General features: G+C 71.1%; 48 protein-coding genes and 3 pseudogenes (2 of these 51 only partly in view). 26 read left to right on the top strand and 25 right to left on the bottom strand.

The genetic code is table 11. The features are described from left to right. From ABD355_RS18370 to ABD355_RS18355, 4 genes are all read left to right on the top strand, one after another. Positions 1-330, top strand: the 3' portion of a protein-coding gene (locus tag ABD355_RS18370; protein WP_344401513.1) for a TetR/AcrR family transcriptional regulator. It extends 270 nt beyond the left edge of the window; only the last 330 of its 600 coding nucleotides appear in the window; the start codon falls outside the window, past its left edge; its stop codon occupies positions 328-330. Next, the gene (locus tag ABD355_RS18365) at positions 327-1907 is read left to right on the top strand and encodes a glycerol-3-phosphate dehydrogenase/oxidase (RefSeq protein WP_344401512.1); all 1581 of its coding nucleotides are present in this window, start codon (positions 327-329) and stop codon (positions 1905-1907) included. Before ABD355_RS18370 ends, ABD355_RS18365 begins: the two co-directional genes overlap by 4 nt. 102 nt (positions 1908-2009) lie before the next feature. Beyond that, positions 2010-2291, top strand: coding sequence for a hypothetical protein (locus tag ABD355_RS18360; RefSeq protein ID WP_344401511.1), 282 nt, complete (start codon positions 2010-2012; stop codon positions 2289-2291). 223 nt (positions 2292-2514) lie between these two features. Beyond that, positions 2515-3786 (top strand): MFS transporter, encoded by a 1272-nt coding sequence (locus ABD355_RS18355; protein WP_344401510.1) that lies wholly within the window; start codon positions 2515-2517, stop codon positions 3784-3786. A 44-nt stretch (positions 3787-3830) separates the two neighbouring features. Here the strand turns inward: ABD355_RS18355 and ABD355_RS18350 are convergent, their stop codons facing one another. Next, complete coding sequence (locus ABD355_RS18350; RefSeq protein ID WP_344401509.1) at positions 3831-5921, bottom strand: DUF1996 domain-containing protein; 2091 nt, start codon at positions 5919-5921, stop codon at positions 3831-3833. Positions 5922-6092: 171 nt separating this feature from the next. On the opposite strand from ABD355_RS18350, the gene ABD355_RS18345 reads away from it, so the two are divergent. After that, complete coding sequence (locus ABD355_RS18345) at positions 6093-6950, top strand: class I SAM-dependent methyltransferase (RefSeq protein ID WP_344401508.1); 858 nt, start codon at positions 6093-6095, stop codon at positions 6948-6950. Between the two features lie 47 nt (positions 6951-6997). Here the strand turns inward: ABD355_RS18345 and ABD355_RS18340 are convergent, their stop codons facing one another. Further along, a complete protein-coding gene (locus ABD355_RS18340; protein ID WP_344401507.1) occupies positions 6998-7777 on the bottom strand; it encodes a maleylpyruvate isomerase family mycothiol-dependent enzyme in 780 nt (259 codons plus the stop codon). A 347-nt stretch (positions 7778-8124) separates the two neighbouring features. On the opposite strand from ABD355_RS18340, the pseudogene ABD355_RS18335 reads away from it, so the two are divergent. The 3 genes and pseudogenes from ABD355_RS18335 to ABD355_RS18325 all read left to right on the top strand — a co-directional run. Continuing rightward, positions 8125-9003, top strand: a pseudogene (locus ABD355_RS18335) (chitinase); the annotation flags it as partial. An 82-nt stretch (positions 9004-9085) separates the two neighbouring features. Next, positions 9086-9427: pseudogene (locus tag ABD355_RS18330) on the top strand (hypothetical protein); the annotation flags it as partial. A gap of 126 nt (positions 9428-9553) precedes the next feature. After that, positions 9554-11284, top strand: a complete 1731-nt coding sequence (locus tag ABD355_RS18325) for a dolichyl-phosphate-mannose--protein mannosyltransferase (RefSeq protein ID WP_344401505.1) — start codon at positions 9554-9556, stop codon at positions 11282-11284. Positions 11285-11308: 24 nt separating this feature from the next. Here the strand turns inward: ABD355_RS18325 and ABD355_RS18320 are convergent, their stop codons facing one another. Continuing rightward, positions 11309-11941, bottom strand: coding sequence for a GNAT family N-acetyltransferase (locus tag ABD355_RS18320; protein WP_344401503.1), 633 nt, complete (start codon positions 11939-11941; stop codon positions 11309-11311). Positions 11942-12158: 217 nt separating this feature from the next. On the opposite strand from ABD355_RS18320, the gene ABD355_RS18315 reads away from it, so the two are divergent. The 6 genes from ABD355_RS18315 (at position 12159) to ABD355_RS18290 (ending at position 23182) form a co-directional block, all read left to right on the top strand. Continuing rightward, the gene (locus tag ABD355_RS18315) at positions 12159-14693 is read left to right on the top strand and encodes a SpoIIE family protein phosphatase (RefSeq protein ID WP_344401501.1); all 2535 of its coding nucleotides are present in this window, start codon (positions 12159-12161) and stop codon (positions 14691-14693) included. Between the two features lie 659 nt (positions 14694-15352). After that, entirely contained in the window at positions 15353-18160 is a 2808-nt protein-coding gene (locus ABD355_RS18310) for a SpoIIE family protein phosphatase (protein ID WP_344401500.1), read from the top strand. A gap of 150 nt (positions 18161-18310) precedes the next feature. Next, positions 18311-19159: a chitosanase gene (locus tag ABD355_RS18305; RefSeq protein ID WP_344401499.1), complete on the top strand. Its 849-nt coding sequence runs from the start codon at positions 18311-18313 to the stop codon at positions 19157-19159. A 296-nt stretch (positions 19160-19455) separates the two neighbouring features. Then, entirely contained in the window at positions 19456-20820 is a 1365-nt protein-coding gene (locus ABD355_RS18300; RefSeq protein ID WP_344401497.1) for an FAD-dependent oxidoreductase, read from the top strand. A 145-nt stretch (positions 20821-20965) separates the two neighbouring features. Next, the gene (locus ABD355_RS18295) at positions 20966-22144 is read left to right on the top strand and encodes an FAD-dependent oxidoreductase (protein WP_344401495.1); all 1179 of its coding nucleotides are present in this window, start codon (positions 20966-20968) and stop codon (positions 22142-22144) included. 72 nt (positions 22145-22216) lie between these two features. Next, positions 22217-23182, top strand: a complete 966-nt coding sequence (locus ABD355_RS18290) for a DUF1152 domain-containing protein (RefSeq protein WP_344401493.1) — start codon at positions 22217-22219, stop codon at positions 23180-23182. A 50-nt stretch (positions 23183-23232) separates the two neighbouring features. Here ABD355_RS18290 and ABD355_RS18285 read toward each other — a convergent pair whose 3' ends face one another. Together ABD355_RS18285 and ABD355_RS18280 are read right to left on the bottom strand one after the other, a co-directional pair. Further along, on the bottom strand, positions 23233-24234 hold the full coding sequence (locus ABD355_RS18285; RefSeq protein ID WP_344401491.1) for a hypothetical protein: 1002 nt from the start codon (positions 24232-24234) through the stop codon (positions 23233-23235). Next, positions 24231-24599 carry a PadR family transcriptional regulator gene (locus ABD355_RS18280; protein WP_344401664.1) on the bottom strand — a complete coding sequence of 123 codons (369 nt, stop codon included), beginning with the start codon at positions 24597-24599 and terminating at the stop codon, positions 24231-24233. Before ABD355_RS18280 ends, ABD355_RS18285 begins: the two co-directional genes overlap by 4 nt. A 304-nt stretch (positions 24600-24903) precedes the next feature. Between ABD355_RS18280 and ABD355_RS18275 the strand changes: the two genes are divergently transcribed. Further along, a complete protein-coding gene (locus ABD355_RS18275; protein WP_344401489.1) occupies positions 24904-26073 on the top strand; it encodes a hypothetical protein in 1170 nt (389 codons plus the stop codon). 119 nt (positions 26074-26192) lie between these two features. Here the strand turns inward: ABD355_RS18275 and ABD355_RS18270 are convergent, their stop codons facing one another. Continuing rightward, positions 26193-27230, bottom strand: coding sequence for a hypothetical protein (locus ABD355_RS18270; RefSeq protein ID WP_344401487.1), 1038 nt, complete (start codon positions 27228-27230; stop codon positions 26193-26195). Between the two features lie 239 nt (positions 27231-27469). On the opposite strand from ABD355_RS18270, the gene ABD355_RS18265 reads away from it, so the two are divergent. The 3 genes from ABD355_RS18265 to tgmB all read left to right on the top strand — a co-directional run bounded on the left by ABD355_RS18265 (position 27470) and on the right by tgmB (position 29094). Then, complete coding sequence (locus ABD355_RS18265; RefSeq protein WP_344401485.1) at positions 27470-27760, top strand: YkvA family protein; 291 nt, start codon at positions 27470-27472, stop codon at positions 27758-27760. A gap of 132 nt (positions 27761-27892) precedes the next feature. Continuing rightward, a complete protein-coding gene (gene tgmA, locus ABD355_RS18260) occupies positions 27893-28084 on the top strand; it encodes a putative ATP-grasp-modified RiPP (protein ID WP_099933570.1) in 192 nt (63 codons plus the stop codon). A 17-nt stretch (positions 28085-28101) separates the two neighbouring features. Continuing rightward, the gene (gene tgmB, locus ABD355_RS18255; protein WP_344401481.1) at positions 28102-29094 is read left to right on the top strand and encodes an ATP-grasp ribosomal peptide maturase; all 993 of its coding nucleotides are present in this window, start codon (positions 28102-28104) and stop codon (positions 29092-29094) included. A gap of 9 nt (positions 29095-29103) precedes the next feature. Here tgmB and ABD355_RS18250 read toward each other — a convergent pair whose 3' ends face one another. Beyond that, entirely contained in the window at positions 29104-29322 is a 219-nt protein-coding gene (locus ABD355_RS18250) for a hypothetical protein (RefSeq protein ID WP_115911561.1), read from the bottom strand. Positions 29323-29475: 153 nt separating this feature from the next. After that, positions 29476-29715, bottom strand: a complete 240-nt coding sequence (locus ABD355_RS18245) for a DUF5133 domain-containing protein (RefSeq protein WP_344401479.1) — start codon at positions 29713-29715, stop codon at positions 29476-29478. A 170-nt stretch (positions 29716-29885) separates the two neighbouring features. On the opposite strand from ABD355_RS18245, the gene ABD355_RS18240 reads away from it, so the two are divergent. Beyond that, the gene (locus ABD355_RS18240; RefSeq protein ID WP_344401477.1) at positions 29886-30221 is read left to right on the top strand and encodes a hypothetical protein; all 336 of its coding nucleotides are present in this window, start codon (positions 29886-29888) and stop codon (positions 30219-30221) included. A gap of 29 nt (positions 30222-30250) precedes the next feature. Here ABD355_RS18240 and ABD355_RS18235 read toward each other — a convergent pair. Beyond that, a pseudogene (locus ABD355_RS18235) lies at positions 30251-30908 on the bottom strand (hypothetical protein); the annotation flags it as partial. 6 nt (positions 30909-30914) lie between these two features. Beyond that, positions 30915-31772: an aldo/keto reductase gene (locus ABD355_RS18230; RefSeq protein ID WP_344401475.1), complete on the bottom strand. Its 858-nt coding sequence runs from the start codon at positions 31770-31772 to the stop codon at positions 30915-30917. Between the two features lie 260 nt (positions 31773-32032). On the opposite strand from ABD355_RS18230, the gene ABD355_RS18225 reads away from it, so the two are divergent. After that, entirely contained in the window at positions 32033-32926 is an 894-nt protein-coding gene (locus ABD355_RS18225; protein ID WP_344401473.1) for a Gfo/Idh/MocA family protein, read from the top strand. A gap of 171 nt (positions 32927-33097) precedes the next feature. Here the strand turns inward: ABD355_RS18225 and ABD355_RS18220 are convergent, their stop codons facing one another. Together ABD355_RS18220 and ABD355_RS18215 are read right to left on the bottom strand one after the other, a co-directional pair. Continuing rightward, on the bottom strand, positions 33098-33742 hold the full coding sequence (locus ABD355_RS18220) for an AAA family ATPase (RefSeq protein WP_344401471.1): 645 nt from the start codon (positions 33740-33742) through the stop codon (positions 33098-33100). Next, positions 33735-34064: a hypothetical protein gene (locus ABD355_RS18215; RefSeq protein WP_344401469.1), complete on the bottom strand. Its 330-nt coding sequence runs from the start codon at positions 34062-34064 to the stop codon at positions 33735-33737. Before ABD355_RS18215 ends, ABD355_RS18220 begins: the two co-directional genes overlap by 8 nt. 197 nt (positions 34065-34261) lie before the next feature. On the opposite strand from ABD355_RS18215, the gene ABD355_RS18210 reads away from it, so the two are divergent. Continuing rightward, entirely contained in the window at positions 34262-35284 is a 1023-nt protein-coding gene (locus ABD355_RS18210; RefSeq protein ID WP_425585770.1) for a PP2C family protein-serine/threonine phosphatase, read from the top strand. On the opposite strand, the gene ABD355_RS18205 is transcribed toward ABD355_RS18210, so the two are convergent. Next, on the bottom strand, positions 35256-37526 hold the full coding sequence (locus ABD355_RS18205) for an MMPL family transporter (protein WP_425585761.1): 2271 nt from the start codon (positions 37524-37526) through the stop codon (positions 35256-35258). The two genes, ABD355_RS18210 and ABD355_RS18205, sit on opposite strands and share 29 nt — an antisense overlap. A gap of 120 nt (positions 37527-37646) precedes the next feature. Here ABD355_RS18205 and ABD355_RS18200 point away from each other — a divergent pair, with 120 nt between their 5' ends. After that, complete coding sequence (locus ABD355_RS18200; protein ID WP_344401463.1) at positions 37647-37853, top strand: hypothetical protein; 207 nt, start codon at positions 37647-37649, stop codon at positions 37851-37853. Positions 37854-37863: 10 nt separating this feature from the next. Here ABD355_RS18200 and ABD355_RS18195 read toward each other — a convergent pair whose 3' ends face one another. Next, positions 37864-38994, bottom strand: coding sequence for a sulfite oxidase (locus tag ABD355_RS18195; RefSeq protein ID WP_344401461.1), 1131 nt, complete (start codon positions 38992-38994; stop codon positions 37864-37866). A 227-nt stretch (positions 38995-39221) separates the two neighbouring features. Here ABD355_RS18195 and sthA point away from each other — a divergent pair, with 227 nt between their 5' ends. Next, positions 39222-40625: a Si-specific NAD(P)(+) transhydrogenase gene (sthA, locus tag ABD355_RS18190; RefSeq protein WP_344401460.1), complete on the top strand. Its 1404-nt coding sequence runs from the start codon at positions 39222-39224 to the stop codon at positions 40623-40625. A 10-nt stretch (positions 40626-40635) separates the two neighbouring features. Here the strand turns inward: sthA and ABD355_RS18185 are convergent, their stop codons facing one another. Then, positions 40636-41139 (bottom strand): DUF5709 domain-containing protein, encoded by a 504-nt coding sequence (locus ABD355_RS18185; protein WP_344401459.1) that lies wholly within the window; start codon positions 41137-41139, stop codon positions 40636-40638. A gap of 354 nt (positions 41140-41493) precedes the next feature. Between ABD355_RS18185 and ABD355_RS18180 the strand changes: the two genes are divergently transcribed. After that, on the top strand, positions 41494-42966 hold the full coding sequence (locus ABD355_RS18180; RefSeq protein WP_344401457.1) for an APC family permease: 1473 nt from the start codon (positions 41494-41496) through the stop codon (positions 42964-42966). Between the two features lie 11 nt (positions 42967-42977). Further along, on the top strand, positions 42978-43937 hold the full coding sequence (locus tag ABD355_RS18175) for a hypothetical protein (protein WP_344401456.1): 960 nt from the start codon (positions 42978-42980) through the stop codon (positions 43935-43937). A gap of 20 nt (positions 43938-43957) precedes the next feature. On the opposite strand, the gene nicT is transcribed toward ABD355_RS18175, so the two are convergent. The 5 genes from nicT to ABD355_RS18150 all read right to left on the bottom strand — a co-directional run bounded on the left by nicT (position 43958) and on the right by ABD355_RS18150 (position 50019). Beyond that, positions 43958-45106, bottom strand: coding sequence for a Nickel transporter NicT (gene nicT / locus ABD355_RS18170; protein ID WP_344401455.1), 1149 nt, complete (start codon positions 45104-45106; stop codon positions 43958-43960). 141 nt (positions 45107-45247) lie between these two features. Then, the gene (gene prcB / locus ABD355_RS18165; protein ID WP_344401453.1) at positions 45248-46102 is read right to left on the bottom strand and encodes a proteasome subunit beta; all 855 of its coding nucleotides are present in this window, start codon (positions 46100-46102) and stop codon (positions 45248-45250) included. A 360-nt stretch (positions 46103-46462) separates the two neighbouring features. Next, positions 46463-48799, bottom strand: a complete 2337-nt coding sequence (locus tag ABD355_RS18160) for a glycoside hydrolase family 65 protein (protein ID WP_344401451.1) — start codon at positions 48797-48799, stop codon at positions 46463-46465. Then, the gene (locus ABD355_RS18155; protein WP_344401449.1) at positions 48796-49548 is read right to left on the bottom strand and encodes an HAD family hydrolase; all 753 of its coding nucleotides are present in this window, start codon (positions 49546-49548) and stop codon (positions 48796-48798) included. Before ABD355_RS18155 ends, ABD355_RS18160 begins: the two co-directional genes overlap by 4 nt. 54 nt (positions 49549-49602) lie before the next feature. Further along, positions 49603-50019 (bottom strand): YybH family protein, encoded by a 417-nt coding sequence (locus ABD355_RS18150; RefSeq protein ID WP_344401447.1) that lies wholly within the window; start codon positions 50017-50019, stop codon positions 49603-49605. A gap of 83 nt (positions 50020-50102) precedes the next feature. On the opposite strand from ABD355_RS18150, the gene ABD355_RS18145 reads away from it, so the two are divergent. Then, positions 50103-50759: a nucleoside/nucleotide kinase family protein gene (locus tag ABD355_RS18145; RefSeq protein ID WP_344401445.1), complete on the top strand. Its 657-nt coding sequence runs from the start codon at positions 50103-50105 to the stop codon at positions 50757-50759. On the opposite strand, the gene ABD355_RS18140 is transcribed toward ABD355_RS18145, so the two are convergent. The 5 genes from ABD355_RS18140 to ABD355_RS18120 all read right to left on the bottom strand — a co-directional run. Next, on the bottom strand, positions 50749-52581 hold the full coding sequence (locus ABD355_RS18140; RefSeq protein WP_344401443.1) for a hypothetical protein: 1833 nt from the start codon (positions 52579-52581) through the stop codon (positions 50749-50751). The two genes, ABD355_RS18145 and ABD355_RS18140, sit on opposite strands and share 11 nt — an antisense overlap. Before the next feature lie 49 nt (positions 52582-52630). Further along, positions 52631-54349, bottom strand: coding sequence for a hypothetical protein (locus ABD355_RS18135; RefSeq protein ID WP_344401441.1), 1719 nt, complete (start codon positions 54347-54349; stop codon positions 52631-52633). A 2-nt stretch (positions 54350-54351) separates the two neighbouring features. Next, positions 54352-55254: a carbohydrate ABC transporter permease gene (locus tag ABD355_RS18130; protein WP_344401439.1), complete on the bottom strand. Its 903-nt coding sequence runs from the start codon at positions 55252-55254 to the stop codon at positions 54352-54354. Beyond that, complete coding sequence (locus ABD355_RS18125) at positions 55251-56162, bottom strand: carbohydrate ABC transporter permease (RefSeq protein ID WP_344401438.1); 912 nt, start codon at positions 56160-56162, stop codon at positions 55251-55253. The genes ABD355_RS18130 and ABD355_RS18125 overlap by 4 nt, the downstream gene beginning before the upstream one ends. A gap of 116 nt (positions 56163-56278) precedes the next feature. Then, a protein-coding gene (locus ABD355_RS18120) for an ABC transporter substrate-binding protein (RefSeq protein WP_344401437.1) crosses the window boundary here: on the bottom strand, positions 56279-57025 show its 3' portion. It continues 585 nt past the right edge of the window; only the last 747 of its 1332 coding nucleotides appear in the window; the start codon falls outside the window, past its right edge; it ends in the stop codon at positions 56279-56281.

Here is a 57025-nt window from a genome sequence, read left to right as displayed (position 1 = left end):
GTGGCGGGAGTGGAGTCCTTCCGCGCCCATCCCCTCTTCCGCAAGATCGTCGACGTCGATCCCGAGCTGCTCCTGCCCTATGTGCTGGACCGTCGTGGCGCCAGCCAGATCGCCCTCCTTGAACTGCTGGCCGACGGTCTGAAGCAGGGGCACGCCGACGGGTCGGTCCGCGTCTGCCATCCCGAGCGTCAGGCCCGCTCGCTGCTGCTGATCGTCCAGTCCTTCACCCTGTCCCTGCGGACCATGACCGACGAGGACGACGTCGAGCTGTCCTCCGCGGCCTTCCTCGCGGAGCTGCGCTCCATCCTGGAGAGGACCCTCACGCCATGAGCCCCAGCCCTGCCGCCCCCGGATCGTCCCTGGCCGCCGCCCGCCGCTCGCGCGAACTGGCCGAGACCGTCGGCGGCCCCGCCGTGGACGTCCTGGTCATCGGGCTCGGCGCCACCGGTGCCGGAGCCGCTCTGGACGCCGCGGCGCGCGGTCTGAGCGTTGCCGCCGTCGATGCTCACGACCTGGCCTTCGGCACGTCCCGCTGGAGCAGCAAGCTCATCCATGGCGGGCTGCGCTATCTCGCTTCCGGCCAGCTCGACGTCGCCCACGAGAGCGCGGTCGAGCGGGGCGTGCTGATGGAGCGCACGGCACCCCACCTGGTCCGCGCGCAGCCGTTCCTCCTGCCCCTGACCCCGCTGGTCTCCCGCGGTCAGGCGGCGCTCGCCTGGGCCGGCTTCCGGGCCGGCGACACCCTGCGCCTGACGGCCCGCACCGCACGGGCCACGCTGCCCGCGCCGCGCCGGCTCTCCGCCCCGGAGACCCGCCATCTGGCCCCCGCCCTGCGCACCGACGGGCTGCGCGGCGGCCTGCTGTCCTGGGACGGCCGCCTCGTCGACGACGCCCGCCTGGTGACCGCCGTCGCCCGCACCGCGGCCGCCCACGGGGCACGCATCCTGACCCGCGTCAGGGCGCTGGAACTGACCGCCTCCGGTGCCCGCGTCCGCGACGAACTCACCGGCGAGGAGGGCGAGATCAGGGCCCGCGCGGTGATCAACGCCTCCGGTGTCTGGGCGGGCGGCCTCGTGGACGGCATCCGCATCCGCCCCTCCCGCGGCACCCACCTGATCCTGCGCTCGGACCACCTCGGCCCGCTCCCGGCCGGCCTGCACATCCCCATACCCGGGGAGACGAACCGCTTCGTCCTCGTCCTGCCCCAGGGCGACGGCCGCGTCTACGTCGGCCTCACCGACGAACCCGTCGAGGGCGACATCCCCGACGTGCCCGAGGCGCCCGAGACGGACATCGGCTTCCTGCTCGACGTCCTGGGCTCGGTCCTCGACGTCCCGGTCCGGCGCGAGGACGTCGTCGGGGCCTTCGCGGGACTGCGCCCCCTGCTGGACACCGCACCGCAGGCCGGCTCCGGCGCCGTGGCCAGGACCGCGGACATCTCCCGCCGGCACGCGGTGCTCACCTCGTCGGAGGGCGTCATCACCGTGGTCGGCGGCAAGCTCACCACCTACCGGCGCATGGCCGAGGACGCCGTGGACGCCGCCGTCGCCGCCCGCCGCCTCCCCGCCGGCCCCTCCCCCACGGCCTCCCTCCCGCTCGTCGGCGCGGCATCCCCCCCGGCGCTCGACGCGGTGCAGGCACCTCGCCATCTGGTACGGCGCTACGGCACCGAGGCACCGGCCGTGCTCGCACTCGGCGCAAACGACCCGCGGCTGGGCGAGCGGGTGCTGCCGGGCCATCCGGTCACCGCCGCCGAACTGCTGTGGGCGGTGCGCCACGAGGGCGCCCTCGACGAGTCCGACGTCCTCGACCGCCGCACCCGGATCGGCATGGTGCCGGCCGACCGCGCCGCGGCACTGGACACCGTGCGGGAACTGCTCGGGGAGGCCTTGTCCCGGCAGGGCTGAGAGCTCGCGGCCCGCCCGCCGATCCGCTCGGCTCGGCGGCGCCGGCTCGGGCCCCCGGGCTCGGCGCGCGACATGGCAAATGTGCGCCTATGCTCCATTTGCGTGACACATACCTTCGACGAGCTGGTCGAGAAACAGCGCGCAGCCGACGAGGCGCACCTCCGGGTCGAGGAGCTGCAGCACTCGTACGGCCCGGTGACCCAGCCCGGTGGCTGGAGCGGACAACAGGCCGACACCTACGAGACCGCCCGCCGCGCCTGGCGCGACCTGGCCCGCGAGGCGCGGACGTCGGTCACCGAGTATGCGAAGGAGTCCGGCAGGTCCCGTAACGAGGTCGAGGCGGAGGTCGAGCAGGCGGTGCGGCAGTCCCAGCAGCGGAGCTGACCCGCCGCCTGCTATGATCTCGCCGGTTTCCGGAACCCCCTCGCATACGCTCCGCCTGCGCGGACGCCGCGGGCCGCCATCGCAGCGGCCGGTTCCGTCTCGAAACACACCGCACTCCATCTGACACCCCATCAGCACCCTGCTGATGGGGTGTCACGCGTTTTACGCCCGGTTCCTGTTGAAAGCGCCGGACGACACCTCACCGAAAGGCACACCGACCGCGATGACCTCCCTGCCCCGCAAGGAATTAGGCGACCCGACACCGGAAGCACCCGACGTCCCACTGCGCCGGGTCCCCGACTTCCGCTGGTTCTGGCTCTCGCGCGTGATCTCCGGTCTGGGTTCCGCCGTCACCACGGTGGCGCTGCCCGTGCTGACGTTCCAGAAGACCGGCTCGCCGCTGATGGTCTCGCTGGTGGCGGCCTCGGCGACCCTGCCCTACGTGGTGTTCGGGCTGATCGCGGGCACCGTGGCGGACCGGACCGACCGGCGCCGCCTGATGATCGTCACCGACTGGCTCAGCGCCGCCTGCATCGCCTCCGTACCGGCCGCCTCCGCCCTCGGCATCCTGACCGGCGGCCAGGTTCTCGTCGTGGCCTTCGCCTCAGCCGCTCTCGGCCTCTTCTTCGACGCGGGGGTGTACGGCTTCGTCCCCGACATCGTCGGCAAGGACAAGCTCACCGAGGCCAACAGCGCCGTCTACGGAGCGCAGACCGTCGTACACATCGCAGGGAACGCGGTGGCGGGAGGCCTGATCGTCCTGTTCCGCCCGGCCGGCACTCTGGCGCTGGACGCCCTGTCCTTCGCCGCCTCCGCGCTGCTCCTCAAGGCGGTCACACATACCTCCGCGTCCGACAATTCGGCGGGCCGACGGCCGGGATTCAGGGAGTCCGTCCGGGAAGGGCTCCGTTTCCTCCGCCATCACTCGACGCTGCGCCTGATGACGGTCGTCGGCACCCTGCAGTCCTTCTCCGGCGGGGCCGTCATCGGCCAGCTCGTCGTCTTCGCCGACCGCGTGCTGGGCATCCACGGCTCCGATGGGCGGATCGGCCTGCTTTACATGGCATGGAGTGCCGGGGGTATCGGCGGGTCCTTCCTGCTGCCCCGGCTGCGGCGTCGCTTCGAGGCGTTCCCGCTTCTCCTGGGGGTGCTTCCGGCCGGGGCCCTGCTCGGCCTGGCTGTCGTCCTCAGCTCGGACTGGCGGGTCACGCTGGTCGCCCTGGCCGTATGGGGGTCCGCCTACCTCGTCGTCCTGGTGAACACGATGACCTACTCCCAGGAGGTGACGCCGCCCGAGCTGCAGGGCCGGGTCAACACCACGCGCCGGATGCTCTCCTCGGGCCTGGGTGTTCCGCTCGGCGCCCTGGTCGCAGGCACCCTCACCGTGCGGGTCGGCGTCCAGGCCGGGATGTCGACGGCCGTGGTGTCGATCGCCCTGGCGGCCCTGCTGGTCTGGGGTGTCCAGATGCACAGGCGGATGCGGGCAGCGGCCTAGCAGCGGTGCGGGGCCCCTGGAGCGGCAGCAGGGGCCCCCAGTCATCAGCGCAGGTAACTGCGCCGAGTGCGGGTGAGGAGGAACAGCCCTGCGAGCAGCAGCACGGTGCCGACCGTGGCGGGCCACAAGGTCGTGCCGGTCTCGGCGAGCGCACCGCTCTGGGCCGCCTGCGGTTCGGTCTGGTTGCCGGCGGCGGGGACGTTCTGGCCCGTGGCCTGCGGTTGGGCGGAGTTGCCGCCCGCGTTGGTGCCGCCGTTCGCCGGGACGGCCGCGGCACTGTGGGAGGCCTTGGACGTGGCGTAGACCCTCGGTTCCGACGTGCTGGAGATCGTGGGCCTGCCGTCGTTGGCGGGCCGCCCGGTCTCCGGAGCGGTGGTCGTGGGCTGCGCGTTCTGGCCGCCGGATCCGCTGCCGGAATTCCCCTTGCCGGAACCGTCGCCCGAGTTGCCGTTGTCGCCGCCGGCGGGCGGCGTGGTCGGGTCGTCGGTGGGCTTGGCGGTCGGCTCCTGGGTGGGCCGGCCGGTGGCCGTCGGCTGATCGGTGGCCGTGGGCTGGTCGGTGGGTTGCCCGCTCGGCTGCTCCGTCGGTTTCTCGGTGGGCTGCTGGGTCGCTCCCCCGCCGGAGCCCGGGTCCTCGCCGGTGCCCGCACCGCACTCACGGCCGCCGTTGATGCAGGAGACGACCTCCTTCATGAGGCCCTCGTCGAAGACGTTGATGAAGTCGCCGTGGTCGGTGACCGGCTTGTGCAGCTGCTCGGGGAAGGAGTCCACCGCGAACAGCGGGGTCGTACGGCCGCCGTCCTGCAGGCTCGGCGCCTTCACGTCGTAGACGATGCGCTGCACCAGCTGCGGGATGGCCTTGAAGCCGTTCGCGCAGTTGCCGGAGGCGTCGGCGAAGGCCACGTGCGTACGGTGGTTGGCACTGTCGATGTTGCGGCCGTCCCAGCAGCTCTGGAACCGGAAGGTGCGGACCACGTCGCTGCCCTGCGGGCACAGCGGGTACTTGTCCTTCAGCTGCCGGTCCTCGAATCCGGTGCAGCTCCAGGAGGCGTTGGCATTGGCCGGTCCGTTCACGAACGCCTTGGCATCGCCGGTGATGATGCGCAGCAGGCGCGGCATCTCCGTGACCTGGCTGCGCGGGCTGCCGATGAACGTCATCGTGACCTGCTTGGGCGTCACGATCTGGCCCGCGTTGCCCTCGATGCCGCCGCCGGGCGAGTTCGCGTCCTTGTCCTGGGCGCCGTTCTGCAGCCGCAGCACCGGCCAGTAGTACGTGGACTTGTCGCCCGGGTTCTCACAGCTGGTCTGGGCGTTCGCGAGGTCGGCGTCGCTGGCGAAGGCGTTGTTGGACTGGTTGCCCACGTAGTCGTGGAAGTGGTGGGCGCCGTTGGTGACGCCCGGGGCGACGATCACGTTGTCGGAGTTGCGCAGGCCGTTCGCGTTCACACCGCAGCTGGTGGTGAAGGTGCCCTTGGAGACGAAGGACTTGAGGTCCGGCGCCGGGGCGTTGGGCTGAACCGAGTTGATGTCCTGGTAGTCCGCGGCAACCGGCCCGTTGCCGGCCTGGCCTCCGTTCCCGCCCTGCTGACCGCCGCCGTTCTGCTGGCCGCCGTTCTGCTGGTCCCCCTGCCCCTGCTGCTGGCCGCCTTGCGCACCCTGGCCGCCGTTCTGGTCGTTCCAGGTGCGCATCGAGCAGTCGGCCATGGAGCCGAGCCCGTCGGGACGCCGGCCGGCCTGGTCCATGGCGTTGCCGATGCGGTCGAGGGACTCGCTCCGCTTCTCCTTCAGCGGCTTCATGACCTGGTCGTCGGTGTAGCCGCTGTCCTGGCGCTGTTCCGGCGTCGCCGCCTGCAGCCGCTGGTAGGCCTCCGCTATCTGCTGGTCCATCGAGGCGAGTTCCTTGTCGACCTCGCCCCGCGCCTGCTCCGGCACCTGCGTCAACTTGCTGCCGACGTCCGGGCAGTCGATCGTGCCGGCCGCGGCACTGCGCGTCTGCGCGTCCGTGCCCGAACCGCCTTCCGTCGCAGAGGCGTAGACATTGACCGCCACCAGCCCGCCTCCGCCCAGCATCAGCGCGAATGCCGCAAAGGTTGCGCGGCGCGGGCCTGTTGGGCGTCTGCGCGTGTTGCGTCCCACGAGAGTTCTCCTACGGATCACGGCGGTCAGGCATGGAAATCCCTCGCCACATACGGACGGCGGAACCGGCGTGTTCAAGCACCCCACAGATTCATACGAACCTCTCAGAAAGCGCGTGCCCCCACATCCCCACACGTGGCGCAAACCGGGACAGCACGGCACAGTGGAAGCGTGGCCGGGCAGTACTTCGACGTGTGGGACGCCGGGGACGCGTACGAGCGGTACATGGGGCGCTGGAGCCGCCTGGTGGCCGACGAGTTCGTGGCCTGGCTGGCGTGTGCGCCCGGATCCCGGTGGATGGACGTCGGCTGCGGTTCAGGGGCGTTGACGTCGGCCGTGGCGCGCCGGTGCCGGCCGCGGACGCTGCTCGGGGTGGAGCGGTCCGCCGGGCTCGTGGCCGCGGCCCGCGCGCACGGGTCCCCTCCTGCGCTCTTCGCCAGGGCCGACGCACAGGCACTTCCCGTGGGCGACGGAGCGGTGGACGTGGCCGTCAGCGGACTGGTCCTCAACTTCCTTGCCGAGCCCGGTGCCGCGGTCGCCGAAGCCGCGCGGGTGGTGGCGCCGGGCGGGCTGGTCGCCGCATATGTGTGGGACTACGCCGAAGGCATGGGGTTGCTACGGCACTTCTGGGACGCCGTGACCGCCGTCGATCCCAGGTCGGCGGCGGAATTGGACGAGGGCCGCCGGTTCCCGCTGTGCCGGCCGGCCCCACTGCGGCGGCTGTGGAGCGAGGCCGCACTGGTCGAGGTGGAGGTCGTACCCCTCGAAGTCCCCACCCGCTTCGCCGACTTCGCCGATCTGTGGGATCCGTTCCTGTCCGGCCAGGGCCCTGCCCCCGGCCATGTCGCCTCGCTCACACCGGCGGCCAGGGAACGACTGCGGACAGCACTTCGGGAGCGGGTGCCGACTCGGGCGGACCGCTCGATCCCGCTCAGGGCACGCGCCTGGGGCGTGCGGGGCCGTAGAGCGGGGGCCGTCGACAGCTTACGGTCGGCCCGTGAGACCGCCGTTCGCCGCGCGTCTCAGTGACCCGCACGCGGCCCTGCGGAACCACGATGAAGCTGGGCCCCGACCTCTTATGCCTCCAGCCAGAACCCCGTACGGGTCAGCCAGAGTTCGAGCAGTGCCGTGTCGCCGCCGGTCTCGACTGCGGGAGCGGGGCGCCGGTAGAGGAACAGCAGCAGGTCGGTGACCGGTCCGCGTACGGTCGTGGCGGCCGCCGCGCGCCCGCTGTGCCACACGGGCCGGTCACCGCCGAGGTCGACGTGCCACTGCCCGGCGCCGGTCGCCTCGAACTGCAGCGTACGACCGGGGCCGAGGAGGCCGGGTGCTCCCGGCCGGGGCTCGTACGCCTCGGGGACCGTCGCGAACTCCATCCACTCCTGCACCGCGTCCACGGCCAGATCGTCGTCGAGCGTGAATGCGGCGCCCGATGCCAGCGCGGCATCGGCCCGGTGCACGACGGTCTCGTGCGTCATCCTCCTGGCCCAGAAGAAGGATGTGTTCCGATCATGGGCCGGCGTCCACACCCGCGCATCGGGGCCGGCCTCGCGCAGGGTGGCACCGAGCCGTGCGGCACCCTCGGCGAGCCAGTCGTCCAGTGCGCCGTCGTCCAGTTGGGCGTATGCGGCCGGGTCGTCGACGAGGTCACCGGGAACGGGTTCGACGGCTCGCGTCCGGACCACCTCCTCTGCCCAGCGGTGATCCCCACCCACGTGCCGCAGCAGCCGGCCGAGATCCCAGCCCGGGCAAGTGGCCACGGGGATGCACGTGTTCGCTCCTCTGATCTGCGCTCTGAGCAGGTCGGTCTGGGTGACGATTTCGCGACAGCAGCGGTCGAAGGTCAGCGACGTCATCCGCACATGATGGGCGAACCGGCCCTCCGCCGCACTCGGATTCCCTGTGCACTCAATTTCTTGGAGAGACCCAGCGGACTCGTGTCACCGCGGCTTCACCTCTTGACGTGTTTGGTTCAGACCTTTAGGTTCCCGGTCACACGGCTTCACGAGTACGCCCAGCGTTCACCCATGTGAACCATCTTGTGCTGTCTCCACCCCCCACCGCCCCTTGCCGGCGAAAGGCTGTGACCCCACCCATGAACCCCCAACCCCCCGCTCACGGCGCCGCGTTGCGCGTCTGCCTCGCCCTGGCCCTGTCCGCCCTCTCCGCGGCAGCCCTCACCGCCACTCCCGCTGGCGCCGCCCCGGCCGCGGCCCCCATGGCCGTTGCGCCGTACCTCTACAACGGGTGGGGCAGCCCGCCCGACCCGGCCACGATCACCCAGGCCACCGGCGTCAAGTGGTTCACCCTCGCCTTCGTCCTCAGCAACGGGCACTGCAATCCGCAGTGGGACGGCAGCCGCCCGCTCACCGGTGGCGTCGACCAGCGGACCGTCAACACCGTGCGCGGGGGCGGCGGTGACGTCATCCCCTCCTTCGGCGGGTACAGCGGCAACAAACTGGAGAGCTCCTGTTCCAACGCCGGGGAGCTGGCAGCCGCGTACCAGAAGGTCATAGGCGCCTACCGGCTCAAGGCGATCGACATCGACATCGAGGCCGACGCCTACAGCAACCCGGCCGTGCAGCAGCGCACGGTGGACGCGCTGAAGACCGTGAAGGCGAACAACCCGGGCCTGAAGGTGTACGTCACCATCGGCACCGACCAGAGCGGACCCGACACCAGCCTGATCAAACGGGCGGCCGCGTCCCGGCTGCCGGTGGACGCCTGGGCCATCATGCCGTTCGACTTCGGCGGCGCCGGCAAGAACATGGGGACGCTGACCCTGAAGGCCGCCGAGGGCCTCAAGTCCGCGCTCAAGAGCGCCTACGGCTATGGCGACGACCAGGCCTACCGGACCATGGGCATCTCCTCCATGAACGGGATCACGGACCAGAACGAGAAGGTCACCGTCGCCGACTTCCGCACCATCCTCGGCTATGCCCAGCAGCACCACCTGGCCCGGCTCACCTTCTGGTCCGCCAACCGCGACCGCCCCTGCACCGGCGGCGGCGCGGACAGCTGCTCCGGCGTCTCGCAGCAGGCGTGGGACTACACGCGCGTCTTCGCCCAGTACACGGGCTGAACTCCCCTGGCCCCGTACAGACCAAAGGGGAGTTCACCGATGCAGGCCATCCGAACCGGCGCCCGTACGCGTCCTCGTGCTCCACATCAGCTTCGTCCACGAGGCCAACGACTGGTTCCCGAAGCAGGCCGCACAGAACGGCTTCACCTACACGGCGAGCAACAACTGGGATCTGCTCGCCAACGGCGGAGTCAGCGGCTTCCAGTTCGTGCCGTCCCTCGACGACCTGCCGCCGCCCAACGCACCGGATTCGAAGGCCCTGTGGACGAACACGAAGTACCGGATGCTGTACGCCAACTTCGGCCACAACGCGCTGGACTACGCCACCGCCACGACCCTGTCGTCGACGTTCGCGAGCGAGACGCAGAACCGCTTCCTGCTCGACGGACTGAAGTGGCTGGGCCGTACGGCGAGTTCACACCCGCACGCGCGCTCCTGAGCCGGTGCGCGAAGGGCCCCGACCGCCGCGCGGGTGCGGTCGGGGCCCCGCACCACGCCGCGCCTACGGGCGCCGAACCCGAACCGCACTGGCGTTCCCTACGATGACCCGGTGACGAGTGACACCCCCACACGGGCCGACGTCGACGAAGACGCCCGCGCAGCCGCCGCGCCCGAGGCGACCCCCTGGGCGCTGCGGCTGCGGCGGTTCGGGTACGCGGCAGTCCCCCGGACCGACGTCCGTGCCCGGTTGGTGCCGCCTTTTCCCGAACCGGCCACCAGGATCTGGGAGTTGGTGGGCCTCAGCCCTCGGACGGCTCGCCGCCTCGCGCGCTCCCTGGGCTGGTTGGGACCGGTCCTCGTCGCCGTGCTGGCCGGCGCGCTCCGCTTCTGGCGGCTGGGGCAACCACGAGCCGTCGTCTTCGACGAGACGTACTACGCCAAGGACGCCTGGGCGATGCTGCGGCTGGGCTACGAGGGCAGCTGGCCGGACCGCAAGATCGCCGACCCGCAGATCCTCGCGCACCCCCAGGTGATCCCGCTCTCCGACACCGGCAGCTTCGTCGCGCATCCGCCGATGGGGAAGTGGGTGATCGCCCTCGGGGAGGGGTTGTTCGGACTCGACCCGTTCGGCTGGCGGTTCATGACGGCGGCGCTCGGCACCCTGTCGGTGCTCATGCTGTGCCGAATAGGGCGCCGGCTGTTCCGTTCGACGCTGCTCGGCTGTCTCGCCGGAGCGCTGCTGGCGGTGGACGGTCTGCACTTCGTCATGAGCAGGACCGCCCTGCTCGACCTCGTCGTGATGTTCTTCGCGCTGGCGGCGTTCGGCTGCCTGCTGGTCGACCGGGACAAGGCACGGGCCCGCCTGGCAGCGGCGCTGCCCATCGGCGACGACGGTTTCGCGCGTCCCGATGCGTACACCGGCGAACGGGTCTGCATGGGCGCGCGTCCGTGGCGGCTCGCGGCCGGTTCCCTCCTGGGGCTGGCCGCCGCGAGCAAGTGGAACGGCCTCTACTTCCTGGTCTTCTTCACGGCCCTGACTCTCCTGTGGGACGTCGGCTCCCGCCGCGTGGCCGGGGCGGGCCACCCGTACCGGGCGGTGCTGCGCAAGGATCTCGGCTGGTCGACGCTCTCCCTGGTGCCGGTCGCGCTGGTGACGTATCTGGCGACCTGGACCGGCTGGTTCCTGTCCGACAACGGCTACAACCGGCACTGGGCGGACGGCCGCGGCGGCACCTGGTCCTGGATTCCGGCTCCACTGCGCAGCCTGTGGCACTACGAACACGCCGTCTACCAGTTCAACATCGGCCTCCACGCCCCGCACCGCTACCAGTCCAACCCGTGGAGCTGGCTGGTCCAGGGGCGACCCGTGGCGTTCTACTACCAGTCGCCGAAGGCGGGGCAGCAGGGCTGTCACGCCGCCACCGGCTGCTCGCAGGAGATCCTGGGCCTGGGCACCCCGCTGCTGTGGTGGGCGGCCTGCGGCGCGCTGCTCTATCTGCTGTTCCGCTGGGCGCTGCGCCGCGACTGGCGCGCGGGCGCGGTCCTGTGCGCGGTCGGTGCGGGGTACCTCCCGTGGTTCAACTACCAGGACCGTACGGTCTTCTCGTTCTACGCCGTCGTGTTCGTGCCCTATCTGTGCCTGGCCGTCGCCATGATGGTCGGCGCCCTGCTGGGGCCGTCGGGGGCCGACGAGCGGCGGCGGCTGGTCGGCGCGATGAGCGCGGGCGTGCTGGTGCTGTTCATCGCCTGGAACTTCATCTACTTCTATCCGCTCTACACGGGCACGACGATCCCGTACGGCGGCTGGCGGGCCCGGATGTGGCTGGACACCTGGATATGAGGCGGGCGTCGACGTTCCCGACCGTCACAGGGTGTCCGACTCCCCTGTCGAGCGACCGAGATACGTGACAGGCCCCGGGTCCGGAACGTCGATGCGGTGGAAGCCCAGCCGGTCGTAGAAGGCCCTGGCCGGGGTGTTGGCCGTGACCATGGAGAGGTGTACGGCTGCGATGCCCCGGTCGTGCAGGGCCCGCAGGAAGGTACGCATCAGCTCGCGCCCGTGCCCCTGGCCCTGCCACGCGGGGAGCAGGTCGATGTGCAGATGGGCGGGGTAGGCGGCGACCTCGGGCACGATCATTCGTTCCGGGTGGTGCAGGAGCAGGATCATCTGCTCGTCCGGGGTCGTCGGCGGTCCTGCGGGCTCCGGATGGCGGTCGGCGACCAGGGGCAGCCACTTGGTGCGGAAGTCTTCGACGAAGCGGGGCGTGTCCGCGGTGCCGAGGATGTAGCCAACGGCCCGGCCGCGCCTGTCGTCCAGGACGAAGGCCAGCTCCGGCTCCAGTACGACGTAGGGCGCCGCGAAGACGGTAGGGAAGATGGTGGGGTCCGCATAGACGGGACGGCTGTCCTGGCCGTTGTGTGCGGTGCGGATGCAGATGTCGTCGAGGGCCGGGCGGTCCTCGGAGCGGTAGGGGCGGATGGCGGGCGTCGCGGTCACCGCAGCATCCTGCACAACTGGGAGCGCTCCCACAAGGTTCTGGGCTGCTCCCTCGCGGCCTCGCAGGCGTCAAGGACGCGGAAGGCCGTCGTGAATGCGACACCCGGGAGCCGTGATTCCTCTGCGGAGACCGCGACCTCCCAGGTGCGCCACACGCCCGTAGTGGCGCATTCTTGCTGTGTCGCCCGCTGGACGGCGTACGGACGAGGTAGGGCCGATGACTCGCGCGGAGTACGCACACCGGACGCCCGGGCAGCTGGCCGCACTGCTGATCGACGCCTCGACGGAGGCGATCGGCGCGGCCGGCGGGCACTCGGGCGGGGTCTATCTGCGCTCCGGCACGCCCGGGCTGCTGCGGCTGGCGGTGCTCGCGGGGCTGCCCGGCCCGCTGTTCCGGCCCTGGTGGCGGCTGCATGTGGACCGGCCGTTCCCGGTGGCCGACGCCTACCGGCTGGGCGTGCAGGTGGTCCTGCCGAACGCCGCGGAGACGATGCGCCGCTATCCCCAGTTCGCGGCCGGGCTGCCGTTCCAGTTCGGGTCGATGCACGTACCGATCGGCTGCGGGTCGACGACCTTCGGTGTGCTGACCGTGCTGCGGCACTCCACCGCGGACGCCACCGAGCTGCTCCACCACCGCGATCGCATGGTGCGGCTGGCTGAGGACCTGGGCACTGCCCTGCGGCGACTGGAGGACGGCGGCAGGTCGTCGGTGGCCTGGGACGGGGAGCCCGTGTGCGTACGGCCGCCCGGCGCGCGCCCGCCCGCGGGGCGTGCCGGGGGTTTCGCCTGGGATCCGGTGACGGACGTCGTGACCGTCGACGAACGCCTGCCGGCCCTGCTGGGGGTGCCGATCGACGCGTTCGCGACGTCCGTGGAGGCGCTCGCGGACGCAGTGGCCCCCGCCGAGACCCAGCGGGTCCTGGCCGCGCTGCGGGAGACGGCCGCGGGCAGACCGCCGCCGCTGCCGCTGTATGTGCGGGCCGAGGACGGCGCACTGCGCCTGGTGGAGCTGTGGAGCCCGTACGCGGCCCCGGCCCCGCCCGGCACTCCCTCCGGCGCGCATCCGGTCCGTGGTTTCATCGTCGATCCCGGTCCCGGCGCGGCGGCCGACGCCGCCGCCGATCTGCTGCCCGACGGGGTGCTCTGCCTGGACCGGCTGGGGCTGGTCCTCTACGCCAACCCGCGCGCCGGCCAGCTGCTGCACTGCTCCCGGACGCAGCTGCTCAGCCGGCCCCTGTGGGAGGGCGTGCCCTGGCTGAACCAGCCGGCCTTCGAGGACCATCTGCGCAGCGCGCTGCTGTCCCCGGAACCGGTGCGCTTCCATGTCGCGCGGCCCGCCACGGACGGCGGGCAGGACGAGGCCCCGTCGTACGAGGGCGCCTGGCTCGATGTCTGTGTGTATCCCGGCCCGGACGTGCTGACCTGCACGTTCCGCCCGGCGAACCGGGTGGCGGACGCGGCCGCCGACCTCACGCGGGACCCGGCCGCCACCACCTCTCCCGGGGTCCCGTCGATGGCTCCGCTGTACCGCCCCATCGTGCTGGCCATCGCGCTGACGGAGGCGGTCACCGCACGGCAGGTGGCAGCCGTGGTCATGCGGGAACTGCTGCCCGCGTTCGGCGGCCGGCGCCTCGCCATCTATCTGCTGCAGGACCGGCACCTGTATCTGGCCTGGGAGAACGGCTTCCCCAAAGGGTTCCTCAGCCCCTTCGAGGGCGTGGGCCTGGACGCCCATCTGCCCGGGGTCGAGACGCTGACCAGCGGCAGGCCGATCTTCTTCGACTCGATGGAGCAGCTGGCCGCCGCCTACCCGGGCATCCCGCTGGACGCGGACGAGGGGGCCCGCGCCTTCCTGCCGCTGATCGCCTCCGGGCGTCCGGTGGGCTCCTGCATCCTGGGCTTCGACGGTTCACGCAGCTTCAGCACCGAGGAGCGCACGGCACTCACCGCGCTCGCCGGGCTGATCGCCCACGCCATGGAGAAGGCCAAACGCTACGAGAGCGAGGCGGCGCTCGCCCGCGGACTGCAGCAGGCCCTGCTCCCCCGCCGGCTCTCGGCCCATCCGCAGGTGGAGACCACCGGCCGCTATCTCCCCGGCACGCAGGGCATGGAGGTGGGCGGCGACTGGTACGACGTCGTGGAGGCGGGGGACGGTCTGGCGCTGGTCATCGGCGATGTGCAGGGGCACGGCGTGCAGGCGGCGGCCACCATGGGTCAACTGCGCAGCGCGGTAAGGGCGTTCGCGCTGGGTGACCGGCCGCCCGACGAGGTGATGAGCGGCACGAACCATCTGCTGATCGACCTCGACCCCGGGCAGTTCGCGAGCTGCTGCTACATCCGGCTGGACCCGGCCTCGGGTCTGGCGCGGGCGGCCCGCGCGGGGCATCCGCCGCCGCTGCTGCGTCACCCGGACGGCCACACCGAGGTGCTGGATCTGCCCGGTGGCGTGGTGCTCGGCGTGGATCCGCACGCCCAGTACCCCGTGGCCGAGCTGCGGATCGAGCCCGGCGCCGTCCTCGCGCTGTACACGGACGGGCTGGTGGAGCGGCCCGGTGTCGACATCGACGAGGGCATCACCGCTCTGCGGGTGGCCCTGGCGAAGGTCGGCGCGCCTGCCGTCCGCCCGGGCCGCCGTCCGCTGGCCGGGGTCGCCGACCGCCTCACCGCGACGGCCCGGCACTCCGCGGACCGTCCCGACGACATCGCGCTGCTTCTCGCCACGCGCCGCACGCCGCACCGGAACCAGCAGTGAAACCCACTCCCCCGGCGACATCGGCATACGGACAGGGAGCAACATGTCTGTCACCTACTGGCCTTCCCTCCGCTGGCCGGGATCGCCGACCCCCCACCGCAACAGCCCGGCACCCCGCAGACCGTCCCGACGACATCACGCTGCTGCTCGCCACGCGCCGCACGCCGCACCGGAACCAGCAGTGAAACCCACTCCCCCGGCGACATCGGCATACGGACAGGGAGCAAGATCTCTGTCACCTACTGGCCTTCCCTCCGCTGGCCGGGATCGCCAACCCCCCACCGCAACAGCCCGGCACCCCGCAGACCGTCCCGACGACATCACGCTGCTGCTCGCCACGCGCCGCACGCCGCACCGGAACCAGCAGTGAAACCCACTCCCCCGGCGACATCGGCATACGGACAGGGAGCAAGATCTCTGTCACTTACTGGCCTTCCCTCCGCTGGCCGGGGTCGCCGACCCCCCACCGCGACAGCCCGGCACTCCGCAGACCGTCCCGACGACATCAGGCTGCTTCTCGCCATGCGCCGCACGCCGCACGGGAACCAGCAGTGAAACCGTCCACCGCCCGTGACGTCGGCACGCGGACAGAGGGCGATCTCTGTCACCCGCTGTGACGCCTCTCGCCTCACGCGGCCCGGCAGTGTAGACATGGGCACATGGTCCGACTTCCGGACCGTTCCGGGACCCGGTCGCACCGCCGTCCCGGCGGTCCCCGTGCCCGCCGCGCGAGCGATCGCGCCCACGCAGCGCACGGGCGGCGCACGACGCGGACGCCGCGCAGCGCGCCCGGCCGCCCGAGTGGACACCCGGCCGAGCCGGAACCGGGCCGCATCAGCGCACTGCGGTCGGCGCTGACCGGGCGCAGCATCGCCCGGCAGGTGTTCGTCCTGCAGGTGGTGATCGTGCTGCTGCTGGTGGTCGCCGCGGTGGTGGCGCTGTATCTGCAGGTCCGGCACGACAGTACGCAGGAGGCCCGCAACCGGTCGGTCGCCGTCGCGCAGGCGTTCGCCAATGCGCCGGGCACCCGCGAGGCGCTCAGCAGCCCCGAGCCCACGAAGATCCTGCAGCCGCGGGCGGAGGCCGCCCGCAAGGCGACCGGCGTGGACTTCATCGTCGTCATGAACACCGACGGCATCCGCTACACCCACCCCAAGCCGGACCGCATCGGCAAGAAGTTCGTCGGAACGATCGCCCCCGCGCTGGCCGGCGGGACGGTGACTGAGGAGATCAACGGGACGATCGGACGGCTGGTGCAGGCGGTCGTGCCGATCAAGGACCCTCAGGGCAAGGTCGTCGGCCTGGTCTCGGCGGGCATCACGACCGCGACCGTCGGCGGCACCGCCGACCGGCAGCTGCCCCTCGTCCTGTTCGCCGCGGCCGGGGGTCTCGCCCTGGCCACCGGCGGCACCGCGCTGGTGAGCAGACGGCTGCTGCGCCAGACGCACGGCCTGGGCCCGCACGAGATGACCCGCATGTACGAGCACCACGACGCGGTGCTGCACGCCGTGCGCGAGGGCGTGCTCATCGTCAGCGGCGAGGGCCGGCTGCTGCTCGCCAACGACGAGGCGCACCGTCTGCTCGACCTGCCCGCGGACGCCGAGGGCCGGCACGCCCTCGACCTGGGCCTCGCCCCGGACACGGCCGAGCTGCTGGCCTCCGGGCGCGTCGCCACCGACGAGGTGCACCTGGTCAAGGACCGGCTCCTTGCGGTCAACCAGCGGCCCACGGACGTGCAGGGCGGCCCGCCGGGCAGTGTCGCCACGCTGCGCGACTCGACCGAGCTGCGCGCCCTGTCCGGCCGCGCGGAGACGGCACGGGAACGCCTCAACATGCTGTACGACGCCGGGGTGGGCATCGGCACCAGTCTGGACGTCGCCCGTACCGCGGAGGAGCTGGCGGAGCTCGCCGTGCCGCGGTTCGCCGATTTCGCCACGGTGGACCTGTTCGACGCGGTGCTGGGCGGGGGCCAGCCGGAGGCGGTGGCCTCCTCCTTGCGCCGTACCGCGTCGAGGGGGATCCGTGAGGACGCCCCGCTGTACAAGGTGGGCCGGCAGATCAAGTTCGTCGACTCCTCGCCGCACGCCCGGAGCCTGTACTCCGGGCAGGCCGTGCTGGAGCCGGACCTCGGTGCGGCGCCGGGCTGGCACGCGCAGGATCTGGAGCGCACCGCGCAGGTCGTCGAGTACGGCATCCACTCGCTGATCACCGTGCCGCTGCGCGCGGGCTCGCTGCTGCTCGGGGTGGTCAGCTTCTGGCGCTGCGAGAAGCCGGAGCCCTTCGACGCGGACGAACTGGCCCTGGCGGAGGAGCTGGTGGCCCGCGCCGCGGTCTCCATCGACAACGCCCGCCGCTACACACGTGAGCACAGCATGGCGGTGACGCTGCAGCGCAGCCTGCTGCCCCGCCGCCTGCCCGAGCAGACCGCGCTGGACATCGCCTACCGGTATCTGCCGGCGCAGGCCGGAGTCGGCGGGGACTGGTTCGACGTACTGCCGCTGTCGGGTGCCCGGGTCGCTCTCGTGGTCGGCGACGTCGTCGGGCACGGGCTGCATGCCGCGGCCACCATGGGGCGGCTGCGCACGGCGGTCCACAACTTCTCCGCCCTGGACCTGCCGCCCGACGAACTCCTCGCGCTGCTCGACGAGTTGGTCGGCCGCATCGACCAGGACGAGACGACGGACGGCGGCAACGCCCCGGTCACCGGCGCCACCTGTCTGTACGCGATCTACGACCCGGTATCGCGCACGTGCACCATCGCCCGGGCGGGCCATCCGCCGCCGGCCCTCATCCGGCCGGACGGCGAAGTGGAGTTCCCCGACGTACCCGCCGGTCCTCCGCTCGGCCTCGGCGGCCTGCCCTTCGAGACGGCCGATCTCGTGCTGGAGGAGGGCAGCCGTCTCGTGCTCTACACGGACGGGCTGGTCGAGGACCGGGAGCGGGACATCGACGAGGGGCTCGCGCTCCTGCGGGGGGCACTGGAGCGCGCGGGCGAGTCACCCGAGGACACCTGCCGGGTGGTGCTCGAATCACAGCTGCCGGCCCGGCCGAGCGACGACGTCGCCCTGATCGTGGCCCGTACCCGCGGACTCGACGCCGACCGGATCGCCGACTGGCAGGTGCGCAACGACCCGGCGGCCGTCGGTGAGGTACGGGCCTCCGTCAGCCGCAGGCTCACCGAGTGGGGGCTCGACGAGCTGACGTTCACCACGGAGCTGATCCTGAGCGAGCTGGTCACCAACGCGATCCGCTACGGCGCCGACCCCATCCTTGTGCGCGTGCTGTTCGACCGCACCCTGATCTGCGAGGTCTTCGACAGCAGCAGCACATCGCCGCACCTCCGGTACGCGGCGATGACGGACGAGGGCGGCCGCGGGCTGTTCCTGGTGGCCCAGCTCGCCGATCGCTGGGGCACTCGGTACACCCCCGAGGGCAAGGTCATCTGGGCGGAACAGCCGCTGCCCTGACTCACCCCCTTTTGGTCCGTACCTGGTTCGTACATCCCTACGAACTTCTTCCGCGACGGGTGTGCGTCACGTCGCCGCTCTGATAGGAAACCTTCCTATCAGTGTCAGGTACGGCCAACTCCCCACCCCCCACCACCACTTGGAGCCCCCGTGGCGCACCCCTCCAGCGACCCTGCACGTCCAGCCCGCATCGCACGCCGCAGCGTCCTCGTGGCCGTCGGCGCATCCCTGGCCGCAGCGCCCTTCCTGCGGCCCTCCCACGCCTCGGCCACCCCGTCCGCGGCGGGCTGCGTGGGCCTCGACGACCCGGCGAAGAAGGAGATCGCCATGAAGCTGGTGTCGAGCGCGGAGAACTCCTCGCTCGACTGGAAAGCTCAGTACAAGTACATCGAGGACATCGGCGACGGCCGCGGCTACACCGCCGGGATCATCGGTTTCTGCTCCGGCACCGGCGACATGCTCGACCTCGTCCAGCTCTACACCGACCGCAAGCCAGGCAACGTTCTTGCCAAATACCTCCCGGCGCTGCGCGCGGTGAACGGCTCCGACTCGCACGAGGGCCTGGACCCGAACTTCCCCCGCGACTGGCGCAAGGCGGCCCAGGACACCGCGTTCCAGCAGGCACAGAACGACGAGCGCGACCGCGTGTACTTCAACCCGGCCGTCCAGCAGGGCAAGGCGGACCGGATCGGAACGCTGGGGCAGTTCGCCTACTACGACGCCATCGTCATGCACGGCGACGGCGACGACCCCACCAGTTTCCGCAACATACGCAAGCGCGCCCTGAACAAGGCCAAGCCGCCGGCGCAGGGCGGCGACGAGGTGGCCTACCTCAACGCCTTCCTCGACGCCCGGGTGTGGGCCATGAAGCAGGAGGAGGCGCACAGCGACACCAGCCGGGTCGACACCGAACAGCGGGTCTTCCTGCGCAACGGCAACCTGTGTCTCGACACCCCGCTCAACTGGAAGGTGTACGGGGACAGTTACCACATCGGCTGACCGGGGCGCCGGGCTGCCGCACCGCGCGGGGGCGGTACGGCAGCCCGGCGGCACCAGAGGCGCTGGCCGACGCGGTCCACGACGGCCACCTTCTCGAGACCCCGCATCTCGTGGTATCGGCCGTGGGCCTCCGAGGTGCCCTCGGAGGCCATGCTGAGCCACTTGAGAAGCCTGAGCGTTCCGGGTCATAAAATTGATTTATGAGCTCATAGAGCGGACCCGCGTACCGACTTAGGCTTGCCTTAGCTTAGGCTTCCCGTTCGAGTCGCCTGTCATCGCTCGAAGGGAACCTGATCATGCCGCGCCCCCTGCGGGTAGCCATCGTCGGAGCCGGCCCCGCCGGGATCTACGCCGCCGACGCCCTGCTCAAGTCCGAGGTGGCCGCCGACCCCGGTGTGTCCATCGACCTCTTCGAGCGGATGCCCGCCCCGTTCGGCCTGATCCGCTACGGCGTCGCCCCCGACCACCCGCGCATCAAGGGCATCATCACGGCCCTGCACCAGGTGCTCGACAAGCCCCAGATACGCCTCTTCGGCAACGTCGACTACCCGACCGACATCAGCCTGGACGATCTGCGCGCCTTCTACGACGCCGTGATCTTCTCCACGGGTGCGACGGCCGACCGCGCCCTGCCGATCCTGGGCATCGACCTCGACGGCTCGTACGGCGCCGCCGACTTCGTGTCCTGGTACGACGGCCACCCGGACGTCCCGCGCACCTGGCCGCTGGAGGCCGAGAAGGTCGCCGTGCTCGGCGTCGGAAACGTCGCGCTCGACGTGGCCCGCATCCTCGCCAAGACGGCGGACGAGCTGCTGCCGACGGAGATCCCGCCGAACGTCTACGACGGCCTGAAGGCCAACAAGGCGCTGGAGGTCCACGTCTTCGGCCGGCGCGGCCCGGCGCAGGCGAAGTTCTCCCCCATGGAGCTGCGGGAGCTGGACCACTCCCCCAACATCGAGGTCATCGTCGACCCCGAGGACATCGACTACGACGCGGGCTCGATCGAGACCCGGCGCGGCAACAAGCAGGCCGACATGGTCGCCAAGACCCTGGAGAACTGGGCGATCCGCGATGTCGGCGACCGTCCACACAGGCTGTTCCTGCACTTCTTCGAGTCGCCCACCGAGATCCTCGGCGAGGACGGCAAGGTCGTGGGCCTGCGCACCGAGCGCACCGCCCTGGACGGCACCGGCAACGTCAAGGGCACCGGCGAGTTCAAGGACTGGGACGTCACCGCCGTCTACCGTGCGGTCGGCTACCTGTCGGACAAGCTGCCGAAGCTGCCCTGGGACCTCGACTCCGGCACCGTCCCGGACGAGGGCGGACGGGTCGTCCAGGAGTCCGGCGAGCACCTGCAGTCGACGTATGTCACCGGCTGGATCCGGCGCGGTCCGGTGGGCCTGATCGGCCACACCAAGGGCGACGCCAACGAGACGGTGGCGAACCTGCTGGACGACCACGCGAACGGCCGTCTGCAGACGCCGGGTTCACCCGAACCCGAGGCCGTGGACGCATTCCTCGCCGAGCGTGGCGTCCGCTTCACCACCTGGGAGGGCTGGTACAGGCTGGACGCCGCGGAGAAGGCGCTGGGCGAGCCGCAGGGCCGTGAGCGCGTGAAGATCGTCGAGCGTGAGGACATGCTCGGGGCGAGCGGCGCCTGACGCTGGCGAACGCCGGTCGTGCCGCACCCCGCAGAAACGTGACACGACCGGCGTGGGCTTCGCACGGAACCCCTGATGTCGCTCATGCGTTCCTCCCTGTGTGCGTACGACCGCGGGGGCCGTGCGGAGACGAGCGGGGTGGGGCGTGGCACGTGTACTGGTCATCGGCGGTGGAACAGCCGGCACGGCGGCGGCTCTGGCCCTGCGCAAGGCGGGCTTCGAGGTCACCGTGCACGAGGCGCATCCCGGCTCGGCCGAGGACCTGGGCGCGTTCCTCACCCTCGCGAGCAACGGCATGCGCGCCCTCGCCCAGCTCGACGCCTCTGCCGCGGTCACGGCGCTCGGCTTCCCGTTGACCTCGATGCGGGTACTGGACGACGCGGGCGCCGAGCTGGCACAAGTACCCCTCGGTGAAGCCGCCGACCCGCTCCTGCAGTTCCGCTGCCTGCGCCGCGGCGACCTCACCGCGGCCCTGCAGGCGGAGGCCGCCCGCCGGGGAATCCCCGTCCGGCACGGCGCCCGCCTCGCCTCCGTCCAAGAGGGCGCAGATGGCGTCACCGCGCACTTCACCGACGGCAGCACCGCGACCGGCGACCTGCTGATCGGCGCCGACGGGCTGAACTCCACGGTCCGCCGGCAGATCACCCCGGAAACCCAGCCGTGCTACGCCGGTCAGCGGGTCTTCTACGGCTACACCGGCGCCGCGGAGCGGTCGGAACCGGAGGCGCGCATCACGATGGTGCGCGGCAGCACGGCAGCCTTCGGCTACGCCGTCTCGCCCGAAGGGGAGACGTACTGGTTCGCGCGCGTGGGCGGCGAGCCGCTGGACGCCGACGCTATCGCGGACGGCTCTCCCGCCCACTGGCGTGAACTGCTCGTCCCGCTGCTGCGCAAGGACGCCACTCCCGCCGCGGACATCGTCGCGGCCGCCGGTGACGAGGTCATGGTCACCAACGCCACCGAGATACCCGCCGGCACGCCCTGGCGCTCCGGCCGGCTGCTCCTCATCGGCGACGCGGCCCACGCGGCCTCTCCGGTGACCGGTCAGGGCGCGTCCTTGGCGCTGGAGGACGCCGTGGTCCTCGCGAAGTGCCTGCGCGACGCACCCGACACCGATACGGCGCTCAGCCTGTACGAGGAGCTGCGCCGCCCGCGCGTCGAACACAACATCACAGTGAGCGGGAACATCTCCCGAGGCACGCAATCCTCGTCTCCCGCCGGGCGTCCGGGCACGCCTCCTGCACGGCCCGGAGAGGACCGACTGATACGTCTGCTGGAGTGGGAGTCAGACATCCTGGAAGAACGGTCGGCCGGAAACGCGTGAGCGTGCCGGGCACCGGCCGCCAGCCGGAAAAGGCAACGCCCTGACGCCCCCTCAGCCTGTTACCGTCCCCCGGTGTACTCCCTCACAGAGCCTCCTTTCTTCACTCGTCTGCGCGATGCCCGGCGGGTTCTCGTCGTCGGTGCGGGCGGCGGCTTCGACGTGTACGCCGGCCTTCCGCTGGCCCTGGCGCTGCGCTCGGCGGGCAAGGAGGTCCATCTGGCCAACCTGTCCTTCGCCGACCTGTACGGGCTGGACATGGACGTGTGGCTGGAGGCGGACGTCGCGGCCGTCGGGCCCGACACCGTGGCGCGCGGTGACTACTTCCCCGAGCGCACGCTCGCCCGGTGGCTGGATGAGCAGGGCCTGCCGGCCACGGTGTACGCGTTCCCGCAGACCGGGGTACAACCGTTGCGCGCCGCGTATCGCGCGCTCGTCGACCATCTCGGCGGCGTGGACGCCCTGGTGCTGGTGGACGGCGGGACCGACATCCTCATGCGGGGCGACGAGCACGGCCTGGGCACTCCGGAGGAGGACATGGCGAGCCTGGCCGCAGTGAACGGGCTGGACGAGATACCCCAACGGCTCGTCGCCTGCCTGGGGTTCGGGGTGGACGCCCATCACGGCGTGAACCACTCCCTGGTGCTGGAGAACCTGGCCGCGCTGGACCGGGACGGCGCCTACCTGGGCACGTTCTCGCTGCCGCGCGAGAGCAGGGAAGGCGCCCTCTACCTCGACGCGGTCACCCACGCCCAGCACAGCACGCCGGAGTACCCGAGCATCGTCAACGGATCCGTTGCGGCAGCCGTACGCGGTGACTTCGGCGACGTCCGCTTCACACGGCGAACGAAGGACAGCGAACTGTTCATCAACCCGCTGATGTCCCTGTATTTCTGCGTGGACGCGCCCGGTCTCGCCCGCCGGAACCTCTACCTGGACCGGCTGGAGAACACCGCGCTGATGCGCCAGATCAGCTCCGTCATCGAGGACTTCCGCGCCGGGCTGACGCGCCAGCGGCCCCCGCGCGCCTACCCGCACTGACCACGGGCGGGCGCAAGCGCTGAAGGTGCCGGCCCCGACCCCCGCGGAGGTCAGCGCCCGGCGAGGTCCCGCCCGGCCACCACCGTCAGCGCCAAGGTCAGCAGCGTGAGCGCGGCCGTCTGGGCCAGTGCGGCGGCGACGAAGGCGGCGGGGACGGGAAGGCCCAGCCACGGATACAGCGTGGCGATCCGCACCGCCAGGAGCAGCAGGCCCAGCGCGGCCAGGGCCATGGCGCCGCAGGCGGGTCGCGTGTCCATGCGGCGAGGGCGCAGCAGCAGCCGGCCGAGCGCCCCGAGGACGAAGCAGGTGGCCGGCGCCCAGACCGCGTCGGGCACGGCGGGCAGCACGACCTCGGACGCACCCATCACCACACCGCAGGCCGCGAAGACGAGACCGGGTGTGCCGACCGGCAGCACGGCCGCGGGAGCGTCCCGGTGGTGGGCCGCGCACAGCGCGAGCGCCGGCAGCCAGGCGAAGAGCGCGCCGGCGGTGGCGAACCACGGGTCCCACGGCACCAGTTCGCTCACCAGCGGACCGGCGAACGGCCACAGCGTGGGCAGCGCGGCGAGCAGCACCGAGGCCTGGGCGAGGCGCCGGCGGTCGTGCAGGAGGGCGAAGTATCCGACCGTCCACAGCAGCGGCAGCGTCCACTGGGCGGCCTCGACGACGCTCGTGAGCGGCCCACGGCCGGTGAACCCCGTCAGGAACATGTCCCACTCGCGTGTGCCGTGCGTGCCCGCCCAGGTCAGCTCCAGGACCCGGTCGACGACCGCGGCGGCGGCCTGCAGCAGCACGGCGAACAGGGCGAAGTTGCGGACGGCCGCCCCGAGCAGGACGTACGGCCGGGGCGCCCCGGTGGCGGCGAGCCTGCTGCGCACGGCGAGCGCGGCGATGCTCGCCACCTCGCCCAGGGTGGGCCTGCTCTGGTCCTGCAGCTCCTGGTCGACGTCCCACAGGTAGACCTCGACCATCTCCTCCTCCCGGCCCCGCCGGTAGTAGGCGGGCAGCAGGCGCAGCACCGTGCGATAGCGCGCCTCCAGCAGCGTCGTCATGCCACACCACCCGCGAGTCCGGGGCCCGCGGACGGTTTCGCGACCGCGCCGGGGGCCTTGCGTCCCTCGGCGATGCGCGACTTGGCGGCGCTGGCGCCGGCCGCCATGCGCTCCGCCTCCGCGTCGAGCGCCCGCATCCCTTCGTCGGTCAGGCGGTAGTAGCGCCGCAGCCGGCCCTCGTGCACCTCCTCGCGGTCCAGGACGATCAGCCCGTCCGCGGTGAGCCGGTCCAGGACGCCGTACAAGGTGCCGACGCGCAACTGCACGGCGCCGTCGGAGACTTCCTCGACCTCCCGCAGGATCCCGTAGCCGTGCCGGGGCTGGTCGGCCAGGGCGGTGAGGACGAAGAACGCCGCCTGAGTCATGCTCCTCGATGCCATGCGGCCATGATATCTCGGCTTCCGATATATAACGCAAGGGCGAGGCATACCGGCGTGTGGCACACGAACAGGACCCGCCCCTAAGCGGATGGTGGGCGGGCCCTGTTCGCGGGCGCCATTGTGGCGGGCCCGGTGCGCCGGGGATACGGGTGAACCGGGTGGCCTGGAGTGCATTCCTCGCACCCCGAGTGCACCGCGCGCCTCCCGTGCGAGCACCCCCCGGGGGCACCCCGCCGGCGCGCGGCGTCGATACTGGTGGATACACGTGCCCCCGCCCTCAGATGGACTCATGCGTACTTCGCCCTCCGTCCGACCGACCCCGTCCCCCACCCTGTGGCTGGCCCGCGGCCGCCATACCGGGCCAGATGCCGAAGACGTCGTACGCCGGACGCTGCACCGGCTCAAGGACGAGGGGACCATCGACGACCATCTGGAGGTGGCCGTCTCCGAGACCTCCGCGAGCAATGCGGAATGCGTCTTCGAGGCCCGGTGGACGGTCGCCGAGTCGGTGACCGTGCGGGCCCGGCTGACCCTGACGCCCGATGCCGACACGGGCGTGGAATGGGTGCTGGCGGCGGAGGCGGAACGCCCGTGGGAGCAGGGGTGGCCCTCCCCCGCCACCATGTTCTGGCCCGTAGAGCCGGATGCACCCTGGGACCACCAGCCCGGCACGGGGTTGCGCCTGCGGGAGGCCAACCGCCTGCCCGCGGACGACAAGGACATCCGGCGCCTGCTCCGCAACTCCGTGCGCGGAGGCTGGCACATCAACCTCGTCGTGCACGAGGCGATGACGCCCGACGAGCGCGGCCGGCTGCCGCTCGGCCCGCTGCTGCCGCCGAGCCTGCGCCATCGCGTGCTGGAGCACCGTGCCGCACCGGACCAGTTGCGCATCGTCAACCGGGCCCTGCGCGAGTTCGGGGTGCAGGTCCCGCGCGGCGGTGCCGTCCTGCTGCCCACCACGCCGGCCCCGGAAGCCTTCGACGCGGACGACTTCTCCGTACGCACCGTCTTCCTCGACGGCACACGGCCCGCGCAGCTCGTCGACGCCCTGACCCGTTTCGCCGCACTGCCGCTGCCGCTGCCGGACGGCGCCGAGGAGGCCGTCACCGCCCTGCGGGACGACTGGCGGCTGCGGACGCTCGAGGAGGAACTCGCCCACGCACGGGGGCTCGTGGCCATGTACGCCGAGGCGCTCGAGGCCATGACCAAGTCCCGGGATCTGTACCGCGAGGCCGCCGAGCGCGCGCACGAGGCGCTGGCCGTCTACCGCGAGAACGGCGACGGGCTGCCTTCCCGGCCGCAGCCGCCCGCTCCGGCCCAGGGCTCGCCCTTCCAGCAGCTGACCCGGAGGCTGGAGCGGCTCAAGGACACCGCCAAGGCGCTGCGCCCCACGTCCGCCCCGGCCAGCGGACGGGAGCCGGACGGCGCGGTCGAGCGGCCGGATCCCTCCGGCCGCTGAGCACCTGGGCCCAGGTCCCGCCTGCACGGCGTTTGTCCACCGGCGCCGAAGCGCCCGCGGTCCGGGAGAACCGCGGGCGCGGGGCCACGACGCCGTGCGGGCGCCGGGGACGCGGCGCATCAGTCCAGACGCCGTGCCGTGGCCAGAGGACGAGCAGGAGCACCCCCCAGAGCGGGAGGGCGCGCCGCTGCGCGCAGGACCAGGGCCGTCACTGCCGTCAGTGCCGCGATCACGGCGACCAGGCCGGCGAGCCAGCCCGGGGCGAGCGTGAGGTCGAGCGCCCGGAACAGCGACCGCGAGCGGAACCCGCGGTACAGCTCGGCACCGGCGAGCAGCGCCGGCAGCACGGCCGCGACCACGAGCACGGCCCGGACGGGACGCAGGGTCACCAGTACGGCCAGCAGGGCGTACAGGATCGACACCGCGATGCCGGAGGCGTACACCTGGACTGACGTGCCCGACTTGTACATCGGGAACCAGAGCAGCGCGCACAGGAAGAGTGCGGCTGCGACGAGCAGGCCCGCCCACGGCGGGCGTTCGGCGGCGCGACGCGGCGCGCCGACGGGCTGCCTCGGCATGGTGTCGCCACCGTAGGAAGGCAGGACCGTCGGGAACGGCGGAAGGCCGGTGCCGGTGCCTTCCGGGCGCCAGTCCGCCTCACCGGCCTGCGCAAGAGACGGCTCCGCCTTCGGCGGGGCGGGGTGGGCACCGCGATCTGTGCTCAGCCGGCCGATGAGTTCCACCAAGTCCTCCACGGACCGCGCCGCGGCGACCGCCTTTGCGGCTTCCTGTCCGAAGCGGCGCTCCGTCGACGGCAGGTGCAGCAGCGCCATCAGCCGGGTCACTTCCTCCACCGGACGGTTCTCGGCCGCAGCACGGATTACCTCGTCCGCGCTGGAAGGGTCGCGCGGTGGTTGGGTCAGCAGGGTGACCAGACGGGTGACGTCCTCCACGGAGCGGTCCGTGCCGACCGCGCGCAGCGCGTCGATGGTGGCTTTCGCATACTCCGGGGACTGCTCCAGCATGGTGATCAGGTTGGCGACTTCCTCCAGTGGCCGGTCCGCGATGGCGGCATGCACCAGGGCGCTGGCCGGGTCGTCGTGCGCGCCGACTATGGAGGGGTCGTAGGGACGGGGTGATGAAGAGCGGATGCTCATGACTCTCCTCCATGGAATAGACGGAACGGTTCACCTGCTCTCGCATCTCCCGGCGCGTTTCACGACGTTGCGATGCAGTGCCATTACTAAGCGCCGCTTCCGGTCCGTGCCAGTCGGGATGGGCCACAGGTGTGAGGCCCCGTCGCGCTTCTGACGGGGCGACGGAGGACGTACGGACGCCGGAAAGGGGAATCCGGGACAAGGGGCGCGCCGTTCGGCACGCCGGATGGAGGAGGACCGTGAAATGGACCACAACGGTGATCGTGGTCGCCGTTGCGCTCGCGGCGCTCGCCCTCGCGGTGGCCGTCGCCCTGCTGGTGCGGCTGGTGCGGACGCGGCGCGACCTGATGCGTGCCGGGCTTCCGACCGGGCGGCGCTGGGTCTTCTGGGGTGCCGTCCTGTACTTCCTGCTGCCGACCGACCTGCTGCCCGACCCGGTCTACCTGGACGACATCGGCGTCCTTCTCCTTGCTCTGCGCAGCATGCGCGGCCCTTTGGACGGGCCGAATCGTCACGAATCCTCCCTGTGACTACGCAGAGTAAGGAAACCAATCACTCGTTCGATTCGTATAAGTGACTGGAAGGGCAATGCAGTCGGCGGGCCGGGCGGCGCCGCGGGGAGCGGACCGCCGGGTCGGTGCTGCACTGACGAGGGAGACACGATGCAACCGTTCGCGCTCAACTACGCACGTCCGGCGGTGGAGTTGGAAGCCACGACTCCGTACGTCTACGACTCCGGGCTGCAGTTGAACGTGCTCATGGACGGCCGGGTCGCCGCCGGTGACCTCGCGCTGCTCAGAGAGTTGGGGACCACCACGTCCACCGCGGGCTCCAAGACTCACTTCGACGACTGAACGCGGAACCGCCCACTATGACCGTGCTGATCCTGACTTGTGAAGAGGACGTGACCGCCGACATGGTGGTCGTGCACCTGAACGCGTCCGGGGTCCCCGTGGTCCGCCTGGACCCCGCCGACCTCCCCGGCGGTGTCGCGCTGTCCGGTGAGTACGTGCACGGCCGTTTCCGCGGCCACCTCCAGTCCGCGGGCCGCCTGGTGAGCATCGCCGGGCTGCGGTCGGTCTGGGTGCGCAGGCCGGGGGATGCGGCCGCGCGGGCGGCCCAGCCCTCCGCCTGGCTGACCGAGGAGTCCACCCAGGCGCTGTACGGCATGCTGCGGGGCTCGGACGCCCGCTGGATGAACCACCCCGACGCGGCCCGCCGGGCCCGGCACAAGCCGTGGCAGCTGCGGCTCGCCCAGCGCTGCGGACTGCCCGTGCCGGCCACGTTGATCACGACGTTTCCGCAGGCGGCCCGGGAGTTCGCCGACCGCTATCCGGATCTGGTGGTCAAGCCGGTCTCCGGGGCGCATCCGCAGGATCCGCCCCGGGCGGTGCCGACCAGCAGGGTGGCGCCGGACACGGACTTCTCCGCCGTGGCGTTCGGGCCGACGCTGCTGCAGCGGCGGGTCGGCAAGCGGGCCGACATCCGGCTGACCGCCGTGGGCGAGCGACTGCTGGCGGCCCGCAAGGCGACTGCCGACGATGCGGATCCGGACGATCCCGGTGCGGTGGACGTGCGCTTCGCCTCCGACGACATACCGTGGCGTGCGACCGACGTCCCGCCGCGCGTCGCCGACGCCGTCCGCTCTTATCTGCGAGAGGCAGAACTGGCCTACGGCGCCTTCGACTTCGCCGAGGACGCCGACGGGACCTGGTGGTTCCTGGAGTGCAATCAGTCGGGGCAGTTCGGCTTCGTCGAGGTGGAGACGGGTCTGCCGATCGCCCGGACCATGGCGGAGTGGCTGGCCCATCCCGGGCCGGAGCCCCAGACACGAGTCAACGGCTCCAGCACCACGGTGTGTTGAGGGCGGCGGTCAGTGGGGCAGCGAGCCGGGCAGCAGCGCGGTCCGCTGCCATCCGGCCCCCGGGGAGGAGTGGCGCTCGGGGGCGGCGGGTACGGAGCCGAAGGACTGCAGCGGCCGCATGGCGTACTCCAGTTCCCGGCTCACGCGCTCGGCCTCCCGGCGAGCCTGAGTGGGGACGTCGCCGCGCTCGGCGACGAGTCGGTCGTAGATCGGGGAATCCTGGAACACCGACGCGCCTTTCGTGTGGTGGCCCATGCGCATGGGCACGGCTGTCGAGTGTATGCGCCCCGGGATACCAGGGTGTGAATTCTCCAGGAGCACTTGACGCCGACACGGCGGTTGTGACTGTCCGGATGTGCGTCATTCGAAGCTGCCGTCGCGTCAGACAGCCAGTGACAGACCGCCGTCCCCGCCTGCGGCTCCGCGCGAGGCGATGAGCAGGGCGTCCGCCTTCGCGATCGCGTCCTCGACGCTCGCGGCTCCCATGACGGCGCACAGGGTGCGGCTGACGTCCGCCAACTCCCGTGCGGCCTGCGGATTCTCACGCTCCGCCTGCGCGATGCGCAGCGACGCGTATCTGGTGAGCAACGTTCTGACGACCTTCGGGTCCGGAACGAGCACGAAGTGCCCCTCTCTTAGGTTTGCGCCTCGCCTTCCCGGTCAGGCCCGGACCAATCGCATCTTCCGCGCCCCGGGCCTCAATTGACGCAAAACCGCCGTCCGACCCGATTCCCAGCGCGCCGCGAGGCGTTGAACAGAGGGTAACCCCCTCAGCACGAACGGTGAAGCACATGAACCGCTCCGGCCGCCTCCTCTGCACCCTCTACCTCACCACCAGCGCCGAACTCGCCTGGGCCACGGTCCTCGAATTCCTCCACGGTCCCCGGTGGGCCGCATGTCTGTTCGCCGCGGCGAGCCTGGTCCCGCTCATCGCCGTCGTCCGCGAGACCCTGATCCGCGACCTGCGCAGGGCCGCGGTCGTGACACGCCACCCCGCGCGCACGGCCACCGACGAGATCGTGCGCGGTGAGCTGGACGCCGCGTGCTGCGAACGGTGGTGGACGAGCCTCGGCATCCACCACGACTCGACCTGCCCGCATGGCATGCGCCGCAGCAGCGCCGCCTGAGGAGACGGCCGCGGGGCGCGCACGGCGGCTCAGGCGACCTGTCCGCCGTGCAGCTGTGTGTACGCCCCGCCGCCGCGCAGGAGTTCCTCGTGCGTCCCCGTTCTCCAGGATGCGGCCGCCGCCCATCACCACGAACCGGTCGACGAACTCCGGTGCGTTGGCTTCGCGCAGGGCCGCGCGCACCGTTTCCTCGTCGGCCTCGTCCATGCATGAACCCGACGAGCGCGATCGTCTCGCCGGGTGTCACGGAGAGCGTGAAGTCGCGTACGGCGGGCCGCCCGCTGTCGTCGTACGGGTGGCCGACACCCTCGAAGGTGACGGCGCCGCGCAGCGAGGTGAGTTCCGCCTTGCCCTCGTGGCCTCGAGTTCGGGCGCCTGCAGCACCTCGCCGACCGAACGCACCGACTCCAGGCCCTTGGTGTGCGTGACGCCCCAGACGCCGTAGTACGAGACCAGGGCGGCGCCGGCCAGGACGAGCCACGGTGATCGCGCCCAGCCCGCGCGGGTGCACAGCGCGAGCGCAGAGTGGTGCCCATGCGGCGCACGCTGCCGTACAGGAGGCGACCGTAGAGCGTCGATGACGGATGCGGTGATCAGTGGCAGCAGCCAGATCGGGCTGTGCTTGACGGTGAACACGCCGACCGCCGCGATCAGGTGGCGGCGGTCGGCGCGGAACAAGTAGCCGAGGAGCTGTCAGACGGCGTCGAGCTGCGCGAGTTCCTCGGCGTCCAGGGTGAGTTCGGTCGCGGCGAGGGAGTCGCGGATGGTCTCCGGGCGGCTGGCGCCGGGGATGGGCACGACCACCGGCGACTTGGCGAGCATCCAGGCCAGGCACACGCGCTGCGGGCTGACCCCGTGGGCCTCGGCGATCCGCGCGAACGGCGCGTAGGCGGAGCCCAGTTCACGGGCCCGGGAGATGCCGCCGAGCGGGCTCCAGGGCAGGAAGGCGATGCCGAGTTCGTCGCACAGTTCGAGTTCCGGCTCGCTGGAGCGGAAGGCCGGGGAGAACTGGTTCTGCACGGAGACCAGCCGGCCGCCGAGGATCTCGTTCGCCTGCCTGATCTGGTCGGGGTCGGCGTTGGAGATGCCGGCCAGCTGGATCTTGCCCTCGTCCAGCAGGTCGCGGATCGCACCGACGGACTCGGCGTACGGCACCCTCGGGTCGGGGCGGTGGAACTGGTAGAGCCCGATGGCCTCCACGCCGAGCCGGCGCAGGGACGCCTCGCAGGCCTCCTTGAGGTGGCGGGGGCTGCCGTCGAGGGTCCAGCTGCCGTCACCGGGGCGCAGATGGCCGCCCTTGGTGGCGACCAAAACGTCCCGGCCGCGGTCATGGGAGGAAAGTGCCTTGGCGATCAGGGTCTCGTTGTGGCCGACCTCGTGGGCGTCCCGGTGGTAGGCGTCCGCGGTGTCGATCAGGGTCACGCCGGCGTCGAGGGCGGCGTGGATCGTGGCGAGGGAGCGTGCCTCGTCCGGCCGTCCCTCGATCGACATGGGCATCCCGCCCAGGCCGATCGCGCTGACTTCGACGTCACCGATGCGGCGGGTCTGCATGTGCTCGTGACCTCTTCCGGTTGTTGCGCGGTACCGAATGACGTTCGGCCCACCGCACATGGAGTGCGGGAAAGCCCCAACGCATTCCAGCGTGACCCGCCTACGGGCCGCAGGTCCAATAGAGGAAAGAGAACGCATTCAGCAACCGCACCACTGAATCGCCGCCTCCGCCGCATCTGCTTGCGCGACCGGCCGGTCGGTGTGCGAGGCTCGCTGGCGACCGGTCGCCACAAGGGGCGACGCAGTGGAGAGGCGGCGGCATGCGCATAGGACTTCTCGGTACCGGCCCCTGGGCGGAGATGGCGCACGCCCCTGCCCTGCACGAGCATGCGGAGCTGGAGTTCGTGGGGGTGTGGGGCCGCCGTACGGAGGCCGCGAAGCAGCTCGCCGACCGGTTCGGCACACGCGCCTACGACGATGTCGACGCACTGTTCGCCGACGTGGACGCGGTCGCGGTCGCCCTGCCGCCGGCCGTGCAGGCGGAGCTCGCGGTGCGGGCGGCGCGGGCGGGGTGCCATCTGCTGCTGGACAAGCCGCTCGCCACGACGGTCGGGCAGGGGCAGGCCGTGGTCGACGCGGTCCAGGAGGCCGGCGTGGCCTCGGTCGTCTTCTTCACCAGCCGCTTCCTGCCCGAGACCGAGGCGTGGATCACCGAACAGGCGGCGGTGGGGGGCTGGTTCACGGCGCACGCCCAGTGGCTGGGGTCGCTGTTCGGCGGTGACAGCGACAGCCCGTTCGCCAACTCGCCGTGGCGACGGGAGAAGGGCGCGCTGTGGGACGTGGGCCCGCATGCCCTGTCCGTGCTGCTGCCGGTCCTCGGTGACGCCCGGCGGGTGGTGGCCGCGGCGCCCGGTCCCGGGGACACGGTCCATCTGGTCCTCGACCATGCCGGCGGTGCGTCGAGCACCCTGACGCTCAGTCTGTCCGCCCCGACCGCGGCCTCGTGCGCCGCTGCCGAACTCCGGGGCGAGGCAGGAGTGTCGGTGCTGCCACAGAGCGCCGAGGGGCCCGTCGCCGCGCTCGGACACGCCGCCGACGCACTCCTCGCCGCCGCCCGCACCGGGCGCCCGCACGCATGCGACGCCGCGTTCGGCCAGCGGGTCACCGAGATCCTGGTCGAGGCGCAGGCGTTGCTGGACGGCGCCGCTGACTGACGCGGCGTCACGGTTCCTCCGCTGCAGCCTGTGTTTGACGTCACATCCAGCTCTGATCTACTCGGTCCTGGCCCGAGTCCAAACAGGCTGCGGCAGGAGGAAACCGTCCGCCCGGCTCCGGCATCAAAGCGAGGCACAGGGCTGTTGGAAAGTCCGTCGGCTGACGTGGCGTCACCGTCTGCCCGGCGCGGTCTGCTTCGCCACTGTGGCGAGGACCGAGTCGACCAGCGTGGGGACGGACCGCCCGGCTCCGGCGTCGATGCGGTCGAGGCTCAGCTCGTCAAGGGCCTCGACCATGAGGTTCTGATAGCGCTCCGTGCGGGCGAGGAAGCGGTCCATCAGTGCCCGTTCCTCGTCCGTCGCCGTCTCGTACCGTCCGCCCGCGTGCACCCGGGCACGCAGCACGGCTTCGTCGGCCGTCAGCCACACGGCGCCCGTGTGCGGCACGTCCAGTCCGGCGACGCGGACGGGCCACAGCGCCGAGCCCTCCAGAACGAGGCCCGCGCCGGCCCCGTTCTCGGCCGCATGGGTCGTGATCAGCCTGCGGATGCGGGGCCACAGCCGTTCGTAGTGGTCGAGGACGGACGTGATCAGTTCGTCGACCGTCAGCGACGCGTAGTGCTCGGCGACATGCGCGGGCACCTCCCGCTCCGGGGTTCTCCAGGGCCGCCCTGGGTGACGGGCCAGCAGGTCCGTCGACCGGTACTCGAACCCGAGGCGCTCCGCCACCGCTCGTGCGACCGTCGACTTGCCCACGTTCGACGTGCCCCCGATCAGCACCACCCGCACGCCGGGCGCCTCCCCGCCCCTACGCATGCTCGAACGGTTCGTCGCTCCAGCGGAACCAGGCCCGGTCGCCCTCGATGTGCAGCAGGAACTCGGGAACCGGTCCGTCCGGCGACGACAGGGACACCTGTCTGGTGATCTCCTCGTAGGCCGCTTCCCACTCCTGCCGGTGCTCCTCGTCGTCCCGCGAGATCAGGGCGAGTTCACGGGCGAACAGATCCCGGACCGCCCCGAAGCCCGGCCCGGCGGTGAAACGGCCGGACAGCCACGGAAAGTCGGCGTCGTCGATCAGGATCTCCCCGACCGGCTCCGCACCCGTGCGCACCTGCCAGACCTCGCCCTCGAACCCCACGCCGCATCCCCCTTCAGCCGCCGATCACCGCCATCGACCAGCATGCCACCCGGCACCGACAGCCGGCCCGGCGTGCGGGCGGCGTCCCGCCGTAGGAGCGTGGTGCTGTGGGAAAGGTGCACCTCCTGTCAGCGCGCCGGCAGGACCACGACCAGCGGGGCTGGCTGCGGGGCGCGCCACCGCCCCGGCTGGTGCGGATGCTCCCGCTCGTCCTGATCGCGGGCGTCTGCGCGGCCACCCTGGCCAGCCACGAACCCCTCGACATCGGCTTTCTGCTGGGCGCCATCCCGCCGCTCGCCGTGCTCTCGTACGGGCCGCTGGCGACCGCCGTCCTCGGCGGTGTCGTCGTCGCCGTGCTCAACATCCCGGCCTTCCAGCTCAACCACCCGGGCAACACGGACCTGTTGACCATCTCCTTCGTCGCCGTGCTGAGCGTGTTCGTGTCCTATGTGCGCAGTCGCCGCGATGCCCAGCTGGATCTGGAGCGCACCGTCGCGGAGGCCGCGCAGCGTGCCGTCGTCCCCCCGCTGCCCGAGCGGGTCGGCCCGGTCCGCTGCGTGGGCCTGTACCGGGCCGCGCAGCGCGGCACGCTGGTCGGCGGGGACTTCTTCGACGTACGCGAGGGACCGCACGGGGTACGGGCGGTGATGGGCGACGTCCAGGGGCACGGGCTGGCGGCGGTCTCCACCGTCGCCTCGCTGCTGGGGGCCTTCCGGGAGGCGGTGCTGGACCAGCCGGACCTGGAGTCGGTCGCGGCCCGGCTCGACCGCAGGCTGGAGCTGGACTCGGCGTCGTCCCGGTACGCCGAGCTGTTCGCGACCGCCGTACTGCTGGAGTTCTCGCCCGACGGACGGTCGGTGCGGATGGTGTCCTGCGGTCATCCGCCGCCCGTGCTGCTGCGCGGCCGGCAGGCCACCGAGGTCGAGCTCGCCGCGTGGACGCCGCTCGGTCTCGGCCTGTCCGACGGCGGTCCGCACGCCGGGCCCACGCTGCGGCTGGAGCCCGGCCACAGCCTGTTCCTGGCCTCGGACGGGGTGAGCGAGGCCCGCGACCCCTCCGGCACCTTCTACCCGCTGACCGACCGGCTGGCCGCGCTGGCCGACGACGATCCGGCCGTGCTCGCGGATCGGGTGTGGGCGGATCTCGTACGGTACTGCCCTGCCGTCGACGACGACGTGACGATGCTCGTCCTCACGCCCGCGTCGCGGGACGGCGGCTGACATCGGACGCCGGGCCTGCCACCTGCTCGCCCTCGGCGTCGATGTGCGGCATGATCCGGTCCAGCCAGCGGGGCGTCCACCAGGCGTGCGGCCCCAGCAGCGTCATCACGGCCGGAACCATCAGCAGCCGTACGACGGTCGCGTCGATCAGCACGCTCACCGCGAGCCCCAGACCCAGCATCTTGACCACGATGTTGTCGCTGACGATGAAGGCCGCGAAGACGCTCACCATGATCAGGGCGGCGCAGGTGATGACCCGGGCGGTGATCTCCAGCGCGTGGGCGACCGAGGCCTTGGCGTCGCCGGTGCGCAGCCACGCCTCGTGGACGCGCGAGAGCAGGAAGATCTCGTAGTCCATGCTCAGACCGAAGATGATCGCGAACATCATCATCGGCACATAGCTCTCGATGGGCACCTTGCCGTGCACGCCGAGCGCGGGCCCGCCCCAGCCCCACTGGAAGACGGCCACCACCACGCCGTACGAGGCACCGATCGACAGCACGTTGAGGACGGCCGCCTTGACCGCGACGAGCAGGCCGCGGAAGACCGCCAGGATGATCAGGAACGCGAGGCCGACCACGACGCCGATGATCAGGGGCAGCCGGCTCGCGACGATGTCGCGGAAGTCGACCTGGGCCGCGGTCGTGCCGGTGACGTAACCCTTGGCGGAGGTGCCGGAGACCGCGTCCGGGAGGGTGTGGTGGATCAGCCGGTTGGTCAGGTCCGTGGTGGTGGCGCTCTGCGGGGACTGCTTCGAGTAAACCGTGCCGACCAGGACATCGCCGTCCTTGGTGGGTGTCAGGGGCGTGACGGTGGAGGCGCCGGCCACCGCGTTCAGGGTCTTCTGGGCCTGGGAGGAGAGGGCGGAGCGCTGGGAGGACGGTACGGAGGTCTGGTCGATGACGACGGTCAGCGGGCCGTTGGAGCCGGGGCCGAACGCGTTGGTCATCAGGTCGTAGGCGCGGCGGTCGGTGAAGGAGGTGGGGTCGGCGCCGTCGCCGATGTGGCCGAGCTGGATGGAGAGCAACGGGATGGCGAGGACGACGACGGTCGTGATGCCTGCCGCCAGGAACTGCCAGGGTCTGCGCTCCACGCGTTGGGCGTACCGGTGCCACGTGCCGGTCGGCTCGGCTCCGGGCTCGGCGTCGGTCTCGGCGACGGGTCGCCGTACGTGGTAGCGGTCGATGCGTCTGCCGATCAGGCCGAGCATGGCCGGGAGCAGCGTCAGTGCGCCGACGACCGCCGAGATGACCGTCATGGCGGCGGCCAGGCCGAGTTTCCCGATGAAGCTCACCCCGGACGCGTACAGACCGGCGAGCGCGATGATCACCGTGCAGCCGGAGACGAGCACGGCCCGGCCGCTGGTGGAGGTGGCATGGCCCGCGGCCTGGACCGGAGGCACCCCGTTCATGAGGTTCTGGCGGTGCCGCGTGAGCTGGAACAGGGCGTAGTCGATGCCGACGCCGAGCCCGATCATGGTCGCCAGGGTAGGCGAGACGGTCGCGAACGTGAACGCCGCCGCGAGCAGTCCGAGGATCGCGAGCCCGGCAACGGCGCTGACCAGTGCCGTGAACAGGGGCAGACCGGCGGCGATCACGCTGCCGAAGCCGATCAGCAGGACGACGATCGCGACAGCGAAGCCGATCAGTTCGCTCACCCGGTCGTCGGCGGCGGACCGGCCCAGTTCACCGAGCGGTCCGCCGTACTCGACCTGGGCGCCTGCCGAGCGCAGCGGCTGCACCGCCTTGTCCACGCCGCTCAGGTAGTTGTCACCCAGGGTCGAGGGCTGGACGTCGAAGCGGACGGTGATGTAGCCGGTCTTCCCGTCGGAGGCGAGGGGGCCGACCTTCGAGGCCGGGGCGGACAGCGGGTTCTGGGCCGACAGGACGTGCGGCAGTTTCTGCACGTCGCCGACCGCGGTGGACATCTGCGAACTCAGCGCGGTGAGGGACTTCTGCCCGTCGTGCAGGACGATCTGGCTGCTGTAGCCGCCTGCCGCGGGATCGTGCTTCTTCAGGACGTCCAGGCCCTGCTGGGACTGCACGCCCGGCAGGGAGAAATTGTCGGAGTACTCCCCGCCGAAGGACCGGTTGAGGGTCTGCAGCGCCACGAGCGCCACCAGCCAGGCCAGGATGACGATCACGAAGTGTCTGGCGCACCACTCCCCCAGCCGTCGCAGCACCCCTCCTGTGACGGCCCCCGCGCCCCCCTCGTCGGTGCGGGCAGGTGACACGTCTCTCATTAGACGCCCGTCCTGTCACTCCGGCATCTCGTGGCACTTGTGTGCGCTTCCAGATGCACGCAGCGCTCCCGCGATGAATGGTGTTAGCAGTAGCGACCCTGACCCGAGGGAGCAGAGACCATGCCGACGTTGCAGCCCGACGCGTCCAGGCCGTCCGAGGACCGCGTCACCCCGGACGACCTGCTCCACACCCGTACCGGCACCGAGGTGTCGCCGGAGGACCTCGTCCTTGTAGCGGGCAGGGACATCACCCCCCACAACCTCGAATGGGCCCGGCGCAAGCTGGCGGCGGAAGGCCCCGCCGCCATGGAGAAACTGCTGCCGTAGCCGGCGCGGTTCAGTCCGTGTCGCCGGGCTCCAGGCACAGCACCGGCACCCGCTGCACGAGGTTGTTGGTGAAGCCGCCGCGGTTCCAGTGCTGCTCCAGCGGCTGGGTGTGTCCTTCGGCGTCGGTGGCCCGCGCGCTCAGCACATGCTCGCCGGGGGTCGCCGTCCAGTCGAGGTGCCAGCGGCGCCACGCCCACCGGCGCCCGCCGTCGGGCTCCAGTTCGGCCTCGTGCCAGGTGCGCCCGTCGTCGGTGCTCACCTCGGCCCGCGCGAGCGGTGCCCGCCCCGACCAGGCGCGGCCCTCAAGGGTCACCGGGCCGGGCCGCACCACCCGCGAGCGGGACATGAAGTCCGGGAAGCCGGGCGGGATCAGCAGGGCGCGCGGCTCGATGCGGGTGACCGGCCGGCCCTCGTCGGCGGGGTCCTGCCGGAGCCGGTAGGCCACGGCCTGCTGGAAACCGGTGAACGGGGCGTCGGTGACCGTGATCTCGCGCAGCCACTTCACCTGGGCCATGCCGTACCAGCCGGGCACGATCAGGCGCAGCGGCCGGCCGTGCTGGGGCGGCAGCGGGGCGCCGTTCATCGCGTATGCCACCAGAACCTCGGGCTCGGTGCCCGTGGCCACGTCCACCTGCAGGGAACGCTGGTAGTCCTGTTCGACGCCGCGTTCCACGCCGTGGTCGGCGCCGGTGAAGACCACGTCGACGGCGTCCGCTTCCACGCCGGCCTCGGCGAGCAGCAGCCGCAGCGGTACGCCCGTCCACTCGGCGGTGCCGACCGCCTCGAGGAGCCAGGGCTGGCTGACCGGACGGGGCGTCAGTAGGGCCCGGCCGTTGCCCGCGCACTCCATGGTGACGCGTGTGGTGACCTGAGGGAGGGCGCGCAGTTCGGCCAGGTCCAGCTGCAGCGGACGACGGACCCGGCCTCCGACGGTCAGCGGCCAGGGCGTGTCGTCGGGGACGTAGGGGATGTCGTAGTGGGTCAGCAGGTAGTGCAGGCCCGGCGGGGTGACGTCGTAGCGCAGTGCCTCGAGCGGGAGGCCGTGGTTGCGGGTGGCGAGCGCCAGTTCGTCCCGGCCGATGCCCTCGTCGGGGGCGGCCAGCCGGGCGGGGGTGCTCGCGTCGGCGAGTCGGTGGCCCATCCCGGCATTATCGCTCCGCCGGGTTGGGCCGGGGTGCGGTTTCGCCGCGGGGCTGCGACATGCCGTCGGCCGGCTGCGGCGCCGTCGTGGCTGGTCGCGCCCACGCGGCGGAGCCGCATATCGATGCAGCCCCGCGCCCCTTGCGGGGCTCACGCCCTGTCACGTCGCAGGCGGTTGTTGTCCGTTCAGTCTTTCGAAGCGGGGCCCTGGGCTGACAGACTCCGGAGGTGCCCGACTTCGACATGCTTGTCATCGGATCCGGCCCGGGTGGCCAGAAGGCCGCCATCGCAGCGGCCAAGCTCGGCCGCCGGGTCGCCGTCGTCGACCGCCCCGACATGGTCGGCGGGGTCTCCATCCATACCGGCACCATCCCCTCCAAGACCCTGCGCGAGGCGGTGCTGTATCTGACCGGTCTCACCCAGCGGGATCTGTACGGGCAGAGCTACCGGCTGAAGGAGGACATCACCGTCTCCGACCTGACCTCGCGCACTGAGCACGTGGTCGGCCGGGAGGTCGACGTCATCCGCAGCCAGCTCTCCCGCAACCACGTCTCCCTCTTCGCCGGCACCGGCAGTTTCGTCGACCCGCACACCATCGCGCTGCGCGAGGTCACCGGCAATGAACGGCTGCTCAGCGCGGAGCACATCGTCATCGCCACCGGTACCCGGCCGGCCCGGCCGGACAGTGTCGAGTTCGACGGCCGTACGATCATGGACTCCGACAACGTGCTGGCGTTGGAACGCGTCCCGCGCTCCATGGTCATCGTCGGCGCAGGGGTGATCGGCATGGAGTACGCCTCCATGTTCGCCGCGCTCGGCAGCAAGGTGACGGTCGTCGAGAAGCGTGCCGGGATGCTCGACATGTGCGACGTCGAGGTCATCGAGTCGCTCAAGTACCACCTGCGGGACCTCGCCGTGACGTTCCGGTTCGGGGAGACCGTCGCCGCGGTGGAGCGACATCCGCGGGGCACGCTGACCATTCTGGAGAGCGGCAAGAAGATACCGGCCGACGCCGTGATGTACTCGGCGGGCCGACAGGGCCTGACCGACGAACTCGACCTGGACAAGGCCGGACTGTCCGCGGACAAGCGCGGCCGGATCACCGTGGACGAGCACTACCGCACCGAGGTGCCGCACATCTACGCCGTCGGCGACGTGATCGGCTTCCCCGCGCTGGCCGCGACCTCGATGGAGCAGGGGCGGGCAGCCGCCTACCACGCCTGCGGAGAGCCGGTCGGCCAGATGCACAACCTGCAGCCCATCGGCATCTACACCATCCCGGAGATCAGTTTCGTCGGCCGGACCGAGGACCAACTCACCGAGGACTGCGTGCCGTTCGAGGTCGGCATCTCCCGCTACCGCGAGCTGGCCCGCGGCCAGATCATCGGCGACTCGCACGGCATGCTCAAGCTGCTGGTCTCCCCCGAGGACCGCACCCTGCTCGGGGTGCACTGCTTCGGCACCGGTGCCACCGAGCTCATCCACATCGGGCAGTCGGTGATGGGCTGCGGTGGCACCGTCGACTATCTGGTGAACGCGGTCTTCAACTACCCGACGCTGGCGGAGTCCTACAAGGTCGCCGCCCTCGACGCCACCAACAAGCTGCGGCAGATCGACCGCATCGGCGACTGACGGGCCGGCGTCAGCGGTCCTGCTCGGGGTCGGGCAGCCGCGTCTCGTCCTCGACGACGTGGACGGCGGCCTCCTCGGCCCCGGCGGCACCGCCGTCGATGCCCACGTCGTCGGCGACCGTCTCCTTGGTCGTGTCGGGGTGGGCGCCCTCGTCCGGAGCGACCAGCCGGCCCGCGCGCTCCGTGCCGGCCTCGGGGTCGACGGGTTCGCCCTCGCCCCCGGGGAGGTCGCCGACCTCGTCGCCGGCGGGCACGGCCGCGTCGGGGACCTCCTCGGCGAGCCGTTCGTCGAGGCTCTCGCCGGTGCGCTGCTCGGCGGCCGTCGTGCCGTGTTTGGTGACGCCGAGCGGCTTCTCCGGTGGCGAGTAGCCCTCGTCGAGAGTGTCGTCGTAGGTGCGTTCGTCGACGGCGTCCTGCAGATCGAGCGGCGCCGCGTCCTCCTGCTCCTCGTTCGTCCCGGTGGGCTGGTAGGCGTCGTCGGCCATCGGTTCGGGGCTCGTGCGTTCGCTGCCCATGAGTGCCTCCCTCGCGCGCTGCGGCGGGTCGTTCTCCGTACGGTGTTCCCGATCCGCGTTTCCCGTTGCGCGCCGTCCAACCACGGCAGTCTCCGCAGGCGCAGGAGGTTACCCCTTGGTCAATCTTGAAAGGTCAAGGAGTAGGGCTATCATCACTCGCACACACGGTGTGACCGAACGACAACGCAGGCAGCCGTGCGCCGTCCACCACCCCTTTTTTTGTCTTTTCGCTGCCCTTGATCTGCTCCGAGGCCAACCCTCGGGGATCCGGGGCCGGTTCATCACCCCCCACCTCCCCCTACGCCGTCGGGGCGGGTCGCCCTCGCGTCGTGCAAGACGGAAAGCAGCGCAACCATGAGCAACAGCAGGGGCAGAGGGCTGCAGGCCAATGCCCTCGGTACGTTCGACACCGTGGTGATGGCCGTCGCGGGCAGCGCCCCGGCGTACTCGATCGCCGCGACCACCGCCGTCCTCGTGGGCGCGGTGGGCCTGGCCAGCCCGGCCGCGCTGCTGTACTGCGCGATACCCATGCTGGGTATCGCGCTGGCGTTCAGCTATCTCGGCCGTATCGACGTGAACGCGGGGGCCAGCTACTCCTGGGTGGGGCGCACCCTGCATCCCTTTCTCGGGTTCATCAGCGGCTGGGCGCTGGTGATCTCGGCGACCATCTTCATGGTGGCCGGCTCGCTGCCCGCAGGTTCGATGACGCTGGCCCTGTTCGACGAGGGTCTCGCCGCCAACACGGCGCTGTCGACGGTGGTCGGCGCGGCCTGGTTCATCATCATGCTGCTCGTGGTGCTCGGCGGCGCCCGGCTCACGGTCCGGGCGCAGCTCGTCATGTCCGGGGTCGAACTGGCGATACTGGCACTGTTCGCGGTGCTCGCCCTCTTCCACACCGGCAACGCCCGCGTGTTCGACTGGTCCTGGCTCGGCTTCTCCCACTTCGACGGAGTGTCGGGCTTCGCCTCGGGAGCACTCGTCGCCGCCTTCTACTACTGGGGCTGGGACGTCACCAGCAACCTGAGCGAGGAGACCCGCAACAGCCGCCGGACGACGGGACTCGCCGGGCTGATCGGGGTCGGCATCGTCTTCCTGCTGTTCGAGGTGTTCACCATCGCGGTGAACGTCATCCTGTCCTCGAAGCAGATCGAGGCGAACGACGCGAACGTGCTGGGTGCGCTCGGTGAGGAGATCTGGCCGGGCTGGGGCGGCAAGCTGCTGATCGTGGCGGTGATGCTGTCGACCATCGCCACCCTGGAGACCACCCTCATCCAGGTCACGCGCTCGCTGTTCGCGATGGGCCGGGACCGTACGATGCCCTCCGCACTCGGCCGGGTGCACCGCACCTGGAACACCCCGTGGGTCGCCATCACGGTGGTCGGCGCGGTGGCGCTGGCGATGTTCATCGCCTCCAACGCGCTGGGCTCGGTGGGTGAGATCCTCTCCGACGCGATCTCGGCGATCGGCCTGCAGATCGCCGTCTACTACGGCCTGGCGGGCCTCGCGGTGGTCGTGGCGTACCGCAGGATGCTGCTGAAGTCGCCCGCGAACTTCCTGCTCGGCGGGTTGTGGCCGCTGTTCGGCGCCCTGTTCATGTTCTGGATCTTCGCCGAGTCGCTGAGCGAGCTCGACAGCGCGGCGATCGCGATCGGCATCGGCGGACTCGCCGTCGGGCTGGTCCCGATGTTCTGGTACTGGAGGCAGGGCAGCGACTACTACCGGCCCGCCCGTCTGGACGCCAGCCGCACCGTCGAGGCGGAGTACGTCCCCGACGAGCTGTCCACCGCGAACTCCCGTGTCCACGAAGGTCTCTCCACCGACTTCTGAGGCAGATCCCGATGGCGAGAGACCGATTCACTCCCGACTACGACCCCGACTGCGGGGACGCGCCGCTGACCAACGCTCGTCACGACATCGTCATCGGCCGCTGGCAGGGCCTCAGGGACCTGCTGCGGGGCACCGGCCCGGACTGGCTCGCGCGCGGTCACCGCATCCGGATGCTCGCGCAGGCCTGCGCGGGCAGTTCGACCGTGGAGTCCTGGCTTGCGGCAGAGCCCCACAGCGGTGACGCGCTGGTGCTGCGTGCGGCGACGGAGACGGCCCGCGCGTTCAACCTGGCGATCGCCGCGGGCCGGGGCGTGCCGATCGACCAGCACCGCATCGACACCGCGGTGACGGCGTGTCTGCAGGCCGCGGAGGCATATCTGGACGATCCGACGCCGTGGATCTCCCTGATCTCGGTGGCCCGGCTGTACTCCGCGGGGGTGCGCCGGCAGGAACTGTCGCGCTGGTGGGACGAGTTGCACCAGCGCGATCCGTACAGCGTGGAGGGCCATCTGCAGGTCCTGCACTACTACTCGGCACGCTGGCACGGCAGCCACGGCCTCATGTACGACTTCGCCCGCGACGCGGCCGGAGTGGCACCCACGGGCTGCGCCTTGCCGGTTCTGGTGCAGTACGCGCGCGTGGAGGAGTACCGCTACGCCCTGGACGCGGCGCAGGGCAGCCAGTCCGCGGTGGGCCTCGGCCAGCACTGGAACCACGACGGCGCGGTCAGCGACGTACGCCGTACCTGGCAGCGCTGGATCATGGGCCGCACGGACAGCGGCATCGCCCCCGGCGAACTGCGCGACCTCAACTACCTGGCCCACGCCGCCTGCAATGCAAACGTTCCGGACGTCGCCGCCACCCTGCTGCGGATGCTGGGGCGCCGGGCCACACGGACTCCCTGGTCGTACACGGGAGATCCGGACCAGCAGATCGTGAGGTGGCGCAAGGAGCTGAAACTGCGAGGCTGAGCGCCGGAACGGACGGCGGGCTAGTCCAGCGGCTGCTGCGCGGGCCGGGACAGGCCCGCCGTCCACTTCTCCTCGATGCGGCCCAGCTTCCACACCAGCAGGGCCGCGATCCAGGTGGCGAGGAACAGTCCGACGATGGCGAAGCCGACGGTGTTGAGGTCGAGGCCGGCGATCCAGTCCCAGAACGCGCCGTGCAGATCGAGCTTCTGGGCGAGCAGGCCGAGGAGTTCGACGGTGCCGATGAGCAGGGCGACGGCGACCGAGAGGCCGGTGATGGTGAGGTTGTAGTAGACCTTGCGGACCGGTTTGGAGAACGCCCAGTCGTAGGCGAAGTTCATGAACGAGCCGTCGATGGTGTCGAGGAGCGACATGCCCGCGGCGAACAGGACGGGCAGGCACAGGATCGCGTACCAGGGAAGTCCCGAGGCGGCGCCGGATCCGGCCAGCACGAGCAGCGCGATCTCGGTGGCGGTGTCGAAGCCGAGGCCGAAGAGCAGGCCGAGCGGGTACATGTGCCAGGGCTTGGTGACCGACTTCATCACGCGGCCCAGCAGGCGGTTCATGAGGCCGCGGTTGCCCAGCTGCTCCTCCAGGGCCGCCTCGTCGAAGTCGCCGGAGCGCATCCGGCGGAAGACCTTCCAGATTCCCGCCATGATCACGAGGTTGATGATCGCGATGAGGTAGAGGAAGGTCCCGGAGACGGTCGTGCCGATGAGGCCGGTGATGTCGTGCAGCCGGGAGTTGCCGTCGCGGACCGGTCCGGCCACGGCCTTGACTCCGAAGGAGAGCAGCAGCGCCAGGGCGAAGACGACGCTGGAGTGCCCGAGCGAGAACCAGAAGCCGACCGACAGGGGCCGCTGCCCCTCGCCCATCAGCTTGCGTGTGGTGTTGTCGATCGCGGCGATGTGGTCCGCGTCGAAGGCGTGCCGCATGCCGAGCGTGTAGGCGGTGATGCCGATGCCGACACCGAAGGACTGCTTGCCGACGCTGTAGTGCTCGGGGGCGACGATCCCGACGAGCGTGAACCAGCCGACGAGATGCAGGGCGAGGACGAAGGCGGCCATTCCGCCGATCCTGGTCCACTCCTCCCGTGTCATGGAGGTGCGGACACGGTGCCAGGCGGAGGCCTTGGCGGGGAGCGGCGGAGCGGTGTCGGGGGCGGCCGTCATACGGGGAGGTCTTCCTTCGGGTGCACAGCGGCTGCGGTCTGCAGTCTTGTGCCATCCTCCAGTACTTGCAAACCATGTGCAGCAAAGGGCGCGGCAGCTCTTCCCCATGGAAGGGAAAAGACGGCCGTGCGGGGTCCCTGCTCAGGGAGTGGCGGTCGGCCCGTCCGGCCGGCTGCGGCGCTGCTCGACCATCTCGCGGCTCAGCGCCTCCGTCTCCGTCTCCGGCAGCCGCTCGAAGCCCTCCTCGGTGATCACCGAAACGATGGGGAAGATACGGCGGTTGATGTCCGGACCGCCGGTCGCGGAGTCGTCGTCGGCCGCGTCATAGAGCGCCTGCAGGGCGGCCAGGGCCGCCTCCCGCCGGTCCATGCCCTTGCGGAACAGCTTCTTGAGGGCGCCGCGAGCGTACGGCGAACCGGAGCCCTCGGCGTGGAAGTCCGTCTTCTCGTAGAGGCCGCCTGCGACGTCGAAGCTGAAGATGCGGCCCTTCTCGCCGTCCGGGGCCGCCTCGTCGTAGCCGGTCAGAAGCGGTACGACGGCGAGGCCCTGCATGGCCTGGCCGAGGTTCTGCCGGATCATGCCGGCCAGGCGCCTCGCCTTGGCGTTGAGGGTCATCGGGATGCCCTCGATCTTCTCGAAGTGCGTCAGCTCGACCTGGTACAGCTTCACCATGTCCAGGGCGAGTCCGACGGATCCGGCGAAGGCCACGGCGGTGTAGTCGTCCGCGGGGTGCACCTTCTCCAGGTCGCGCTGGGCGATGAGGTTGCCCATCGTGGCGCGGCGGTCGCCGGCGATCAGCACGCCGTCGCGGTAGGCGAGGGCCAGCACGGTGGTGCCGTGCGGGAACCGGCCGGGCTCGGCGCGGACGCCGTCGGGGAAGGGCGGCCGGGTGGGCAGCAGTTCTGGGCGGTGGGCGGCCAGGAACTCGGTGAAGGACGCGCTTCCCGGAGTGAAGAACTCCTCCCCCAGCTGGCCGCCGGTGTCGCTCGCTGTCATGCCACTCCCCCTTCTCGTCGGCCGGACATCGGACTCCTACCTGAACCGGGGCCCCGGGAAACGCCCGTTCCGGTTCCGCACAGACCGCCGGTGCGGTGCATCGTGCCTGGCGTACGCGGGCGGGGCACCGCCGGTTTCTGTGAGGGAGGCGACGCGGATGCGCCGGGCGGTCCGCTGGACGACCGCCGCCGTGGAGTTGGGGTTGTCGCCGCCGTCGGCGATCCAGGCGCGAGGGGTGGCGGCCCCCTCGACAGTGTGCTTCGTGCTGGACGACGGCGTGTCCGGCCGGTCCGAGTGTCACCACCGCGGCGACGGTTGGGATGGACCTGCCGCCCGGAATGCGGCGGGACGCCCGACGCCCTAGCGCGGGCTCCGGTGCGGTGGCTGCTCGGGGGCCGGGCGGGCCGGGAGTTGGGGGGTTGCTCGGACGACGGGACCGTCGTCGTACAGGGTCACGGGGGTTTCGTGGTGGCGGATGGTCAGGGGCGGGCCGGACAGCAGGGTGTACGTGGCCTTGTCGGGTCCGACCTCCACGCGCAGGCGGCGGCCGAGGAGCTGGAGGGAGAAGGCCAGGCGGCTGAACCTCTCGGGCAGCCGCGGGGCGAAGCGCAGCGTGTCGCCGTCGCGGCGCAGTCCCCCGAAACCGGCCACCAGGGCCGTCCAGGTGCCGGCGAGGGAGGCGATGTGCAACCCGTCGCGCGTGTTGTGCTGCAGGTCCGCCAGATCCATCAGCGCCGACTCGGCCGTGTAGGCGTAGGCGAGGTCCAGATGGCCGGCCTGGGCGGCGATCACGGCCTGGACGCTCGCCGACAGCGAGGAGTCCCGGACGGTGAGGGGCTCGTAGTAGGCGAAGTTGCGGGCTATGTGTTCGTCGTCGAAGTGGCTGCCGCAGGTGTACATCGCGAGCACCAGGTCGGCCTGTTTGACGACCTGTTTGCGGTAGAGGTCGAAATAGGGGAAGTGCAGCATCAGCGGGTACTGGTCCGGCCGGGTGCGGTCGAAGTCCCAGCGCTGGTAGCGGGTGAAGCCGGCGTGTTGCTCGTGCACGCCCAGTTCGCGGTTGTACGGGATGTGCATGGCCTCGGCGGCGTCCCGCCAGGCCGCGCTCTCCTCGTCGTCGACCCCCAGCCGTGCGGCCCGCTCCGGGTACCGCTTGCAGGCGTCCGCGGCCGCCAGCAGGTTCGCGCGCGCCATGAGGTTGGTGTACGTGTTGTCGTCGGCGACCGCACTGTACTCGTCGGGCCCGGTGACGCCGTCGATGTGGAAGGCGCCCTCGTGGTCGTGATGCCCCAGCGAGCGCCACAGCCGGGCCGTCTCCACCAGCAGCTCGATCCCGGCGTCCCGCTCGAACTCTTCGTCCCCGCTCGCCGCCGTGTACCGCACGACGGCGTCGGCGACGGCGGCGTTCACATGGAAGGCGGCGGTCCCGGCCGGCCAGTACGCCGAGCCCTCCGAGCCCTCGATGGTGCGCCAGGGGAACGCGGCGCCGTTCAGGCCGAGCTGGGCCGCGCGTTCCCGGGCGGCGGGCAGGGTGCTGTGCCGCCAGCGCAGCGCCTCGGCCACGGCCTCGGGCGCGGTGTAGGTGAGCAGGGGCAGCACGAAGGCCTCGGTGTCCCAGAAGGCGTGGCCGTCGTAGCCGGAACCGGTCAGGCCCTTGGCGGGGATCGCGCGCTGTTCGGCGCGGGCGCCGGCCTGCAGGACGTGGAACAGGGCGAAGCGGACGGCCTGCTGGATCTCCTCGTCGCCGTCGACCTCGACGTCGGCGCGCGCCCAGAAGTCGTCGAGGTACGCGCGCTGTTCCTCCACGAGGCCCGCCCAGCCGCCGACCGCGGCGGCCGCGAGGGCAGCGTCGACCTGGTCGCTCATCGCCGGTTTGGAGCGGGTCGCGGACCAGCCGTGGGCCACGAGCTTCTCCACCCGCAGCCGCTCGCCCGGTTCGAGGACGGAGGTGACGGTGAGGCGGGCGACGTCCTCGTTGCTCTCGCTGCCGGTGGTGGTGGCGTCCGGGCCGGTGACGACGTGGTCGGCACCCACGGCGACGCGCTGGCCCGTGCGCCGGGTGCGGTGCACGAGCCGTAGCCGGGATCCCTCGGCGAAGGCCTCCTCCGCCTCCAGGGGTGACTGCAGGGCCACGGCCGCCCGTGGGTCGCCCTTGCGCTCTGGCAGTTGCTCGTTGGCGACGAGCTCCGACTGCACGACCACACGCGTGCGCGTGCCGACGGCCTCCACCTCGTAGGCCACGGCGGCGATCGCCCGCTGGGTGAGGGAGACGAGCCGCGTCGAGCGGACGCGGATCGTCGTACCGGCCGGCGAGACCCACTCGCAGACCCGCTCCAGCACTCCCCTGCGCAGGTCGAGGGTGCGCTCGTGGGACACGAGGCGGCCGTAGCGCAGGTCGAAGGGCTCGTCGTCGACCAGCAGGCGCAGGACCTTGCCGTTGGTGACGTTGATGACGGTCTGGCCGGACTCCGGGTAGCCGTAGCCTGCCTCCGCGTAGGGCAGCGGGTGCAGTTCGTGGACGCCGCCGAGGTAGGAGCCGGGCAGGCCGTGCGGTTCGCCCTCGTCGAGGTTGCCGCGCCAGCCGACGTGGCCGTTGGACAGCGCGAAGACGGACTCGCTCTGCGCCAGGACGTCGAGGCCCAGCTCCGTCTCGCGCACGGCCCAGGGTTCGACGGTGTACGACCGGTGGGTGATCACGCCCGGCCCCCCAGTTCGGCGAGGTCCTTCACGACCACGTCCGCTCCGTGTGCGTACAGCGCGTCGGTCTGTCCCACGCGGTCGACGCCGACGACGTATCCGAAGTGGCCGGACCGGCCGGCGTCCATGCCGGCGAGGGCGTCCTCGAACACGGCCGCACGCGAGGGCTCGACCCCGAGGTCCCGGGCGGCCTCGAGGAAGGTGTCGGGGTGCGGTTTGCCGGGCAGTTTGCGCTCGGCCGCCACGACACCGTCGATGCGGACCTCGAAGAGGTCCTCGGCGTGGATCGAGCGCAGCACGTCACGGGTGTTGGCGCTGGAGGAGACGATCGCGGTGCGCAGACCATGGGCTCGTACGGCCTCGATGTAGCGCAGGGTGCCCTCGTAGGCCTCGACGCCCTGGGTGCGGATCCTCTCCAGGAGCAGGACGTTCTTGCGGTTGCCGAGCCCGTGCACGGTCGCCTTGTCGGGCGGGTCGTCGGGAGATCCCTCGGGCAGTTCGATGCCCCGGGAGGCGAGGAAGGTGCGGACGCCGTCGGCGCGGGGGCGCCCGTCGACGTACTCGTCGTAGTCGGCCGTGGCGTCGAAGGGCCGGAACTGCTCGCCGTCCCGCTCGCGCAGGAAGGCGTCGAAGGTCTCCTTCCAGGCGGCGGCGTGCACGACGGCCGTCCGGGTCACGACCCCGTCGAGGTCGAAGAGGCAGGCCTGGATGTCTTCGGGGAGACCGAGGGGAGGACCGAGCTGCGTCATAGGGGTCCGGTTCCCCGTTCGGGGGCATCCAGCTTGTGGCGCACGCCACACCGGTCAGTCGTGCGGGAACGAGTGGTGCTCGTGTGCGACCAGCCAGCGGCCGCCCTCCTTGCGCAGGCCGAGCGTCAACCGCAGCCGGAGGGTGGGGCGTTCGGCCAGCTCCTCGGGTGTGCCGCAGCGCAGCAGCGCGTGCGCGTAGGCGACGTCGGTGCCGGCCGTGACGTCCAGGGACTCGATGTCGAAGCACGCGCCCTGCGCCTGCCACGAGAAGAACGGCGGCCAGATCGCCCGGTAGGCGGCGAGGCCGTGGAGGCCCTCGTGCGGCGGTGGGACGTCGTACATCACGATGTCCTCGGCGTGGTCCGCGAGGACGCCGTCGAGATCGCCCCGGTGGACGGCCTCGGCCCATTTCTCGATCAGTGTGCGGATCTGCGCTGTGTCGTCGGCCACGGCAGCGGCTCCCTTGCTCATCACGTAGGGGTCCCGTACTGAGGGACGACTCCACGCGCCGCCGTAGTTCATCGCACCGTCGCCCGGGTGACAGACTCTGCCGTGTGCCGCTGACTTTCGACGATCTGCTGACCCGGGCCCGCGCCCTCCCCCGCGGTGGGCGTCGCGCTGTCCTGGGCATCACCGGCAGCCCGGGCGCGGGCAAGTCGACCCTGGCGCAGAACCTGGTGCGGGAGCTGAACGGGCCCGCGGATCAGCCCTGGGTCGCGTACGTCCCCATGGACGGCTTCCATCTCGCCGACGTCGAGCTGGAGCGGCTGGGCCGCCGGGACCGCAAGGGAGCGCCCGACACCTTCGACGCGGCCGGCTATGCGGCGCTGCTGGGGCGCCTGCGCGGGAGCGAAGAAGACGAGGTGGTGTACGCGCCGGGGTTCGAGCGGGTGCTGGAGCAGCCCATTGCGGGCGCCGTACCGGTGCCGCCGACGGCCCGGCTGGTGGTGACCGAGGGCAACTACCTGCTGCTGGACACGGGAGCCTGGCCCCGCGTGCGCAGTCGCCTCGACGAGGTGTGGTTCTGCGAACTCGACGAAGGGGAACGTCTCCGGCGGCTGATCGCCCGGCACGAGGAGTTCGGCAAGGGGCACGAGGAGGCGGTGGAGTGGGTGTTGCGCAGCGACCAGCGCAATGCGGAGCTGGTCGCCGCGACCCGCGGCCGGGCGGACCTGGTGGTACCGGTGGGTGAACTCGCCCTCAAGGGCTGATCGCGCGCAGCGTCAGCTGCGGCTCGCCCCGTTCGTCGTCGGCGCCGATCACCGCGGTGAAGGCGGAGGTTCCGATGCGCAGACCGTCGCCGTCCCGTTCGACGGACACCGCAAGCGGGGCCGCGGAGCCGTACCGTACCGCGAACACATGCAGATCCTCCGGTGCGCCCGGGATCGGCCCCGCCTCCAGGGCGGTGGAGCTCACCAGGTGACGCCAGCCCTCGTCGGGGTTGCCGTAGCCGCGCGGGTCGGCGGCGAGCGCGAACGCCGCCTGCTCCTGGGTGAGTTCCGCGCGGGCGTCGAAGTGCTCCGCGCCCTGTGCCTGCGGGTGGATCAGCCGGAGCGTGCCCGCCGACGCCACCGCGCCTGCGGCCGTCCGGCGCACCTGGTCGCCGTCGTCGGCCGCGTAGGGCAGTCCGGCGAGCAGATACGGCTCTCCGGGCAGGCGCTCCACGGCGACCGTCGTCCACAGGCTCGTGCCGTCGGTGACGTACAGGGACCGCACGTGCCGCAGGACGTGGTCGCGGCCGACCACCGGCTTGGTGACCAGCTTCGCCGTCAGACCGTCGGTGCGCACGTCCCTGACCCGGACCTCGCCCATGGGACGGCAGAACACGAATCCGTCCAGCACCGGGCCGAAGCCGTGCTGGCGGTTCACGGCCGCCGGCAGATAGTAGGTGCCGCCCGCCTCGACGACCGACGGGGTCATACGGTCGTCGAAGGCGACCGAGACGGTGCCCGCACGCAGTTGATGGCGCACGGGCTCGGCCGAGGGTGTGCGGTGCCAGCGGGTGGGGTCCTGGATCTGCCAGACCAGCATCCAGGCGAAGTGCCCGTCGACGCCGCCGTCGGGCCCCGCCGCATGCCGCCCCCAGCGGGTGTCGCCCCGGTAGCGGCCCAGGTCGGAACCGATACGGCGGCTGAAATAGCGCAGGCCGAGGACCGATTCGAAGCCGGAGTGCTGCTCGCTGTAGCGGGGGCCGCCGTTGTCGAAGCCGCCGCCGGTGAGGCGGGCGTCGATGTAGCGGGCGAGCGCGTCGCCGTCCTCGGCGAAGATCTCCTCGCCGCTGACCCGGTGGGCCTGGGCGAGGAAGGAGAGGGAGATCGGGCCGTAGTTGTTGTCGTAGGCGCCGCCGTGCTCGGGAGGCAGCAGGGCGCCCCGGTCGCGTACCCGGTGCGCACGGATCTTCTCGGTGTACAGGCCGATCGCCCGGGCGCGGATCGACTCCCCTTCCGCCGCCGGGAGATGGCGTGCCAGCATCAGGCCGCCGACCACGCAGCCGATGGCTTGGTTTCCGGCCTCCTGCGGGTTGAAGAAGGTCGCCTCGGTCAGCCAGCGCCAGTACCCCCGTGCCACATCCAGCAGTTGGGCGCGCTGGTCGGCATCGACCAGGCCGTCGGGTGCGTCGAGGATGTCGACCGCCTGGAGCAGCGCCCACACGGTGCTCGGCCAGTCGCCGATGGGGTGGGCGCCCGCTTCCAGGACGTAACGGGCGTACGGGAAGCCGGAGTTGCGGATCCTCAGGTTCGGGTAGCCGGGGTTGTCCTCGGTGTAGACGCGCTCGTTCAGGTGGAAGGCGAGGCTGCGGTGCACCGCCTCCGGCAGTCTCGGGTCCTTGGTGCGCCGCAGGGCGAGGAGCAGCAGGGACGTGATCCCCAGCGAGGTGTCGCCGATGTCGTCGACGCAGTCGGGGTGTTCGAGGTTGCCCTCCGGCGTCATCCGCCGCAGGGCCTGTTCGACCACGTCGGCGAGGACGGCGTCGTAGGCCTCGGGGGTGTCGGGGAGGTCGTGCAGGGGGCCGCGCTGGTGGAGGAGGTGCACGGGGATCAGCCCTTCATGCCTGGGGTGGCCATGGCGTGGGTCGTCGGGCTCATACGACGGGTGCGGGCCGTCGGCCGCGCAGGGCCACGGTCAGTTTCTGCGGGCCGTGTCCCCCGAGGTAGACGCGGTTACCGGTTGTGGCATCGGTGCCGCCCACCACGGTGTGGTCCTGGCCCGGGTCGTAGCGCAGTACGTCGCTCAGGTCCGGCCCGGCCGGCGGTTCGCCTGCCTCGACGTCGGCCTCGACCCGGATCTCGTCGTCGCCGACGCGGTAGGTCATCGGCCCGGTCGTCAGGCACCAGCGTCCGTCGCCGATCGGTGTGGCGCCCTCCGGCACACCGCCCGGCCGGAAGGTGAATTCGAGGGCCCAGGGCACCCGTGGTCCGCTGATGTCGATCCGCAGGTCCGCTCCGTCGTCCCTGAGGTCCACCTCGACCTGGGTCGTGTGCGAGACCTCGTCCCGAGGCCGGTCGGGGAAGGCCATCGCGGCCGAGAAGCGTCCCTCGTCCACCAGCCGGTAGACGGCGTCGTCCCGTCGCAGGTGCGTCGGGAGCGGCTGGTAGTAGGCGGCCGTGAGGGTCTCGGTGAGCCGGTAGCGGTGGTCGGTGAGCCGTTGCATGTCGGCGGCGCGGAACGGCCCCAGGTCGAAGAAGCCCCGCGAGAGGCGGACCGCGTCGAGGACGGCGTCTCCGGCGAACAGGCGCAGGAAGGTGGGGTTGCAGGCGAGGCCCGAGCGGATGCGCCGGTGCTCGGGGACGTCCGAGCCGCCGTAGACCACCGTGTGCGCGGTGGCGGAGGCGCGTGCGGCGAGGCGTGCGGTGGTGAGGTACCGCTCGCGCGGAAGTGTCTCCGCGGCCGGAGTCGGCAGGACGCGGCACAGGTCCGGGGTGAGGAGGGTCTCGGCGAGCAGGTCGGGGTCGTCGATGCCGCCGGCGGCCGCCAGCCGCGCCGCCCGGCTGAAGTCGCCCCGGCCGGTGCGGATCGCCAGCAGCCGGTAGTGCGGCAGATAGGGCGCCAGCGGGAACGGATGGTTCTGGTCCTGGCGTCGCGAGTGGACGGTCTCCACCGTGCCGTCCGGCCTGATGAGGTCCAGGGTGGTGGCGAGGTTGCGTTCGACGACGTCCAGGAGGTCGTCCCGGCTGAGCACGGTCGCCAGCAGGAGCAACGAAGGGTTGGACACGTGCGCCGCGTAGTTGGCGCTGCGCTCCGAGTACAGGCCCTCGGCGTCGATGTCGATGCCCTCGGCGAGCCACTCCTCGATACGGTCGAGCAGCCGCTCGTCGGGGAACGAGCGGTGCAGCCGCGCCAGCGCCGCGCACAGCTCCCAGCGGTGGTTCGGGGTGTGCACCCCGCCGGTCAGGAGGCTTGTGGTGGCTGATTCCGCGATCTCGGCGAGCGCGGCCGTGACCTCGCGCAGCTCCGGCCCCGCGCCTGCGGCGAGGACGTGCGCGTCGCACACGTCGTTGACGCTGAACGCGGAGTCCGGCGGTGACTGCACGTTGTCGCCGCCGGCGAAGAGGCCGGAGGCGGTCTGCGCGGCCCGCAGGGCGCGCAGGTGGGTCGTCGCGGCGGCGACGGCCCGGCTGCTGCCGTGCAGTGCCGAGTCCGGGGAACGGTACGCGGCGACCAAGGTCTTCACCCGGCGGGCCAGCACGCGGTGGGTCACACCGTCGGGTTCCTCGTGCGGACCGGCCGCCAGCGGGGCGGCCGGCCGGTCGGCGGCGCGGGCCACCGCGCGGACGAACTCGTGGTCGAGCGGGCTGGGCAAGGTCAGTCCTTCAGTCCGGCGTTGATGTCGGCGCCCATGACGTAGCGCTGGAAGACCAGGAAGATCACGATCAACGGGATCATGGAGATGACCGAGGCGCCGAGCAGGACCGACCAGTTGATGTTCTGCGCGCCGACGATGCTCTGGATGCCGATCTGCACGGTGAACTTGTTGGGGTCGTTGAGCATCAGCAGCGGCCAGATGTAGTCGTTCCAGCGCCACTGGAAGGACAGGATGGCGAGGGTCAGCATGATGGGCCGGGAGAGCGGCACCATGATCCGCAGGAAGATCGACAGTTCGCGGGCACCGTCGATGCGGGCCGCTTCCACGAGTTCGTCGGGAACGGTCAGGAAGAACTGGCGGAACATGAAGCAGCCGGTCGCGGTGAGCACGGCCGGGAAGATGATGCCGGCGAACGAGTTGTAGAGGCCGAGGTTGCGGACCACGAGGAACTCCGGGGCGAGCATGACCTCACCCGGCAGCATCGTGGTGGCCAGGATGCAGAGGAAGAACGCCTTGAGCCACTTGTTGTCGTACTTGGCCAGGGCGTACCCGGTGCAGCAGCTCACTCCCACCGTGAGGATCGTCGTGATCACACACACGATGGTCGTGTTGATGAAGAACTGGGAGAAGTTGGCACTGCGCCACGCCGTCAGGTACCCGGACAGGGTGGGGTGGTGCGGAACCAGCGTCAGCGGATAGGAGAACAGGTCGCTGGCCGGCTTGAGGGAGCTGAGGACGAACCACAGCACCGGCAGCCCGTAGAGGCACGCGAGGATCCACAGCAGGGTCGTCGCGGACACCACCTGCCGGATCCCACCGCTTGCCGCGCCGCCGGGCCGCTTCTTCGAAACGGCCCGTCCGGGACCGGCGTCGACCTTGCGAGGCATGTCTGTGGTTGTCATCGGTTCTCCACCCGCCGGTTGACGATCAGCTGGATGATCGCGACGGCCATCAGGATGAGCATGAGCACGAACGACGCGGCGCTCGCGTAGCCGATCTGGCCCCGTTGGAAGCCGGTCTGGTAGATGTACTGGACAAGCAGGTTGTTCGACGTTCCGGGTCCGCCGTTGTTGAGGGCGACGAACACCGGGTACTCCTTCATCGCGTTGATCGTGTTGAGCAGAATGACGATGAACGAGGTGGGCGCGATGCTCGGCAGCGTGATGCTCAAGAACTGGCGCCATGGTCCGGCGCCGTCGAGCGATGCCGCCTCGTAGTACGACACCGGTACGTTCTTGATCGCCGCGATGAACAGCAGCATCGTGAAACCCGTCCACATCCAGGACGCCGCCATCACCACCACCAGCAGCGACAGGTCCGCGTCCGACTGCCACGGAACGGCACTTCCGCCGAGTTTCTCGATGACGTAGTTGACCAGTCCGAAGTTCTCACCGAACAGCCAACGCCACAGCACACCCACGACGATGGGCGACAAAAGCCACGGAATGAAGAAGATGACGCGGGCGACGGACGAACCCTTGGCGTGCTTGTTCACCACCAGGTTGGCCGCGAGCAGCGAGAGTGCGAAGTTCAGCGGCACGAAGAGCACGGTGTACAGCAGCGTCCGGCTCAGCGCGTCGTAGAACGTGGAGTCCCCGAACAGGTTGTGGTAGTTGTCCAGTCCGATGAACTGGAACGCGCCCACGCCGGTGTAGTTCGTGAAGGAGTAGACGAGCCCGATCACCGCCGGCCAGACGAAGAACAGCGCGAAGAGCACGACATTGGCCGCGATGAGGGTGAGCGGCGCAAGGGTGTACTTACTGCGTCTCCTGGGCGGGCTCGCGGACACGACCGAGGCGCGTTTTGTCATCTTCCTGACTCCGTGCTGGTGGAATGGGTTGCGGTGGGTTCACGCCATGAGCCCGGCATCATGTGGGCGCTCAGGGCCGGGGGCGGCGTCCGGGACACCGCCCCCGGCCCTGTGGCCTACGAACCGCCGCCGACCTGCTGGTTGTAGCCGGCCACGATGTTCTCCAGGGCCTTGTCGGACGACTGCTGGCCGTTGATCGCCTTGCCGAGCTCCGTCTTGGTCGGGTCGGTGGTGAGGCTCTTGCCCTTCAGCACCCAGTCCGTCTGCGCACCGTTGAAATAGCCGGAGATCGGGGCGTAGAGCGGGATCTCCTCGTTGTACAGCTTGAACGCCGACTGCGCCGCGTCGGACTTGAAGGGGTAGTTCGGGGTCAGACCGCTCTCGACCGGGAGGAACCCGGAGCTCTCGACCAGTTCGGTGTACTGCTTCGGGTCGTACACCCAGGTCATGAACTTCTTCGCGGCGGTGGCCGCGGCGCCGTTGTTGTTGAAGCCCACCATCAGGCCGCCGGCGTTGACGTCGCTGGCCTGCACGGGCTGGGCGGGGGTCGGGACGCTCGCCCAGTCGAACTTCTTGATGCTGTCCGCGAACGCGGCGACCTGCCACACGCCGGACCAGTAGGCGACCACGTCACCGCTCTGGAACATCGCGGACGGGTCGGCGCCGCTGGTCCACACCGACTTCGGCATGGTCTTGTCGTCGTTCCAGCCGACGAAGGTGTTCACGGCCTTCTTGGTCGCGGCGTCCACCGAGAACTTGCCGGAGGAGTCCGCGTGGACGTACTTGCCGCCCATCTCGTAGACCATGGCGCGCAGTCGCGACGGCGACTGGTCGAAGGTCAGGGAGTACTTGGCGCCGGTCTT

It is taken from the genome of Streptomyces longisporus (genome assembly GCF_039532765.1).
GTDB classification, from domain to species: Bacteria; Actinomycetota; Actinomycetes; order Streptomycetales; family Streptomycetaceae; genus Streptomyces; species Streptomyces longisporus.
Note: the sequence above shows the minus strand (reverse complement) of the source record. Positions and strands in the feature narration are given on the sequence as shown.

Coding starts and splice junctions, on each gene's coding strand:
- ABD355_RS18365 (WP_344401512.1), top strand. CDS start 327: ATGAGCCCCAGCCCTGCCGCCCCCGGATCGTCCCTGGCCGCCGCCCGC.
- ABD355_RS18355 (WP_344401510.1), top strand. CDS start 2,515: ATGACCTCCCTGCCCCGCAAGGAATTAGGCGACCCGACACCGGAAGCA.
- ABD355_RS18340 (WP_344401507.1), bottom strand. CDS start 7,777: ATGACGTCGCTGACCTTCGACCGCTGCTGTCGCGAAATCGTCACCCAG.
- ABD355_RS18315 (WP_344401501.1), top strand. CDS start 12,159: ATGACTCGCGCGGAGTACGCACACCGGACGCCCGGGCAGCTGGCCGCA.
- ABD355_RS18310 (WP_344401500.1), top strand. CDS start 15,353: ATGGTCCGACTTCCGGACCGTTCCGGGACCCGGTCGCACCGCCGTCCC.
- ABD355_RS18300 (WP_344401497.1), top strand. CDS start 19,456: ATGCCGCGCCCCCTGCGGGTAGCCATCGTCGGAGCCGGCCCCGCCGGG.
- ABD355_RS18285 (WP_344401491.1), bottom strand. CDS start 24,234: ATGACGACGCTGCTGGAGGCGCGCTATCGCACGGTGCTGCGCCTGCTG.
- ABD355_RS18280 (WP_344401664.1), bottom strand. CDS start 24,599: ATGACTCAGGCGGCGTTCTTCGTCCTCACCGCCCTGGCCGACCAGCCC.
- ABD355_RS18275 (WP_344401489.1), top strand. CDS start 24,904: ATGCGTACTTCGCCCTCCGTCCGACCGACCCCGTCCCCCACCCTGTGG.
- ABD355_RS18270 (WP_344401487.1), bottom strand. CDS start 27,230: ATGAGCATCCGCTCTTCATCACCCCGTCCCTACGACCCCTCCATAGTC.
- tgmA (WP_099933570.1), top strand. CDS start 27,893: ATGCAACCGTTCGCGCTCAACTACGCACGTCCGGCGGTGGAGTTGGAA.
- tgmB (WP_344401481.1), top strand. CDS start 28,102: ATGACCGTGCTGATCCTGACTTGTGAAGAGGACGTGACCGCCGACATG.
- ABD355_RS18240 (WP_344401477.1), top strand. CDS start 29,886: ATGAACCGCTCCGGCCGCCTCCTCTGCACCCTCTACCTCACCACCAGC.
- ABD355_RS18230 (WP_344401475.1), bottom strand. CDS start 31,772: ATGCAGACCCGCCGCATCGGTGACGTCGAAGTCAGCGCGATCGGCCTG.
- ABD355_RS18225 (WP_344401473.1), top strand. CDS start 32,033: ATGCGCATAGGACTTCTCGGTACCGGCCCCTGGGCGGAGATGGCGCAC.
- ABD355_RS18220 (WP_344401471.1), bottom strand. CDS start 33,742: ATGCGTAGGGGCGGGGAGGCGCCCGGCGTGCGGGTGGTGCTGATCGGG.
- ABD355_RS18210 (WP_425585770.1), top strand. CDS start 34,262: ATGCTCCCGCTCGTCCTGATCGCGGGCGTCTGCGCGGCCACCCTGGCC.
- ABD355_RS18205 (WP_425585761.1), bottom strand. CDS start 37,526: ATGAGAGACGTGTCACCTGCCCGCACCGACGAGGGGGGCGCGGGGGCC.
- ABD355_RS18200 (WP_344401463.1), top strand. CDS start 37,647: ATGCCGACGTTGCAGCCCGACGCGTCCAGGCCGTCCGAGGACCGCGTC.
- ABD355_RS18195 (WP_344401461.1), bottom strand. CDS start 38,994: ATGGGCCACCGACTCGCCGACGCGAGCACCCCCGCCCGGCTGGCCGCC.
- ABD355_RS18185 (WP_344401459.1), bottom strand. CDS start 41,139: ATGGGCAGCGAACGCACGAGCCCCGAACCGATGGCCGACGACGCCTAC.
- ABD355_RS18180 (WP_344401457.1), top strand. CDS start 41,494: ATGAGCAACAGCAGGGGCAGAGGGCTGCAGGCCAATGCCCTCGGTACG.
- ABD355_RS18175 (WP_344401456.1), top strand. CDS start 42,978: ATGGCGAGAGACCGATTCACTCCCGACTACGACCCCGACTGCGGGGAC.
- nicT (WP_344401455.1), bottom strand. CDS start 45,106: ATGACGGCCGCCCCCGACACCGCTCCGCCGCTCCCCGCCAAGGCCTCC.
- prcB (WP_344401453.1), bottom strand. CDS start 46,102: ATGACAGCGAGCGACACCGGCGGCCAGCTGGGGGAGGAGTTCTTCACT.
- ABD355_RS18155 (WP_344401449.1), bottom strand. CDS start 49,548: ATGACGCAGCTCGGTCCTCCCCTCGGTCTCCCCGAAGACATCCAGGCC.
- ABD355_RS18150 (WP_344401447.1), bottom strand. CDS start 50,019: ATGAGCAAGGGAGCCGCTGCCGTGGCCGACGACACAGCGCAGATCCGC.
- ABD355_RS18130 (WP_344401439.1), bottom strand. CDS start 55,254: ATGACAACCACAGACATGCCTCGCAAGGTCGACGCCGGTCCCGGACGG.
- ABD355_RS18125 (WP_344401438.1), bottom strand. CDS start 56,162: ATGACAAAACGCGCCTCGGTCGTGTCCGCGAGCCCGCCCAGGAGACGC.